This is a genomic window from Roseibium sp. FZY0029 (assembly GCF_036350355.1).
GTDB lineage: Bacteria > Pseudomonadota > Alphaproteobacteria > Rhizobiales > Stappiaceae > Roseibium.
The window spans coordinates 169121-224621 of record NZ_JAZDVZ010000004.1 but is presented as its reverse complement, the minus strand read 5'-3'; the positions used below and the strand labels follow the sequence as shown (position 1 = coordinate 224621).

General features: G+C 60.4%; 55 protein-coding genes and 1 tRNA gene (2 of these 56 cut by a window edge). 31 read left to right on the top strand and 25 right to left on the bottom strand.

All coding sequences use genetic code 11. The features are described 5' to 3' along the window. Positions 1–215, bottom strand: the 5' end (the start) of a protein-coding gene (gene ispG / locus V1T76_RS12635; RefSeq protein ID WP_330561015.1) for a flavodoxin-dependent (E)-4-hydroxy-3-methylbut-2-enyl-diphosphate synthase. It extends 1045 nt beyond the left edge of the window; 215 of the gene's 1260 nt are visible here — the first part of the coding sequence; it begins with the start codon at positions 213–215; the stop codon falls past the left edge of the window. A gap of 223 nt (positions 216–438) precedes the next feature. Between ispG and V1T76_RS12630 the strand changes: the two genes are divergently transcribed. The 7 genes from V1T76_RS12630 to V1T76_RS12600 all read left to right on the top strand — a co-directional run bounded on the left by V1T76_RS12630 (position 439) and on the right by V1T76_RS12600 (position 6478). After that, positions 439–1215: a hypothetical protein gene (locus tag V1T76_RS12630; protein ID WP_330561014.1), complete on the top strand. Its 777-nt coding sequence runs from the start codon at positions 439–441 to the stop codon at positions 1213–1215. Positions 1216–1293: 78 nt separating this feature from the next. Further along, a complete protein-coding gene (locus tag V1T76_RS12625) occupies positions 1294–1617 on the top strand; it encodes a hypothetical protein (RefSeq protein WP_330561013.1) in 324 nt (107 codons plus the stop codon). Positions 1618–1737: 120 nt separating this feature from the next. After that, complete coding sequence (locus V1T76_RS12620; protein WP_330561012.1) at positions 1738–2151, top strand: hypothetical protein; 414 nt, start codon at positions 1738–1740, stop codon at positions 2149–2151. Between the two features lie 104 nt (positions 2152–2255). Further along, entirely contained in the window at positions 2256–3143 is an 888-nt protein-coding gene (locus tag V1T76_RS12615) for a 4-hydroxy-3-methylbut-2-en-1-yl diphosphate synthase (RefSeq protein ID WP_330561011.1), read from the top strand. A 196-nt stretch (positions 3144–3339) separates the two neighbouring features. After that, on the top strand, positions 3340–4122 hold the full coding sequence (locus V1T76_RS12610; RefSeq protein WP_330561010.1) for a 3-hydroxybutyrate dehydrogenase: 783 nt from the start codon (positions 3340–3342) through the stop codon (positions 4120–4122). Between the two features lie 72 nt (positions 4123–4194). Beyond that, entirely contained in the window at positions 4195–5208 is a 1014-nt protein-coding gene (locus tag V1T76_RS12605) for a patatin-like phospholipase family protein (protein WP_330561009.1), read from the top strand. Positions 5209–5650: 442 nt separating this feature from the next. After that, positions 5651–6478 carry a pentapeptide repeat-containing protein gene (locus V1T76_RS12600; RefSeq protein ID WP_330561008.1) on the top strand — a complete coding sequence of 276 codons (828 nt, stop codon included), beginning with the start codon at positions 5651–5653 and terminating at the stop codon, positions 6476–6478. A 349-nt stretch (positions 6479–6827) separates the two neighbouring features. Here V1T76_RS12600 and V1T76_RS12595 read toward each other — a convergent pair whose 3' ends face one another. After that, positions 6828–7628 carry a MipA/OmpV family protein gene (locus tag V1T76_RS12595; RefSeq protein ID WP_330561007.1) on the bottom strand — a complete coding sequence of 267 codons (801 nt, stop codon included), beginning with the start codon at positions 7626–7628 and terminating at the stop codon, positions 6828–6830. A 227-nt stretch (positions 7629–7855) separates the two neighbouring features. On the opposite strand from V1T76_RS12595, the gene V1T76_RS12590 reads away from it, so the two are divergent. Then, entirely contained in the window at positions 7856–8152 is a 297-nt protein-coding gene (locus V1T76_RS12590) for a YggT family protein (RefSeq protein WP_330561006.1), read from the top strand. A 165-nt stretch (positions 8153–8317) separates the two neighbouring features. Here V1T76_RS12590 and V1T76_RS12585 read toward each other — a convergent pair whose 3' ends face one another. The 4 genes from V1T76_RS12585 to V1T76_RS12570 all read right to left on the bottom strand — a co-directional run bounded on the left by V1T76_RS12585 (position 8318) and on the right by V1T76_RS12570 (position 10988). Beyond that, complete coding sequence (locus V1T76_RS12585; RefSeq protein ID WP_330561005.1) at positions 8318–8509, bottom strand: Trm112 family protein; 192 nt, start codon at positions 8507–8509, stop codon at positions 8318–8320. Between the two features lie 41 nt (positions 8510–8550). After that, positions 8551–9228 (bottom strand): LON peptidase substrate-binding domain-containing protein, encoded by a 678-nt coding sequence (locus V1T76_RS12580; RefSeq protein WP_330561004.1) that lies wholly within the window; start codon positions 9226–9228, stop codon positions 8551–8553. Between the two features lie 85 nt (positions 9229–9313). Then, a complete protein-coding gene (trxA, locus tag V1T76_RS12575) occupies positions 9314–10327 on the bottom strand; it encodes a thioredoxin (RefSeq protein ID WP_442970118.1) in 1014 nt (337 codons plus the stop codon). A gap of 139 nt (positions 10328–10466) precedes the next feature. Further along, the gene (locus V1T76_RS12570) at positions 10467–10988 is read right to left on the bottom strand and encodes a prolyl-tRNA synthetase associated domain-containing protein (RefSeq protein ID WP_330561003.1); all 522 of its coding nucleotides are present in this window, start codon (positions 10986–10988) and stop codon (positions 10467–10469) included. 244 nt (positions 10989–11232) lie between these two features. Here V1T76_RS12570 and V1T76_RS12565 point away from each other — a divergent pair. The 3 genes from V1T76_RS12565 to V1T76_RS12555 all read left to right on the top strand — a co-directional run bounded on the left by V1T76_RS12565 (position 11233) and on the right by V1T76_RS12555 (position 13421). Beyond that, positions 11233–11307, top strand: a tRNA-Gly gene (locus tag V1T76_RS12565). Positions 11308–11509: 202 nt separating this feature from the next. After that, entirely contained in the window at positions 11510–11881 is a 372-nt protein-coding gene (locus V1T76_RS12560) for an excalibur calcium-binding domain-containing protein (protein WP_330561002.1), read from the top strand. A gap of 508 nt (positions 11882–12389) precedes the next feature. Beyond that, positions 12390–13421 (top strand): urea transporter, encoded by a 1032-nt coding sequence (locus V1T76_RS12555; protein WP_330561001.1) that lies wholly within the window; start codon positions 12390–12392, stop codon positions 13419–13421. A 273-nt stretch (positions 13422–13694) separates the two neighbouring features. Here the strand turns inward: V1T76_RS12555 and V1T76_RS12550 are convergent, their stop codons facing one another. The 3 genes from V1T76_RS12550 to ggt all read right to left on the bottom strand — a co-directional run bounded on the left by V1T76_RS12550 (position 13695) and on the right by ggt (position 17686). Continuing rightward, complete coding sequence (locus V1T76_RS12550) at positions 13695–14762, bottom strand: Gfo/Idh/MocA family protein (RefSeq protein WP_330561000.1); 1068 nt, start codon at positions 14760–14762, stop codon at positions 13695–13697. A gap of 70 nt (positions 14763–14832) precedes the next feature. Then, positions 14833–15618, bottom strand: a complete 786-nt coding sequence (locus V1T76_RS12545; protein WP_330560999.1) for a ThuA domain-containing protein — start codon at positions 15616–15618, stop codon at positions 14833–14835. Between the two features lie 322 nt (positions 15619–15940). Beyond that, positions 15941–17686 (bottom strand): gamma-glutamyltransferase, encoded by a 1746-nt coding sequence (gene ggt / locus V1T76_RS12540; protein ID WP_330560998.1) that lies wholly within the window; start codon positions 17684–17686, stop codon positions 15941–15943. Positions 17687–17888: 202 nt separating this feature from the next. Here ggt and V1T76_RS12535 point away from each other — a divergent pair, with 202 nt between their 5' ends. Further along, positions 17889–18254 (top strand): cytochrome c, encoded by a 366-nt coding sequence (locus V1T76_RS12535; RefSeq protein ID WP_330560997.1) that lies wholly within the window; start codon positions 17889–17891, stop codon positions 18252–18254. 155 nt (positions 18255–18409) lie between these two features. On the opposite strand, the gene V1T76_RS12530 is transcribed toward V1T76_RS12535, so the two are convergent. Further along, the gene (locus tag V1T76_RS12530; protein WP_330560996.1) at positions 18410–19381 is read right to left on the bottom strand and encodes an endonuclease/exonuclease/phosphatase family protein; all 972 of its coding nucleotides are present in this window, start codon (positions 19379–19381) and stop codon (positions 18410–18412) included. A gap of 109 nt (positions 19382–19490) precedes the next feature. On the opposite strand from V1T76_RS12530, the gene V1T76_RS12525 reads away from it, so the two are divergent. The 3 genes from V1T76_RS12525 to V1T76_RS12515 all read left to right on the top strand — a co-directional run bounded on the left by V1T76_RS12525 (position 19491) and on the right by V1T76_RS12515 (position 22847). Further along, complete coding sequence (locus V1T76_RS12525) at positions 19491–19889, top strand: YchJ family protein (RefSeq protein WP_330560995.1); 399 nt, start codon at positions 19491–19493, stop codon at positions 19887–19889. Between the two features lie 428 nt (positions 19890–20317). Further along, entirely contained in the window at positions 20318–21739 is a 1422-nt protein-coding gene (locus V1T76_RS12520) for a lipopolysaccharide biosynthesis protein (RefSeq protein ID WP_330560994.1), read from the top strand. Then, positions 21729–22847 carry a GNAT family N-acetyltransferase gene (locus tag V1T76_RS12515; protein WP_330560993.1) on the top strand — a complete coding sequence of 373 codons (1119 nt, stop codon included), beginning with the start codon at positions 21729–21731 and terminating at the stop codon, positions 22845–22847. The genes V1T76_RS12520 and V1T76_RS12515 overlap by 11 nt, the downstream gene beginning before the upstream one ends. Positions 22848–22859: 12 nt before the next feature. Here the strand turns inward: V1T76_RS12515 and V1T76_RS12510 are convergent, their stop codons facing one another. The 3 genes from V1T76_RS12510 to V1T76_RS12500 form a co-directional block, all read right to left on the bottom strand. Then, on the bottom strand, positions 22860–24488 hold the full coding sequence (locus V1T76_RS12510) for an AMP-binding protein (RefSeq protein ID WP_330560992.1): 1629 nt from the start codon (positions 24486–24488) through the stop codon (positions 22860–22862). 241 nt (positions 24489–24729) lie between these two features. Beyond that, a complete protein-coding gene (gene xerD / locus V1T76_RS12505; RefSeq protein ID WP_330560991.1) occupies positions 24730–25653 on the bottom strand; it encodes a site-specific tyrosine recombinase XerD in 924 nt (307 codons plus the stop codon). Positions 25654–25717: 64 nt separating this feature from the next. Beyond that, entirely contained in the window at positions 25718–25876 is a 159-nt protein-coding gene (locus tag V1T76_RS12500; RefSeq protein ID WP_330561458.1) for a hypothetical protein, read from the bottom strand. 142 nt (positions 25877–26018) lie between these two features. On the opposite strand from V1T76_RS12500, the gene V1T76_RS12495 reads away from it, so the two are divergent. From V1T76_RS12495 to V1T76_RS12485, 3 genes are read left to right on the top strand one after another with little or no spacing between them, the layout of a single operon-like run. Further along, complete coding sequence (locus V1T76_RS12495) at positions 26019–26666, top strand: shikimate kinase (RefSeq protein WP_330560990.1); 648 nt, start codon at positions 26019–26021, stop codon at positions 26664–26666. A gap of 18 nt (positions 26667–26684) precedes the next feature. Then, complete coding sequence (gene aroB / locus V1T76_RS12490) at positions 26685–27833, top strand: 3-dehydroquinate synthase (protein WP_330560989.1); 1149 nt, start codon at positions 26685–26687, stop codon at positions 27831–27833. Further along, a complete protein-coding gene (locus V1T76_RS12485) occupies positions 27830–29170 on the top strand; it encodes an HlyC/CorC family transporter (protein ID WP_330560988.1) in 1341 nt (446 codons plus the stop codon). The genes aroB and V1T76_RS12485 overlap by 4 nt, the downstream gene beginning before the upstream one ends. Positions 29171–29262: 92 nt before the next feature. Here the strand turns inward: V1T76_RS12485 and V1T76_RS12480 are convergent, their stop codons facing one another. After that, positions 29263–29562 carry a BolA family protein gene (locus V1T76_RS12480; RefSeq protein WP_330560987.1) on the bottom strand — a complete coding sequence of 100 codons (300 nt, stop codon included), beginning with the start codon at positions 29560–29562 and terminating at the stop codon, positions 29263–29265. A 179-nt stretch (positions 29563–29741) separates the two neighbouring features. On the opposite strand from V1T76_RS12480, the gene V1T76_RS12475 reads away from it, so the two are divergent. The 4 genes from V1T76_RS12475 to V1T76_RS12460 all read left to right on the top strand — a co-directional run bounded on the left by V1T76_RS12475 (position 29742) and on the right by V1T76_RS12460 (position 34367). Beyond that, complete coding sequence (locus tag V1T76_RS12475) at positions 29742–30332, top strand: DnaJ domain-containing protein (RefSeq protein WP_330560986.1); 591 nt, start codon at positions 29742–29744, stop codon at positions 30330–30332. Between the two features lie 67 nt (positions 30333–30399). Beyond that, positions 30400–31386 carry a cobaltochelatase subunit CobS gene (cobS, locus tag V1T76_RS12470; RefSeq protein ID WP_330560985.1) on the top strand — a complete coding sequence of 329 codons (987 nt, stop codon included), beginning with the start codon at positions 30400–30402 and terminating at the stop codon, positions 31384–31386. 7 nt (positions 31387–31393) lie between these two features. After that, the gene (gene cobT, locus V1T76_RS12465) at positions 31394–33304 is read left to right on the top strand and encodes a cobaltochelatase subunit CobT (protein ID WP_330560984.1); all 1911 of its coding nucleotides are present in this window, start codon (positions 31394–31396) and stop codon (positions 33302–33304) included. A gap of 19 nt (positions 33305–33323) precedes the next feature. Then, a complete protein-coding gene (locus V1T76_RS12460) occupies positions 33324–34367 on the top strand; it encodes an esterase-like activity of phytase family protein (protein ID WP_330560983.1) in 1044 nt (347 codons plus the stop codon). A gap of 152 nt (positions 34368–34519) precedes the next feature. Here V1T76_RS12460 and V1T76_RS12455 read toward each other — a convergent pair whose 3' ends face one another. Further along, positions 34520–35185, bottom strand: a complete 666-nt coding sequence (locus V1T76_RS12455; protein ID WP_330560982.1) for a VUT family protein — start codon at positions 35183–35185, stop codon at positions 34520–34522. Positions 35186–35297: 112 nt separating this feature from the next. After that, on the bottom strand, positions 35298–35594 hold the full coding sequence (rpmB, locus tag V1T76_RS12450; RefSeq protein WP_023002809.1) for a 50S ribosomal protein L28: 297 nt from the start codon (positions 35592–35594) through the stop codon (positions 35298–35300). Positions 35595–35934: 340 nt separating this feature from the next. Between rpmB and V1T76_RS12445 the strand changes: the two genes are divergently transcribed. The 3 genes from V1T76_RS12445 to V1T76_RS12435 all read left to right on the top strand — a co-directional run bounded on the left by V1T76_RS12445 (position 35935) and on the right by V1T76_RS12435 (position 39707). Then, positions 35935–36768, top strand: coding sequence for a DUF3108 domain-containing protein (locus V1T76_RS12445; protein WP_330560981.1), 834 nt, complete (start codon positions 35935–35937; stop codon positions 36766–36768). A gap of 340 nt (positions 36769–37108) precedes the next feature. Next, the gene (locus tag V1T76_RS12440) at positions 37109–38068 is read left to right on the top strand and encodes an acetyl-CoA carboxylase carboxyltransferase subunit alpha (protein WP_330560980.1); all 960 of its coding nucleotides are present in this window, start codon (positions 37109–37111) and stop codon (positions 38066–38068) included. Between the two features lie 364 nt (positions 38069–38432). After that, positions 38433–39707, top strand: coding sequence for a murein L,D-transpeptidase family protein (locus V1T76_RS12435; protein WP_330560979.1), 1275 nt, complete (start codon positions 38433–38435; stop codon positions 39705–39707). A gap of 225 nt (positions 39708–39932) precedes the next feature. Here V1T76_RS12435 and V1T76_RS12430 read toward each other — a convergent pair whose 3' ends face one another. The 8 genes from V1T76_RS12430 to typA all read right to left on the bottom strand — a co-directional run bounded on the left by V1T76_RS12430 (position 39933) and on the right by typA (position 48722). After that, the gene (locus V1T76_RS12430; protein ID WP_330560978.1) at positions 39933–40535 is read right to left on the bottom strand and encodes an HD domain-containing protein; all 603 of its coding nucleotides are present in this window, start codon (positions 40533–40535) and stop codon (positions 39933–39935) included. 90 nt (positions 40536–40625) lie between these two features. After that, positions 40626–42107, bottom strand: a complete 1482-nt coding sequence (iaaH, locus tag V1T76_RS12425; RefSeq protein ID WP_330560977.1) for an indoleacetamide hydrolase — start codon at positions 42105–42107, stop codon at positions 40626–40628. Positions 42108–42192: 85 nt separating this feature from the next. Continuing rightward, entirely contained in the window at positions 42193–42966 is a 774-nt protein-coding gene (locus tag V1T76_RS12420; protein ID WP_330560976.1) for a helix-turn-helix transcriptional regulator, read from the bottom strand. A gap of 76 nt (positions 42967–43042) precedes the next feature. Further along, positions 43043–44095 (bottom strand): MaoC family dehydratase, encoded by a 1053-nt coding sequence (locus V1T76_RS12415; RefSeq protein WP_330560975.1) that lies wholly within the window; start codon positions 44093–44095, stop codon positions 43043–43045. 149 nt (positions 44096–44244) lie between these two features. Further along, positions 44245–44421: a hypothetical protein gene (locus V1T76_RS12410; RefSeq protein WP_330560974.1), complete on the bottom strand. Its 177-nt coding sequence runs from the start codon at positions 44419–44421 to the stop codon at positions 44245–44247. Beyond that, positions 44418–45548: a YeeE/YedE family protein gene (locus V1T76_RS12405; RefSeq protein WP_330560973.1), complete on the bottom strand. Its 1131-nt coding sequence runs from the start codon at positions 45546–45548 to the stop codon at positions 44418–44420. The genes V1T76_RS12410 and V1T76_RS12405 overlap by 4 nt, the downstream gene beginning before the upstream one ends. 1 nt (position 45549) lies before the next feature. Next, the gene (locus V1T76_RS12400) at positions 45550–46473 is read right to left on the bottom strand and encodes a sulfurtransferase (protein ID WP_330560972.1); all 924 of its coding nucleotides are present in this window, start codon (positions 46471–46473) and stop codon (positions 45550–45552) included. A gap of 425 nt (positions 46474–46898) precedes the next feature. Beyond that, positions 46899–48722 (bottom strand): translational GTPase TypA, encoded by a 1824-nt coding sequence (typA, locus tag V1T76_RS12395; protein ID WP_330560971.1) that lies wholly within the window; start codon positions 48720–48722, stop codon positions 46899–46901. 236 nt (positions 48723–48958) lie between these two features. Here typA and V1T76_RS12390 point away from each other — a divergent pair, with 236 nt between their 5' ends. Then, on the top strand, positions 48959–49387 hold the full coding sequence (locus V1T76_RS12390) for a MarR family winged helix-turn-helix transcriptional regulator (RefSeq protein WP_330560970.1): 429 nt from the start codon (positions 48959–48961) through the stop codon (positions 49385–49387). After that, complete coding sequence (locus tag V1T76_RS12385) at positions 49384–50595, top strand: multidrug effflux MFS transporter (RefSeq protein ID WP_330560969.1); 1212 nt, start codon at positions 49384–49386, stop codon at positions 50593–50595. The genes V1T76_RS12390 and V1T76_RS12385 overlap by 4 nt, the downstream gene beginning before the upstream one ends. 156 nt (positions 50596–50751) lie before the next feature. On the opposite strand, the gene V1T76_RS12380 is transcribed toward V1T76_RS12385, so the two are convergent. After that, a complete protein-coding gene (locus V1T76_RS12380) occupies positions 50752–52326 on the bottom strand; it encodes an alkaline phosphatase D family protein (RefSeq protein WP_330560968.1) in 1575 nt (524 codons plus the stop codon). A gap of 293 nt (positions 52327–52619) precedes the next feature. Here V1T76_RS12380 and folP point away from each other — a divergent pair, with 293 nt between their 5' ends. From folP to V1T76_RS12360, 4 genes are all read left to right on the top strand, one after another. After that, entirely contained in the window at positions 52620–53456 is an 837-nt protein-coding gene (folP, locus tag V1T76_RS12375) for a dihydropteroate synthase (protein ID WP_330561439.1), read from the top strand. After that, positions 53453–53968: a 2-amino-4-hydroxy-6-hydroxymethyldihydropteridine diphosphokinase gene (gene folK / locus V1T76_RS12370; RefSeq protein ID WP_330560967.1), complete on the top strand. Its 516-nt coding sequence runs from the start codon at positions 53453–53455 to the stop codon at positions 53966–53968. The genes folP and folK overlap by 4 nt, the downstream gene beginning before the upstream one ends. Before the next feature lie 101 nt (positions 53969–54069). After that, positions 54070–55050 carry a phosphatase PAP2 family protein gene (locus V1T76_RS12365; RefSeq protein ID WP_330560966.1) on the top strand — a complete coding sequence of 327 codons (981 nt, stop codon included), beginning with the start codon at positions 54070–54072 and terminating at the stop codon, positions 55048–55050. An 80-nt stretch (positions 55051–55130) separates the two neighbouring features. Beyond that, on the top strand, positions 55131–55501 hold the beginning of the coding sequence (locus V1T76_RS12360) for a glycosyltransferase family 87 protein (RefSeq protein WP_330560965.1). 871 nt of this gene lie beyond the right edge of the window; the window shows 371 of its 1242 coding nt (coding positions 1–371); it begins with the start codon at positions 55131–55133; its stop codon lies off the right edge, out of view.

The following is a 55501-nucleotide window of genomic DNA, read 5'->3' as shown; positions in this document are numbered from 1 at the left end:
GCGGCGGCTTCCGCGCGGTCCACGGTGATGCGGACGATTTCAGATCCGGCGCGGGCAAGGGCCGCCACCTGTGCAACGGTGGCATCGGCATCCGCCGTGTCGGTATTGGTCATGGATTGCACCACGATGGGCGCATCGCCGCCGACCATCACATCGCCGACCTTCACACCGACGGAGGAGCGGCGGGGCAGGGCTTTCGCGAAATCATCGATCATCACAGGAACCAACAGGTTTTGAGCGTTTGCCCCTCATATGAGGGAACTGGGGCCGACTTTCCAGCGCATGATTAGGGCGTGCGGCAAAAAAGGGCAATGGCAGAGCCGCGGCAAAGGCAGGTCGATCTTCAGGCTCGCGGACGTTGCCACATGGTTTTCAGCCCGCTATGAGCTTGCATGGGCCGGCCCTAACCGTCGGCCGTCTTGTTGTGGAGGGTGCTGCATGTTGAAACGGTTGCTGTCGGACTCTGTTTCCATTGTCTTTGGCAATCTGGAAACCGTGTTCAAGGTTTGTGGTGGCTGGTTTCTCCTGCAGTTTGTGCTGTCCCTCTTCATTCTGGCGAATGGCGCGAACATCGACGCGGCGACCGCGCCTGAGGATATCTCCGGAACGACGGTCCTGCTGCTGCTGACGACCATGGTGATTGCGCTGCTGTCGTCCGCATCCATTTCGGTCGCTTGGCACCGGTTCGGTCTGCTGAACGAGCGGCCGGGGCCCCTGCACTTTCGCGTTGGCGCTGTCGAGTTCCGCTTCATCGGGCAAATGCTTCTGCTGTCGCTGGCCGCAGTGGTTGTCGTGCTGCCTGCGGGGTTGGTGATCGGCGTGCTGTCGAGCCTGTTCAAAAGCACCGCCTTGACGGTGGTGCTGTGGATCGTCGCGGTTTTCGTCCTCGCCCCGTTTCTGTTCCGCCTGAACCTCAGCCTGCCGGCCGTTGCCGTCGAGCGACCGCTCGGCTTCAGTCAGATGCTTCAGTTCGGAAAGGGCCTCGGCATGCCGATGTTCCTGGCTGCGCTCATCCTGATCCTGCCTTTTGTCGTCGTTGGCGAGGGGCTGCAATATGTCCTTGGTCTTTTGTCCGGAGGCCTTCCGGCAGCCCTCATCCAGATGAAGATCCTGGTGCTGAACGTGCTGGTGCAGATCATCGTCACGGTGCTAGGCATCTCGATCCTGACGGCGGGTTACCGGATCGCGATGGAACGGCCGGCTGAGGCGGCTTGAATTGCCGACGGCCGCTTATGCTTCAGGACTTCGCAGAGTCAGGTCGTTGATTAGGTTTATCCAATTCCGGGGCTCGAAATGGTCAAAGATGTTTTTCAAGGCGCAGTTGTTTTAATTGTCAGGAATAAGCTCTTCTCTCTTGTTTTTGTTCTTTTGCTTTCGCTATTTGGTTTTCAGAGAAATGAATATGAATATTTTTCCGTTGTAACGCAAAGCGTTGGTTCATCGATATTCTATAACTATTTCGATGCTTCCTTTTTTGTTGGCTGCTGCATTGTTCTTGCAGTACTTCAATACGCCTGGTTACGGAAAGTCGCTCAAAGGCCTGTTTCAAACAGTGTTGCAGGTTTTTTGGCCTGCGGTGCGGTTTCAGTAATAGCAGTGGCAATCTTGCTTCTTTGACGAAATTTTTCAGGCCTAACCATTCTGAATTTCGTGGAATGGGCGACTTTTTCTACCGGTCATCCGGACTACTTCAACTCAATTTTGCTTCCGTTCTATGATTTGGGGAGCATCCAGTTCATGGGATTTGTTTTTCCTGTGATTTTTTTGGGTTTGGTCTTGTTTTTAGTATCGCCAATCTTGCTGCGGCTCGCATTCGTCATGCCCGCATTCGTTTGGAGTGCCGAGCAGCAATCGGGTTCTTTTTGGCGTCAGGGGGCAGGATTTGGCTGGCCGATGACGCTCGCAATCTGCGTATTGGCAATGCCTTACTGGCTCGTTTTTGGACTCTTTCCAGGATTGTATTATGTGGAAGTGTTTCAATTCATTGATAAATCCGAGTATGGATTTCCGGTCTTGGTCGCTTTTCTGATTGCCAAGTCGTCGCTGTTGGCTAGTCTTGTGCTCTTTACGGTGGCTGTCGTATCCGCTGCCTATAAAATCTCAACGCTGAAAACGCCCGACGCCGCAGAAATGTCGCGCGTGTCTGGATGATGAGCTAACAGGGCTCGGAGCGGCGCCCATGGAGTGGTCGGCAGGGCTGGTGCGCCGGCCTGAATCGCGTATCCTGCGGCCGTTGCAAGCAACCGGAGCTGACCATGTTTTTCACCGTTCTGGAACGTTCGCTGTCGTTGGCGCAGCACAATTTCGGGACGCTTCTGAAAACCGGCTGGGCCTATATCCTGCTTCTGGTCGCCCTGAATTTCGCCATTGGCGGGTCACTGATGCCGGAAAGCGGCTTCAAGACCGTTTCCTACATGACCGAGCCGGTCGCCGCCGCAGATGAGGGCGCGCTCAGGGCGCTGGCAGCCATTGCCAATCTGCTTGTCGGCTTTTCCATTGCCATTGCCTATGTGCGGCGCATTCTGATCGACGCGCGGGATTTTCCGGTCACCTTCGGGGCGCGCAACATCCGGGTCATTTTCAACATGATCATACTTGCGCTGATCGGGGCTCTGTCGCTGCTGCCGCTTGTGATCGTTTCGCTGCTATTGGCCGCGGTAACGGCGGGCCTCGGCTTGCTGCTCCTTTTTCTAGCACCGTTCATTGCGTTGATGGTGGTGCAACGGTTTTCCGTGGTGCTGCCGGCATCGGCGGTGGATGATCCGCTAACGCTCAAGGAAAGTTGGCGGGCAACGTCCGGGCTTGGCTGGGCCATGGCTTTTGCGGCGCTGGTGATGAGCCTGCTTGCAGGGTTCCTGGTCGGCATCTGGGCGGTCGTGCTTGGCGTCAGCGATGGATTGATGCCTGCCAGCGTGCTGTGGCAGCAGATCCGGTCGGCGGTCTTTCCGATGGGCACCATGCTGATCCTGGTGTGGGCATTCGCCAGTCTGCACGCGACTTTCTACGGCCTGATCCGCGAACGCTTTGCCACGCAGCTTGGTCTCAGACAGGAAGACCTTTCCAGGGCTGAAGCGCAAAAGGACGCGGCGCGGGAGCGGGCGCGCAAGGCCCTCGACGGTGCACAGCGCATGGACAGACGCTGAGGACCCCGCATGGATGAAAATTCATTATTCCGATGTTGCGGTGCGGCGATAACTGGTCGAATGTGGTCCCGAAATTTCAGTACGGATGCCTCCTTCTATCGCGTGGAATGAATGAGGCCTCTACGCTTTTCAAAGATCCGTTTGCGGAAGACCGGGCCGTTCCGGCTGGTTGTCCGCCGATCAAGGGAGACCCCAAATGCTTGCCAATAAAACTGCCGTCATTACCGGATCCACCTCGGGCATCGGTCTCGGCTATGCACGCGCTTTTGCGGAAAAAGGCGCCAACGTCGTTATCAACGGGCTGGGTGATCAGGACGAGATTGAGAAGACCCGCGCCGCCATCGAGGCCGACTTTGGCGTGCGGTGCACCTATTCGCCGGCCAACATGTTGAAGGGCGACGAGATCGCCGGCATGATCGCCGATGCGGAAAAGGAATTCGGCGGGGTCGATATCCTGGTCAACAACGCGGGTATCCAGTTCGTGTCACCGGTCGATGAGTTCCCGGTTGAAAAGTGGGACGCGATCATCGCCATCAACCTGACGTCCGCCTTCCACACGATCCGGGCCGCGCTGCCCGGCATGAAGTCCAAAGGTTGGGGCCGGATCGTCAACACCGCTTCCGCCCACGCACTTGTCGCTTCTCCGTACAAGTCCGCCTATGTGGCGGCCAAGCACGGCATTGCCGGCCTCACCAAAACAGTGGCGTTGGAAGTTGCGCAGCAGGGCATTACGGTCAATGCCATCTGCCCGGGCTATGTCTGGACACCGCTGGTGGAAGCCCAGATCCCCGACACCATGAAGGCGCGCAACATGACCGAAGAGCAGGTCAAGAACGATGTCATGCTGGCCGCGCAGCCGACCAAACAGTTCGTAACCATCGAGCAGGTGGCAGCCTATGCGGTGTTCCTGTGCTCCGACGCGGCCGCGTCGATCACCGGAGCTATCCTGCCCATCGATGGCGGCTGGACTGCGCACTGATCCGCGCTTCTCGCGGCGCGGGCAGTTGCCCGCCCGCGACCTCCACCGAAGCCTTCAAACAAAGGAACCGCCATGGCCGGGCCGAAGAAGATAAATCTTGCCCTTCAAGGTGGCGGTGCGCACGGTGCCTTTACCTGGGGCGTTCTGGACTGTTTCCTGGAAGACAAGCGCCTGCAAATCGACGCCATCAGCGGCACGTCCGCCGGTGCGATGAATGCGGTTGTTCTGGCCAGCGGCATGCAGCAGGGCGGCGCAGAGGGGGCTCGCGAACATCTGGAAGCCTTCTGGTACGAAGTCAGCAAGCAGGCCAAATACAGCCCGATCCAGCGGTCGCCGCTGGACGTCTTCCTGGGGGAGTGGAGCCTGGATCATTCGCCCAGCTATCTGTTCTTCGATGTGTTGACGCGGTTCGCGTCGCCTTATGAATTCAATCCGCTCAACGCCAATCCGCTACGCGATGTCGTGGAAAAGACGGTCGATTTCGACCGGGTGAACGCATGCGAACACATGAAGATCTTTGTTTCGGCGACAAACGTCTTCACAGGCAAGATCCGCGTGTTCAGCGAAAAGGAAGTCACGCTGGACGCGGTGATGGCGTCCGCCTGTCTGCCACAGGTGTTTCAGGCGGTGGAAATCGATGGCGAGCCTTATTGGGATGGCGGCTACATGGGCAATCCGCCGCTCTATCCGCTGTTTTACGACACGGACACGCCGGATGTGATGCTCATTCAGATCAACCCCATCGAACGGCGCAAGGTGCCCAAGACCGCGCGGGAGATCGTCAACCGGCTCAACGAGATCACCTTCAATTCCACGCTGCTGCGCGAGCTGAGGGCGATCGATTTCGTGACGCGTCTCATCGAGGAAGGCAAGTTGTCGAGCGAGGAGTACATGCAGGTGAAAATGCACCGGATTTCCGCCGGCGAACTGAAGCCACTGCAAGCCTCGTCAAAACTGAATGCCGAATGGGCGTTTCTGACCGACTTGAAGGAGCTTGGGCGCAAGACCGCGCAAGGGTGGCTCGAGCGGCATTACGACGATATCGGCAAGCGCTCGACGATTGACGTCAAGGGCGAGATATCCTGACGGCCAGGCCCCCAGGTTTCTTAACCATCTGTTAGCCGTGTTTGCATGTGGCGTTGCAAAATGCAATGCAGCAGGCGTGAACAAAGTCTAAACATAGTCAGCATCTTGTGCCGTCAGCTCCTGCCAGGGCCAGATATGGTTTGCAATGCGCTGAAATCAAACTGGCAAGGGTTTTGCGTTTTGATTGGCACGCTGATTGTCAGGTAGTGCGTCGTCAGCGCTTAGATGGACGGAAGGAGCGGGCATCTGCGACCCCGCCTGCTTCTTCCCTCCCTTCCTCTCTTCTCCTGAGGTCAGGAAGTCCCGCATGCGGCAAAGGATCGCCGTGATGTGACCTGGATCTGCCGATTTTTCTCACTTTTTCAATCTTCTGATCGGATACAGTCCTTCAACCGCCACAAGTGCGACCTATGTTTAGACAAGATTGGCAAAGGGATTCGCGATGAAAAACAGGGTGACCCGGGTTCTTGCAGGCTGCGTTGGCGCAATGGCTCTGCTGGTGGTCAGTGGCGCGCAGGCCGGCAGCGACGAAGCACGCATGGCCGAGATCAAGGAAAAGGGCGGTTGCCCGCGTTGCGATCTCGGGCTGGCGGAACTCCGCGGTCTGGTTCTTGAAAACGGAGATTTTGGCGGTGCCAATCTGCGGGAGGTCGACCTGAAGGAAGCGGTGCTGCCGAACGCGAATTTCAAGAATTCCGATTTCCGGCGGACGGAAGCCGAACGGGCCAATTTTGCCGGCAGCGACTTCTCCGGGTCGAACATGCGCTCCGTCGATCTGGAAAAAGCCAATCTGAACAAGACGAATTTTCAGGATGCCGACCTTCGGGACGGGGACCTGAACACGGTCGAGGCGAATGAAGCCATCTTTGATGGCGCGGACATGCGCAATGTCCTGTTCACCCGGTCGATGGCGAACAAGGCCTCCTTCAAGGGCGCCAAGATGGACGACGCAAATCTGGAGCGCGTTGACCTGAATGGCGCGAACTTCCAGAACACCCGCATGCGCCAGGCCAAGCTCGACAGGGTCAAGGCCCACAATGCGGATTTTTCGGGAGCGGATTTTACCGGCGTGCGTCTGGTCAGTTCAGATCTGACAGGCGCCAATCTGACAGGTGTCGATTTCGACGGGGCTCTGCTGCGGCGTACCCGTCTTGCCGGTGCCGATCTGTCCGGTGCCTATAATCTCGACCCCAAGCGCATTTTGGGGGCCTGTGGTGACGAAAACACCAAGTTGCCGCGCGGTATCGAACTGGTTCCCTGCGCCTGGTAATCCCGTAGGTGCAGATGAACAGATCAAGGTCTGTTCAAAGCGTGCCCGCCCTTGCCCCGGCCAGCGTCATCGTTCAATAGAGCTTCAGTGCGTGGCGCGGCTGCTCCGGTCGCGAAGCTGCGGCAATTCCTTCGCACCCAAATTCTTCCGGTCGCGGGTAGATCTTCCGGTCAAATGAAAACTGCTGCTGCCCCGTCAGGGCCAGCAGCAGCTTGAGACATGGCAGAGCATGGCAGAGAACGCTTGTGACGCCTGGAGCGGTCGATCGCCTTCAGGTGACGGGCGTCACCGCCTTGTCGACGCCTGTCTTTGGCGAAGAGCCGCCAGCTCCACAGTTCGCGTTATGCTTCTAGAACAGGTCGAAAGCGAAGCGGTAGGTAACACCAGCACCGATGCTGAACTGGTTTTCGCTGCCGTTCTTGGCAATCGGGCTGTCCGCTGCATCGCCGACAAGCCGGTCATAACCGCCTTGCAGGTGCAGGCGAATGTCGTCGCTGAAGTCGTAGCTGGCACGTGCGGCCAGACCGACGCTCTTGAAGCCGGCACTCGGGTTGAACTTTGTCAGGCGCCCGCCGCTGTTGGCAGCTTCCGACGAAGTCACGCCGAAATAGGTGTCCATGTATTCGTCCGAGGCAAAGCTTGCGCGCGGACCAGCACTGATTTCCCACTTCTCCGCAGGATAGACGATGCCGTCGAGTCCAAGCTGACCAACCTGGCCCGTGTGCCCATTGATGCCCTGACGCAACTCTGCGAAAGCCCGGAAGTGCTCGGTGCGGAAACCGCCGCCGAGGCCGAGTTCAAGTGCCCAGTCGATGGTGTTGGTGCCGGTCAGGTCGGTGCTGTCGCTGGCCTTGCGCTCGCCGATGAAGTTGAAAGACGGGTAGAAGAACACACCGGACTTGCGGCGGCCGTCGACCACCTGGCCAAGACCCGGGAAGTAGAAACGGCCGACCGAAATGATCGGGAACGGGTAGACCAGGTAGGAATCCGCAGCTTCGTACCGCGGCTTGACAATGGCGCCAGCGCCAAGATCAACCACGAACTGACGGTTTGCGTCCTCTTCGGACAAGTCACCGCTTTGCGCCAGAGCGGCCCCGGACACAGCGCTAAGAGCCAGCGCCAGCGTAGCGCGCGTCATCAACTTGAACATTCAACCCACCAGTAAAGGAATTCCATTGCCAGGAAGATAGCACGAGAAGTGCTTATACAAACCCTAAGGAGAATGGGTTTTGCCGGACTGTTGCATTTCCGCATCGCCCCATCGCGGGGTCAAAGCTTAAGCACAATCAAACGTCAGGGGCGCTGCCGTCTTGCGGCGGGGCTGTCAGAAAGCTACATGAGGGCAAGACCAGATTTCGAACGGCAACGGACCGGACCATGACCGCACTCTTCAACGTGATACTGCTCGCCCTGGAACTGTACACCTACGTGATCATCGCCAGCGCGATCTTCTCCTGGCTTTATGCCTTCAATATCGTCAATTCGAGCAATCAGATCATCAATACCATCGGCCGGGTTCTCTACAACCTCACGGAGCCGGCCCTCAGGCCGATCCGGCGGTTTCTGCCGGATCTCGGTGGTGTCGACATTTCCCCGGTGATTCTGCTGCTGCTGATCATCTTCGTCCGCCAGTTGATCATCTTGAACATCCTGCCGATGTTCCGGGGCTACTGACGAGTCTCTCGCAGCGTGCCCGGGCGGTTCGTCCGGGCGTCCCGTCGCGTGTTCTGCTTTTTACCAAAAGGGCATGCCGGATGCGCCCGCGTCCGGATGGTGGAAAGGCGGCGCAGTATTTGAAAGCCCGGGTCGGCCGCCCGGGCTTTTTGCTGTTGAGGCGTTTCAGTCTTCCAGCTTGCGCGCTTCGTCCGGCAGCATGATCGGGATGCCGTTGCGGATCGGGTAGGCAAGCCTGGCGGTGCGCGAGATCAGTTCCCTGGCATTCGCGTCATATTCGAGAGTGGTCTTGGTCACGGGGCAGACCAGCAGTTCCAGCAGCTTGCGGTCTACCGGGCGTTCGGTGGGTTCAGTCATGTCGGGGTGTCTTTCGGGTTGGGGCGCCATGATCAATCCAATCACTGCAAAGTGGTGCCGCCATCGTTTTGCGTGCGGGCCAGATCCATCTCGGTGATGGCAATCAGGGTTTCCGCACGGGTTTTCAGATCGCGGGCTTCCAGCAAAGCCTGTTTTTCCTGCGGTCCGTAAGGGCACATCATGCACAGCGCGTTCACCAGCACTTCCGTCTCGGCTTCCGACACGCTTTGCCAGTCGGCTTCCAGATTGTTGGCGTCAAGATAGTCGCGCAAGGTTCTGAGCAGACTTGTCCGGTCGACGTCTTCCTCGCCCTGGCCGCATTTGAGGTCGTGGGCAAAGGCGGAAAAATCGCACTCGATCTGGCGGAATTTGCTGAAGTCCTCAACCTCCCGACCAAGGGCGAACCTCGTGACGCCCTGCAGCGTGATCAGGTAGCGGCCATCGCCGGTCTCCTGAAAACTGGTCAGGCGGCCGACGCAGCCGATGCTGGCGAGGGCCGGCTTGTCCGGATCGTCCGACTGGCGGTCGGGAGACGGCTGCACCATTCCGATCAGGCGGTTACCGGCCAATGCGGCATCCACCATGTCGATATAGCGCGGTTCGAAGATGTTCAGCGGCAACTGTGTCCGGGGCAGCAGCAGGGCTCCGGACAGTGGAAACACGGGCAGGATCGGCGGCAGATCCGCAATGGTTTCATAAATCGCATTTCCCGCCTGCATTCCGGTGCCTTCTTTTTTCGTCTTTATCGCAGCATGACTGCCAGCTTCGTGCTGTTTCCTAAATGTGTGTCAGTTGCGGCAGTCGTCAAGAAAACAGAACGGCGGAAAGCTTGCGGCGTCCATAGGCGCTGGCCGGATCCTTGAAGCCCCAGGCTTCGAAGAACTGCAGAAGCTGCTTGCGCGCGGCGTCCTCGTTCCATTCCCGGTCGCGGCGGACGATCTCGATCAACTGGTCTACGGCGCCTTCCTTGTTGCCCTTGGCATTGAGGCCGAGGGCAAGGTCGAACCGGGCCTGCAGATCGAGCGGATCCTTGGCAATACGGTCCTGAAGCTCTGCAAGGTCACCCAGAGATGCCGCCTGTTCGGCCAGTTCCACCGCCGTCTTGGCAGCTACATAGGCTTCGTCGGTATGTTTTTCTTCCGGAACCAGTTCCAGCGCCTGCTTGGCGCGATCCAGATCGTCGGCTCCCAGATAGCACTGCGCGAGACCGGCAATCGCGGTCACATTGTCCGGTTCCATCTGCATCACGGCGCCGAAAAGCTGGGCTGCCTGCGCGTAATCCTTGGCCAGCAACAACTCTGCGGCCTGCTCCAGAAAGGTGTCGGTCTGGCTGACCGGGGCCGGACCGGCAACGCGCTCGATAAATGCCTGGATCTGGCTTTCCGGCTGCGCGCCCATGAAACCATCCACCGGCTGGCCGTCCTTGAAGGCGACCACAGCCGGGATCGACTGGATGCCCATCTGGCCGGCGATTTCCGGATGATCGTCAATGTTCATCTTGGCCAGCTTCACGCGGCCGCCTGCGGCCTTCACTGCAGCTTCGATGATCGGTGTCAACTGCTTGCACGGGCCGCACCAGGGAGCCCAGAAATCCACCAAAACCGGCTGCTGGCGCGAGGCTTCCATGACATCGGCCATGAAGGTCTGCGTGGTCACGTCGAAGATGAGATCGCCTGCCGGGGCATCGCCGCCGTTGCCGCCGCCACCCATGCTGCCACCACCCATGCTGCCGCCAGACTGGCCGCCGTAACCGCCGCCCATACTGGCGCCAAAGCCGCCGCCGACCTGGCCGCCGATGCTGTAATTGCCGTTGCTCATGTGCCGCCTCGAAATCTACCGCCGGTGCCTGGGGCATTCCGGCTCAAAGTGAATGCCGTTAAATGGTTGAGTTGGCCCATAACATGGAGCCACTGGGCGCGAATTACAAACGCCTTTCCCTGCCGATGAGAGCGGGCGACTAAAGCCCTGCCGCCTTGGCCTCATCGCTGACCGCAAGTACCTGCGCCGTGTGGCCGCAGGCCGACGCGAACTTCAGAAGATCGGCCGAGGAGATAGTCGTCGTCGCGTTGTTCTTCAGCGGATGATAATTCAGCACCTCATGCTGCATCATCGCCGCATCGAAGACGGGGGTCACCCTTTGAGCCTCGCGATCGTTGATCAGCGAGAACGGTGTCACCGACCCGGGCTCCACACCAAGCACTTCCATCAGAAGATCCGCATTGCCGAAAGACACGCGCCCCTGTGCGCCGATGATCTGGTGCACTCTCTTCAGGTCAATTTCCGCATCATGCAGGGCGACGATCAGGAACAGCCGCCCCTTCTTGTCCTTCACGAACAGGTTCTTGGTGTGGGCGCCGGGGATGCGCTCATGCAGATCGCCGGAGTCGGCAACGGTAAAGACGGGCTCGTGATCCACGGTTGTGACAGGGATCCCGAGTTCCTCGAAAAAGGCCAGAAGGTCGTCGCGTGTCGCCGGCATGAGTTTTCCTGAGAATTTTGAGAGCTTTTGCGCTGTCTAACGCGATTTGGCTATTGGCCACAAGAGGAAGGTTGCAGAAAAAGCGGCAGAAATCTGCGATTTTCCGAGGCTGATTTCACAGGAAATCCACAATTCGTCGGCTAGAAAAATTTCTTCAATTTCGGTGTTGCAATCCGTCTCAGCATAGTTCATATACTGCGCCACCGACGCCGAGGCGGTCACCGCCACGGACCAGGGACGCTATGCGGGCGTAGCTCAGGGGTAGAGCACAACCTTGCCAAGGTTGGGGTCGTGGGTTCGAATCCCATCGCCCGCTCCAATTCGACCGAACGGTCCGAAGAACCAGCATTCGAAAGAATGCTGGTTTTTTTGTTTCTTGATCTTCAATGACATTTCCGTGCGGCCGTCAGATCATCAGACCTAAGACCCAGGTTCGCTAAAAATCGAACAAAATGCGCAATCGGAACTAAATCATACTCCCCCTAGTATGTTGGTCTTGGCGAAAACAAATTCGATGTGACATGAGCAAGATCTTGTGCAACATGCGAGTGACAGACCGCAGCACGGCAGACGAAAAAGCTTTGCGGCTTAAAAGTCGGTTCCGCGAAGTGTCGTCCAAAAGCTTTCGGGATCGTTCTTCGCAGGCTTTCAGCGCCTGGGCGCCTTTGCTGACGCTGGCATTTGTTCTGGCGTTTCTTTCGCTCACATATTGGGCGCTGCCATTCTTCAGTCCCTGGTCCCGAAGCGTTACCTTGCTGCACCTTGCGTCTGCTCCGAATTGCGATGCAGCACGTTCAGTTGGCTTGGCACCGGCAATTCGTGGCGAACCTGGTTATTGGCCGAAACACGATGCTGACAATGACGGGATCGCATGTGAACCATGGCCGCGTTAGATGTCGAGGCAGCTCAGAGTTCTTTGGCTTGATGTTCCAGGCAAAAATCCGTGTTTTGCGGCAGTATTTCGAGGTTCGTCTAAACATTGATACAAACCCGCCTTGCGGACTGAACGAAGTTGCAGGGGCTCGGGGGGTAATGTCAGCGGGCATTATGCGGAGGCGCCTTGAACCGGTGGCCTCCGCCTTTTGCTTTGCCTCAAGTATCCAACTTGGCTGCAGCGGAGCCTTTCGGTTCCGCTGCAGTTCCAGTGGCAACCGGCGCGAAAGAAACATGCTCTTACCGGGTGTTTGGCGGTTGGGGCTCGGCTTTCCGAAAAAGGGTCTCATCGCATCCAATTGTTCCGCGCCTTTTGCCGGGCCGTGCTGGAGCGTGTCGCGTTTATCCAAGAATATCCTGCATCGTTTTTCCATCGAAACCCCTGATTCTTAGCCGGCGAAAAGCGATTCCGATTAAACGCGATTTGCTCTACCGTGCCGTTATGCCGATTGCAGTTGGGGGAAAGGCATGACCGCGTTGAAGGATCATCCGGTGTTCGGGTTTGCGGACTGGTGCCTGCGCGGCATCGGGCAGGTGGTGTTTCAGAACAATCCGGTCTCGGGACTGATCATCCTGGGCGCGCTTTTCTTCAATTCGCCGATCTATGGCGCCATTGCCGTCTTCGGCGTGGTGGTTTCCACCGCAACGGCGGTGCTGCTGCAGGCGGACAAGGGGCTGATCCGCGATGGCCTGTTCGGTTTCAACGGAGCGCTTGTCGCGCTGGCGCTGATAGCGTTTACGAGTGTGGATTTTCACTACGGTGCTGTGCCGTCCGTCTATCTGACGGTCTATATCGCTTTCGGCTCCGCCATGACGGCGATGGTTTTCACCAGCCTTGCAAACCTGCTCGGCCCCCACAGGGTCGCGCCGCTGACGATGCCGTTCGTACTGGTCGGCTGGCTGTTCCTGTTTGCGGTTCTGAAGTTCCACAGCATTGATGCCGGTCCGCTCGCCAAGCCCGTGTCGCCCACCCAGTATGACGGCACGGTCCAGTACACTCTGGCAACCTGGTACAAGGGCATCGGTAATGCCATCGGCCAGATCTTCTTTCAGGACAACTGGATCAGCGGATATCTGATTGTGCTCGGTATCGCCGTGAATTCGCGCATCAGCGCGATCATGGCGCTGGTCGGAGCCAATGTAGCGGCCTTTGTCGCCGTTGTTTACGGCGCGCCGGAAGGGGCGATCAGCGATGGTCTCTTCGGCTATAACGCCGCCCTGACGGCAATCGCGCTCGGGGGCTTCTTCCTGGTGCTGACGCCAGCCTCCGCGCTCTACACACTGTTTGGCGTTGTCGTGTCGACCTGGCTCTGGGCGTCCGTCGCGATCTTTCTGGAGCCCATCGGCATGCCGGTGCTGACCTCAACCTTTGTCATTGTGACCTGGCTGATGCTGATCGGCGTCAACGGATTTGCGGCCCTTGTACCGGTTGCGCCTGCTGATGCGGTTACGCCGGAGGCCAACCGCAGGCGCTATCTTAAGGCGTTGCAGAGAGGCTGAGCCGGCAAACAGGTTAGGCTCCCTGCAGGCCGAGATGCCTTGAATAGGTCTATACCTCCGACCAGCCTGTCACCCTTCTCTAGCCTCTTTATCGTCCTCCCGGCCAAGCGTCGCGCGAGCCGGGAGGCGAGAGGCTTTCCTGTTCCTCGAGACTGCCAGATCAAGGGCTCTCCGATCCCGGATCTTCGCTTCGCTGCGTCCGGGATGACGGCGGAAGGGCTGTCAAGTGAGCGGTGCAAAACTGCTCCGCTCACCTTTCTCATGACGTCAGTCTCAGACTTTCAGAAAACAGCCGTTTTCCGCGTGTGAGCGTTCGGCGAGGTCAAGGGCGACCTGGAGCCGGGCCCCGTGTTCGAAGTCCGGGTCTGCCGGGGCTCCGGTCAGGATCGCGGCGGCAAAGCGCTGGTAGACAGTCGGCACCGGGCCAACCTCGATGTCGGTCCATTTGGCGGAGGGGAGATCTTCGCCCTTGCAGATGCGCAGGCCTTCGATGCCCTTTTCGAAACGCACTTCCAGGCCGCCCTTGTCGCCATAAAGGCGCAGACGCAGGTCGTTCAGATGGCCGGAGGCTAACCTTGTGGCGCTGATTGTGCCGAGCGCGCCGTTTTCCAGTTCCGCCTGCAAGGTGGCGCTGTCGTTGGCGTCCAGCGTGTATTCGCCGATCTTGCCGCCGTCGGCCTTGTCGAAAGTCTTCAGCCGGCAGGAAAGTTCGCTCACCGGGCTGCCGGCGGCGAAGATGACGAAGTCGAGGATATGGATGCCCACATCGCCGAGAACGCCTTTGGAGCCATGTGCACTCGACAGGCGCCAAAGCCACTGGCTTTCGGTTTTCCAGTCGCCCCAGGCCGGCTGGGTCAGCCAGCTTTGCAGGTAGGAAGCCTCGAAGTGGCGCAATCTGCCGATGGCGCCTTCTGCCACCAGTTCTGCCGCCTTCTGCAGCACGGCGACATTGCGATAGCTCAGGTTGACCATGCCGATCAGGTTCTGAGAGCGGGCCAGATCCGCCATTTCGCGGGCGTCGGCAGCGTTGGTCGCCAGCGGCTTTTCACACAGAACGTGCTTGCCCGCCTTCATCAGGGCCATCGTAGTTGGATGGTGCGCAGCGTCCGGCGTCACGTTGGCTGCGGCGTCAAAGCTGCCCCAGGCGATTGCCTCGTCCAGCGTCGCGAAGTGGTTCGGAATGGCGAAAGTGTCACAGAACTGGGTGAGAACGTCCGGGCGGCTGTCGACGCCGCCGACGATTTCAACGCCGTCGATTTTCGAAAAGGCATCCGCGTGGGTACGCGCCATGTTGCCGGTTCCGACAATCAGGATCCGGAGAGGGGATGCAGCAGAGGTCACGGGGGTCTTCCTCAGCGTTTGGGGACAGGCCGGACCGGCCAAAAGCTGCCGGTCCGGAAAGGCATGTGGATCAGCGGAAGCCTTCTTCGCCGTTGGCGTGAAGCTTGGGGCCGCGCTCCTCGATCTTTTCAGGTGCCGCTTCCACCGGCACATTGGGGGCAGCGTTCGGATCGGCGATCCGGGCCATCGGGTTGAAGGCCCATTTGACGCCGTTCTTCAGCACCGTCTGCACATGGGTATCGTGATAAGTGGGATAGGTCTCGTGGCCCGGGCGGAAATAGAAGACATTGCCTGCGCCGCGCTTGTAGGTCAGGCCCGAACGGAACACCTCGCCGCCCTGGAACCAGCTGATGAAGACCGTTTCCAGCGGTTCCGGCACGCCAAAGGGCTCGCCGTACATTTCTTCCATTTCCAGCTCGAAGCTGTCCGGCAGACCTTTGGTGATCGGGTGGTTGCGGCTGGTAACCCACAGGCGCTCGCGCTCTCCGGCCTCGCGCCAGGTGAGGTTGCACGGGCTGCCCATCAGGCGCTTGAACGGCTTTGCAAAATGGGCCGAATGCAGAAACACCATGCCCATGCCGGACCAGACAGCGTCGCAGACCCGCTCGACCACCTCGTCGGAAACGTCGCCATGGGCGGCGTGCCCCCACCACAGCAGCACGTCCGTTTCGGCAAGACGTTCCTTCGTCAGGCCGTGTTCGGGCTCCTGAAGAGTTGCCGTGGTGGCGTTGATTTCGGGATCGGTATTCAGCGTGTCGGCAATGCACTGGTGCATGCCGTCCGGATAGACACCGGCGACGATCTTGTTGTGCTGTTCATGGACGTTTTCGCCCCAGACCACGGCTCTGATCGGCATGTCAGCCTCTCCCGTTGTTCAGATGTTGGCAGAATTGTTGGCAAGTTCAGAACTGAAGCGCTTTCCTTCGAAAGTTCCTCCAAAGCGCTTTGGATAGCGCTATCACCGGGGTTTTATGCTGTCAATCGGAGGGGCTGTAATATTCGATCACAGTTGCCGCTTCTTGGCGATTGCCAACCGGCAGTTTGTATATCCTGGCGAGATGCCAAGGGGTCTGAAGGCGACACCGTTTTGCCTGCGGGGCCGGACAACTCGGCTCAGGCATGAAAAAACCCCGGACACTCGAAGAGGGCCCGGGGCACAAAACTGGAGACGCTTTGCGTCAGTAGCCGGCGGCGAGAGCGCCAGGGCGGCGCGGGTCGGAGGCCCCGGCCAGAACCCCGTCAACGAGCATGATCGACTGAGTCGACCCCATGGCGTTCTTGACTTCCACCTTGTGTCCGCGCTCTTCCAGAAGCCGGATGGTGTCCGGCGAAAGACCTTCCTCGATGCGGATCTCATCCGGCAGCCATTGATTGTGGATGCGCGGGGCGGCCGTTGCCTCGGCGATGTTCATGCCGTGGTCGACAACGTTGAGAATGATCTGCAGCGTGGTGGTGATGATGCGGCTGCCCCCGGGCGAACCCGTCGCGAGGAACAGCTTGCCATCCTTGAACACAAGCGTCGGGCTCATGGAAGACAGAGGCCGCTTGCCGCCCTCGACCGCGTTGGCCGTGCCGCCGACGAGGCCATAGGCATTGGGTACGCCCGGCTTTGCGGAAAAGTCGTCCAGCTCGTTGTTGAGCAGCACGCCGGTGCCGTCGGCGGTGAGGCCGACGCCGTAGGAGAAGTTCAGAGTGTAGGTGTTGGAGACGGCGTTGCCGTCCTTGTCGACAACGGAAAAATGCGTGGTCTGGTTGCTTTCATAGGGGAAGGGGTCGCCGGGTTTCACGTCAACCGAGGGTGTAGCCGCGTCCATCTTGATGGTCTTGACCAGTTCCGCCGCATAGGCCGGATCGGTCAGGCCCTTCACCGGAACCTCGACAAAATCCGGATCGCCCAGATATTTGGAGCGGTCGGCATAGGCGCGTCGCATGGTTTCGGCCATCACATGGATGCTGTCGGCGGAATTCGGGCCATATTCGGCCAGCGGATAATCCTGCAGCATGTTGAGGATCTGCACGATGTGGACGCCGCCGGATGAGGGCGGTGGCATCGATGCGATTTCATAGCCGCGATAGCTGCCGGTAACCGGTTCGCGCCAGACGGGTTTGTAACCGGCCAGATCGTCTTTGGTCATGCCGCCGCCGGCCGCCTGTACCTTCTGCGCAATCTTTTCGGCAATCTCACCGGTGTAGAATCCGGCCGCGCCTGTGTCGGCGATGACCTTCAGGGTGGCGGCGAGGTCAGCCTGCTTGAGGGTCTCTCCCGGTACGAACGGCAAGCCGCCGGTCTTGTAAAAGATTGCAGCCGTTGCCGGGTCCTTCAGCAGCCGCTTTGCGGATGCGGTCAGCGAGGCGGCAAGGTCCGGCGTCACTTCGATGCCGTTTTCGGCAAGATCGATCGCAGGCGTAACGAGCTCGGCCCAGGTCAGCTTGCCGCTGCCGTGTTTTTCGAAGGCTTCGGCAAAACCGGCAACGGTGCCCGGCACGCCGACAGCAAGTCCGGAGAAGCGGGACTTCTCATTGTCGGGCTCGCCGTCTTCTCCCAGAAACATGTCCTTGAAGGCAGCGTCCGGTGCCTTTTCCCGATAGTCGAGCGCCTTGGTTTCACCACCTTCCGCCAGGTGGATCATCATGAAGCCGCCGCCACCCAGATTGCCCGCCCGGGGCAGCGTGACAGCAAGCGCGAAGCCGGTGGCAATTGCGGCATCGACTGCGTTGCCACCTTTTTTCAAGATGTCGACACCGACGCGGCTTGCGACGGCCTCCTGGCTGGCAACCATGCCGTTCTGCGCCGTTTCCGGCTGAAAACGGTCTTTCAGCGAGTAGATGGGCGTTTCCTGCGCCGCAAGGGGTGCCGTGAGGCCGGCAACGAGCGTTGCTGCCATGGAAACGGCGGCAAAGCTGGATCTGAGAAAATGTTTCATGGGTTCCTCCGGTCGCCGGATTGGCGGGAGCTTGCAAGTGGTAGGCAGATCGCGCAGCAGGCGTGGCGGTCTTCCCGGCAACTTTAAGTCGTTCTTGATTCAGCGCAAGGCCAGATGATCAGATAGGCTGCAGTCTGAAAGCGGCAAGCTGCAAGAGGGCAAGGGTGCACACCCTGGACCGCGACTGGTTGAAGGAGGATCCATGAGCAACACAATTGCGGTTTCGACACCGTCTCTTCCTGCGAGAATTCGACTGTTCCTGGGTGGGGCCACGCTTATGTGTGCCGTTGTCCTGTCTGGTGCAGGGGCTGCCGTGGCAGGTGATGCCGCCACCGGCAAGGCACTGGCCCTGCAATGGTGCGCTGCCTGCCACCTTGTGTCGGACGAACAGGACCGGGCTTCCAGCGCGTCTCTGCCCAGCTTTTACGACTTGGCGAAGGATCCGGGCTGGTCTGAAGAAAAACTCACAACCTTTCTCGCCAATCCCCATCCGCAAATGCCGAACATGACCCTCGGCAACACCGAGATCGCGAATCTCTCAAGCTACATCGAGTCCCTGGCGCCTTGAGGCGGGGCGATTTGACAGACGGGGCGCCGTTTCAGGAGTGCGCTGCCCATCCTTCGAGACAGCGCGTTTGCGCTTCCTCAGGATGAGGGAGCGGGATTGGCAGGGTCTTCGTTTTGGCAGAGGGTTTTCCGGACTGAGAATTTCCAGTTAGACGGCTAAAACTCGAATTCGGCCAGCATGGCGGCGTGGAAAGAACCGGCGTAGGTGTCTTCCTCTGCGTCGAAGACTTCATCCGGCAGGCCGACGTTGAACACCTTCAGGTCAATCGTGCGGTGAGCCATGGAAGCGCTGGCTAGAATGTGGTCCAGCGCCTGACCCTTGCCCTTGTGAATGACGGTCTGGCGCCTTTCCGCGGGCAGCGAGGCGTCGAGTTGATAAAGTCGGCGTCCGGCAAGTTTCGGCGAGCCGGTGTCGTCCGGGTCGGCGCGCAGCAGCCTGAGAGTGCCGGTCTCACCGGTCGCGTTGAAGTCGCCAGCCAGCACGACGTGACTGTTCTCGTTCGCATCGAACAGGCTTTCCACGGCAAGGCGCAATTCAAGCGCCTGGGCGGTCTGCTTCAAAACCGATAACTGATAGCCTTCCGCCCATGCCGAGACGGAGGACCATGTCCGGTCCTCTCCCTTGCCGCCGCGGATCATGGCGGCAATCGGCGCCCTGAGGTGAACGCAGAAGACATGCAGGGGCCGGTCGGTGCCGATATCGATTTCCACCTGCAGGACCGGCCGATCGAACAGGATCGTCTGCGGGCCGTGGTAGGCGGGTTTAGCGGTTTTGGGTTGCCACTGGGGCGGGTGCGCGTGGGTTTGATAGAGGCTGAGGAAACTGGTTATCGGAAACCGAGAGAGAACCACCAGATTGTGACGGTCACCGGGGCCCTTTCCGGATGGGCGCTCGCTGGTTGCCCGGTGAAAGCCCTCGTAGGGCGTTCCTTCCAGGAGAAGATCCAGGGCCTGAAATTGCCGTGCAGCCATGCCTTTTATCTTCTGGGCGTTCACCTCCTGCAGGCACAGCACATCAGCCTCAAGTTCCAGGATTTTCGGCCGAAGCGCGTCCAGCCTCGGGGTCAGGGCATCCGGGTCATGCCGGTCTTCGCCGAAGGATTCCATGTTGAAGGTGGCAAGTTTCATTCAGGCGGCCCGCAGCTTGGAGAAGCGTGAGTGAAACCATAGCGGTACAGCGGATCAAGTGGTAGAGAGCGCTGGTTCGAGAATGATCTGTCCAGAGGGGGAGAGACAAATGAGCGGCGAGGCGTGCCCTTGTGGCAGCGGCAAGGGGTTCGAGCTTTGCTGCGAGCCCTATCTTTCCGGCAAGGCTGTTGCCGATACCGCGGAGGCGCTCATGCGCTCGCGCTATAGCGCCTATGTTCGCCAGTTGATCCCTTATCTGAAAGAAACGCTCTGGCCGAAGTATCAGCCGGGCTTCGATGCCCAGGGCACTGCGCGCTGGGCGGCGGAAAGCCACTGGACGGGCCTCAGCGTCCTGGCGACAGACAAGGGCGGCCCGGCCGATCGGGACGGCACCGTGCTTTTCGAGGCGAAGTACCTGTCCGCCGGCCAGCTTCACACCCACCGGGAATTGAGCCGCTTTCGCAAGAAAGGCGGACGCTGGTATTATGTGGAAGCCGTGCCGGAATAGGCGGGAGCCTGTCTCGAGTGTTGAATTCAAAAAATCGTCCGGTCCCTGCGATTGGCGGCGGGAGCAGGGACCGGACCAATTTGCGAATAGAAGGGGAGGCAGCCCTCAACATTCGCAACAAGGAGATCGGGAAGGCCCGCGGCAAGAGGCAGCCAAAGGGCGGTCGACAGGGTCGAATCGACTTATGTTCTCCATTTGTTCTTGTTAACACGATTCTGCAGCGTCACGTCAAGCAGGAAAGCACGTTTCAGGGGTTGAAGAAGTTAAGGTCGGGCTTGCCGGGAGAGGCCGTGACTCAGAAGCGTTGAGACCTCCCGGCATGTCATCACACATCTGTGAAGCATTGCCGGGTGTGTTTCAGTGATCGCCATAGAATATTAAGCCCCTCCTGTCACAAATACGCAAGATTACTCATAAGGGACCCCTAAGTGCGTTTTTCCGCCAACTCCTGGACCAAGCGTTTGCAAAGCGCCGCCTCGCCGCTGGGGTTGGGGAAGGGGGCCGACCAGATCCTGGATTTCCTGAAGGGAGACGGAAGCGACAGGCATGCGGCGGGCCGGATGGCAGTCTCGACCTTTGCCGTGCGGATCGCCGGCGCTGCCCTTGCCTATCTGTCCCAGGTCGTGCTTGCCCGTCTGTTGGGAGCCCATGACTACGGTCTTTATTCGGTCGCCTGGACCTTTGTGATCGTGCTGGGGGTGATGGCCTGTGGAGGATTTTCCACCTCCGCCAGCAGGTTTATCCCGCAGTATCTGCAAAGCGGTGACATGGCGCGCCTGCGCGGGTTCCTGCGCACCAGCCGTCAAATGGCGTTTTTCCTCGGCGGCGCGGCTGCCGTCATCGGCATCGGCTGTGTCACCCTGTTCCGTTCTTATATCGATACGTCCTATTTCCAGCCGCTGAGCGTCGTTCTGCTGGCACTGCCGTTTTTCGCGTTCGGTCTGGTGCAGGACGGGATCGCCCGCAGCTACGACTGGTCTTCGCTGGCAATGCTGCCAACCTATATCTGGCGGCCGCTGGCTATCCTGTTTCTGCTGGTCTGCGCGGTGCTGGCGGGCTTTCGGCCCGATGCGCTGACAGCGGCGGTGGTGGCTGTCGCGGCAACCGTCCTGGTCGCGCTTTACCAGTTTCTCCATCTCAGCCGGCGGCTGCGTCCAAGCGTTCCACGCGGCCCACAGAAGACCGAGTTCAGGTCGTGGCTGGCGGTGTCCATGCCGATGCTGATGGTCGACGGTTTCCTGCAACTGATCACAAGCGCCGACGTGATCATGGTCAGCTTCTTTCAGCATCCGGACGAGGTCGCGGTCTATTTCGCTGCGTCCAAAACGCTGGCCCTGGTGCATTTCGTTTATTTTGCCGTGCGGGCGGCTTCGGCCCATCGCATTTCCAGCTTCACTCACAACGAGGATCTTTCGGGGCTTGCCGGTTACATGCGGCAGGCGACCCTGTGGACGTTCTGTCCGTCTGTGGCTGCGGGAGCGGGCCTGCTTTTGATTGCGCCCCTGCTGCTGGCCCTGTTCGGCAGCGACTTTGAAAGCGGCTACGAGCTGATCGCCCTGTTGATGATTGGTGTGCTTGCGCGCGCCTCCGTCGGACCGGCCGATGCACTTTTGACGATGACGGGGCACCAGAACACCTGCGCCGGCATTTATGCCGGGACGTTTTTCCTGAACATCGTCCTCAATCTCATTCTGATCCCGCTGCTCGGCCTTGCCGGCGCGGCCATTGCCACAAGTCTGGCGATCCTTTTTGAAGCCACTGCCCTTGCGGTTGTGGCAAAACGGAAGCTCAATATGACGACATTCGTTTTGCCATTGCTTTTCTCCAGGGACCGTCCGGTTGACCAGTGATTCATCCCCTCCCGTGCCGTTTGAGGTTTTGTTCCTTGATCCGTTGAGCCCTGAGACCCCGCTGGAGGACTGGCAGGCGCTCTGTGCGGCAGCGCTCAGTCCGAACCCGTTCTTCGGCCCGGATTTCCTCTGTCCGTTTCTGGACAACATGGCCAAAGGTCGGGTGCGGCTCGTCGTGGTTCGGGAGGCGCCAGGCGGGCGTTGGCTTGTGGCCGCTCCTGTCGGCCGCCGCCGGTTCGGATTGGCTGTTGCGGTCAACACGACCTGGGCCACAGACTATGCACCGCTCGGCACACCGCTGATCCACCCGCAGGCGGGTGCCGAAGCGATAGCCGCTTTCCTTGACGCCGCCAGATCCCCCGGCAACGCGCTCGCCATTCCGTATTTGCCGCTGCATTCGCAATCGGCAATCCGGTTGCGGGCAGCAGGGTCCGGCAAAAGATCGGTTCTGAACAAATCCGTCCGGGCCAGCCATAATGGTGGCGCCACGGGCAAGGCACAGCTTGCGGAAGCCGACAGCGGCAAAAGGCGCAAGGAAATGCGCCGGCTGATGCGCCGGCTGGGCGACCATGGCAAGACGACGTTTAGAACCCTTGACGGCCCGGAGGCGGTTGCCGGGTTTGAGGCCTTTCTGGCGCTGGAAGCCTCTGGCTGGAAGGGCCGGGAGAGAACGGCTCTGGTCAGTCAGCCCCGGACGGCAGACTTTGCCCGCACCGCCATTGCCAACCTGGCCCGGCGAAACGCGGTGCGGATCGATCAGCTCTGGTCGGGCGAGACGCTGGTCGCCGCCCTGGTGCTGTTCTTGCAGTCAGGCAAGGTGTTTTCCTGGAAGATCGCCTTTGACGAGGCGTTCGCGCGATATTCGCCCGGTGCCCAGCTTGCGCTGCAGACCTTGAAGACCAATCTGACGATCCCGGGGTTCAGGGTGGCGGATTCCCTTGCCATCCCGGGTCATTCGATGATCGAGCCGCTGTGGCGGGGGCGGTTGGAAATCGGTACGGTGCTTTATGCCGACGGTGCCAAACGCGCTCTTTGCAAGGCGGACTTCAAGCTGGTACAAGCCTTGCGCAAGGCCGCCCGCGCAGTCAGGGCGCGCCTGCGCTCCTGAGGCAGAACCAGGCTAACCTTCGACGCTTTCCAGATCGCGCAATTTTCTGCGAATGATCTTGCCGGTGGTGGTCATGGGCAGGGAGGAGACGAATTCGATTTCCCGCGGATATTCATGGGCCGAGAGGCGCTCGCGGACGAAGGTGCGGATGTCGTTTTCCAGAGCGGTGCTTTTTGTCTCACCCGGCTTGAGAACGATGAAGGCCTTGACGATTTCCGTGCGCAGCGGATCCGGTTTGCCGACGGCAGCGGCAAGCGCGATGGCCGGATGTTTCAATAGACAATCCTCGATCTCTCCCGGTCCGATGCGGTAGCTTGCCGAGGTGATGATGTCGTCGTCGCGACCAACGAAATGGACATAGCCGTCCTCGTCCATTAGACCCTGATCACCAGTGATCATCCAGTCGCCGATGAACTTCTCCCGCGTTGCCTCCGGCTTGTTCCAGTATTCCAGGAACATGACCGGGTCCGGCCGGCGGATGGCGATCTGGCCTAGGGTTTCGGCCGGCAGTTCCCGGCCGTCATCGTCGATGATCGCAACCTGATGGCCGGGTGTTGCCTTGCCGATGGCGCCTGATCGGCTGACACCGAGGGCTGCGGCGGAGCCGAGCACTGCGTTGCACTCCGTCTGACCGTAGAATTCATTGACCTTGAAACCGAATTCCGCAGCGAACCAGTCGTAGGTTTCCCTGCCAAGAGATTCCCCGGCGGAGCCGACGCTGCGCCAGGTCAGGTTGAAGCGCTTCGCGGGACTGTCGACAGCCCGCAGCATTTTCAGGGCCGTCGGCGGAATGAAGGCATTGCGGATTTTCTGTCTTTCCAGAAGATGGAAGGCGAATTCCGGGTCGAACTTGCGGGATGCGTGGCAGACCACCGGCACGCCGAGCGACAGGGCTGGAAACAGAGCGTTCAGCAAGCCGCCCGCCCAGGCCCAGTCGGCGGGGGTCCAGAGCAGGTCGCCGTCGCGGCCGAGAAAATTCTGCGAAAGCTCGATGCCGGGCATGTGGCCGAGCAGCACCCGGTGCCCATGCAGCACGCCCTTGGGCTGTCCGGTCGTGCCGGACGTGTAGATCATCAGCGCCGGGTCGTCGGGGGTGGTTGCGAGGGTCTGGTAGGTGTCGGAGGCCTTCTCCAAAAGATCGTGAAAGCCGAACACACCGGTTTGCGGACCGTCGACCGAGATCACCAGATCAAGGCCGAGAAGGTCGGACCGGATGTCGGCAAGCTTCGCAAGACCAGCGCTATCCGTCACCAGGACACGCGCGCCGGAATCGGAAAGCCTGTAGCGCAGCGCCTCCAGTCCGAACAGGGCCGCCAAAGGCACGGCGATTGCGCCGGACTTATAGGCCGCCAGATGCGCGATGGCGGTTTCGGGGATTTGCGGAAGCAATAGGGCGACCCGGTCGCCGCGGTTCAGGCCAAGGCCTTCCAGAGCGTTGGCGAAGCGGTTGGCTGCCCGGTTCAGGGCAAGATGGCTCCAGTCCCGGTGCGAGCCGTCTTCAAGAACCTGACGAATGGCAAGACGGCCGGGATCCTGAGCGGCCCATTGGTCGCTGACGGCTGCGGCCATGTTGTACTTCGCGGGCCGAGGCCAGCGGAACGTTTCTTTCAGCGCGTCGTAGTTGGCTGTTGGCTGCAGCATGTCAGAGCGTCCGGTGCATCAATTTTAAGCAGCGGAGTTTAGGGCGGTCATTGCTGCAGTGCAATAGAGCCGACATCATCGACGGAAATCGAAGTTTGCACGCCATGACCTGACACGCCAACGGCACTGCCGGTATCGCATTTTCCAAAAGGTGTCCTCGTCAGCACCTCCTGTAAAATCAGCAGTTTGACGGGATCTGTCACGAGAAGCAGGCAGGCGGGAACGAAATGCCTCCGATCAGTCATTTCTTTGCGAGCGGGTGGGCGCTTTCGACCAGCTCTCGCAGGCGCTCGTCCAGAACGTGGGTGTAGATCTGGGTCGTTGAAATGTCGGCGTGGCCCAGCAACTGCTGCACCACTCTGAGATCGGCACCGTTCTGCAGCAGATGGGAGGCGAAGGCATGACGCAGCACATGCGGGGAAATCTTGCCGGCATCGAGCCCGGCGGCAACGGCGAGGTCTTTCAGTTCGCGCGCAAAATGCTGGCGGGTCAGATGTCCGCTGTCGCCGTGGGAGGGAAACAGCCAGGGGCTTTTGTCATAGGCGCCTTCGGCAGCGCGCAAGCCGACATAATCCTTCATGGCAGCCTGGGCAGCGCGGGAGAGCGGCACCAGCCGCTCCTTGCCACCCTTGCCCTTTATCTCGATCAGGCGCGCGTCCCTAAGAGCCGCGGTGATCGGCAGCGCGACCAGTTCCGAAACGCGCAGACCGGTGGCATAGAGCACCTCTATCAGCGTGTACATGCGCTGCGCGCGCAAGCGTGCTGCCACGCTTTTCTGGGGCTTTTCGGTTTCAACACGCGCCGTCTCGATCAGCCTGTCGACATCTTCCATCGACAGCACTTTGGGCAGGCTCGCGCGTTTCTTCGGGGCGGACAATGTCCGGGTCGGGTCGTCTTCCCGCATGCCTTCGGCATAGAGGAACTTGTAGAACTGCTTCAGCGCGGACAGGCGCCTTGCCTGTGAGGTTTCGGCAAATCCGCGCCGGTTGAGATCGCCCAGATAGGCCGAAATGTCCTCGGATTGTGCGGAGCCGAGGGTCTTGCGCCCGAGAAAGCCCGAGAAGTCCTCAAGGTCGCGGCGGTATCCGGCCAGCGTGTTTTCCGCCGCACCGCGTTCGGCGGCCAGCATTTCCAGGAAGTTCTCAAGATCGAAACCGGTTGCCATCGCGTCTGCCTGCCGAAAGGACCTCAAGAACGTGCCGTGGATGACCTGTCTGTTGAACGACGGGTCAGCGGCCGAAACCGTCTTTCTTGACCCTTATTTCGATTTCCCGTTCGCGTGGTTCGACAAGATTGGCCAGGGAATAGATCGCGCCGTAGCCAAGCGCGCCGAGCAGCAGCAGCACGAGCAACAGGCGGGTCAGGGTCGGCACGTCGGCTGTCTCCATGTCAGGGCGTCGGTTCCCTTGCGGGCAAGCGAATCGGATAGGCGATTGTTTCAACAAGGCGGGGGTGCATGCAAGGCAAAGCAGCAGTCTGTCGGGCGGAGTTCCCCCGTGTCTTTTTTGACGAATATGCTAAAACGCCGCCATGACAGAATACGACAAGGCGCGGTCTTCCGAAGGAGGATCCGCGGAGACAGACGTAAAAACCGTTGATCTGGCCCGCCTGGTAGCTGCCCTGGGGCATCGGTCCATCGTTCTCGTGGGGATCATGGGGTGTGGCAAGTCGACAGTCGGCAAACGATTGGCGCATCGGCTTGGGCTTGAATTTATCGATGCCGATACCGAAATCGAGCGCGCGGCCAACATGAGCGTTGCGGAGATTTTCGCCGAGCACGGTGAACCTTATTTCCGCAGCGGTGAGGAACGGGTGATCGCCCGGCTTCTGCGTGAAGGGCCGCAGGTGTTGGCAACGGGCGGCGGCGCGTTCATGAGCGAGGCGACGCGTTCCGAAATCGCCGAGCATGGCTTGTCCATCTGGCTGAAAGTCGATTTCGACACGGTCATGGCGCGGGTCCGGCGCAGATCCACGCGGCCTCTGCTGCAGAACCCCGATCCCGAGGGCACCATGCGCAAGCTGATGGCTGACCGCGAACCAGTTTATGCCAAGGCGGCATTGACGGTCACTTCTAGGGACGTTCCGCATGAAGCGGTGGTCGACCAGATCATCGCCACCCTGGCGGAACATCTCTTCAATCGCGAGGCCACCAGCGCCGCGCAAACATCAATGTCTTGAATTTTAAAGCGTGACGGCATGGTAGACACGGTAGTGGCAAAAGCATTGTTAGGCCGGGACGAGAAGATCGTCCGGGTCGATCTTGGCGCGCGCAGTTACGACATCAAGATCGGCCGGGGACTGCTTGAGGGTGCGGGCGCGGAAATCGCGGCCGTGATGCCTGGCGCACGCCTTGCGGTCGTTGCTGATGAAACCGTTGCCGGCCTGCATCTGAAGGCCTTTTCGCAAAGCCTGAAGGCTGCCGGGCTCGAACATACGGTCATCACGGTGCCGGCGGGTGAAGGCACCAAATGCTTCCGGGAATTCGAACGCTTGTGCGACGAGGTTCTGGCCGCCCGGCTGGAACGCGGCGACGCGGTGGTGGCCCTTGGCGGCGGTGTCGTCGGCGACCTGACCGGCTTTGTCGCCTCCGCCGTGCGGCGTGGCATGGCCTTCATTCAGGTGCCGACCACGCTTCTTGCCCAGGTCGACAGTTCCGTCGGCGGCAAGACCGGCATCAACTCGCGTCATGGCAAGAACCTGATCGGCGCTTTCCACCAGCCAGCGCTGGTGCTGGCCGACACCGCGATTCTGGACACGCTGCCGCTGCGCGATTTCCGCGCCGGTTATGCGGAAGTTGCGAAATACGGGCTTCTGGGCGATGCCGACTTCTTCGGCTGGCTGGAAACCAACTGGCAGGCGGTCTTTGCCGGTGGCGCGGAGCGGGATGAGGCTGTCGCAAGGTCGTGTCAGGCAAAAGCGGATGTGGTGGCCGCGGACGAGCTGGAATCAGGCCGCAGGGCACTGCTCAACCTGGGCCACACGTTTGGCCACGCGCTGGAATCAGCCGTCGCCTACGAGACAGAGCGTCTGGTGCATGGCGAAGGTGTGTCCATCGGGATGATGCTGGCGCATGAATTTTCTCAGCGCCTCGGCCTCATTGGTGAGGACACCGTCGAGCGTGTCCACAAGCATCTGAGCGATGTCGGTCTGCCGGTTCGTTTGCAGGACATTCCCGGCCAGTTGCCGCCGGCGGGAACGCTCATGGATATCATCGCCCAGGACAAGAAGGTCAGCCGGGGCGCGCTCACCTTCATTCTGACGCGCGGCATCGGCGAAGCCTTTGTCGAAAAAGGCGTCGATCCCACATTGGTGTCTGACTTTCTGAAGGAGAAACTTGAGGCATGACGGAAACGGCTCTCTGGCTGGCGATTGTCGCCGTCTTCGTTCTCCTGTTCCTGTCCGGCTTCTTTTCCGGCTCGGAAACGGCGCTCACCGCCGCATCGCGCGCGCGCATGCACCAGATGGAAAAAACCGGCGACTGGCGCGCCCGGGTGGTCAGCCTGCTGATCGCCAACCGCGAGCGGCTGATCGGCGCGCTGCTCCTGGGCAACAACCTGGTCAATATCCTGGCGTCTGCGCTGGCAACCAGTGTGTTCCTGTCGCTTTTCGGCGACGCGGGCGTTGCGCTTGCAACCCTGGTGATGACCGCCCTCGTTCTGGTTTTCGCCGAGGTGCTGCCGAAGACCTGGGCGATTTCGAATCCGGAGCGTTTTGCGCTGGCGGTGGCGCCAATCGTGCGCTTCGTGGTGGCGGTGTTCGGTCCGATCGTTGTCGGGGTGGAGTGGATCGTCCGCAACATTCTCAAGCTGGTTGGCGTCAATATCGGCGACGACACCTCGATCCTGTCGCCGCATGAGGAACTGCGCGGCGCCGTCGACCTGCAGCATATCGAAGGCGGCCTGGAAAAGGGCGAGCGTGACCGCCTCGGCGGGTTGCTCGACCTGGCGGAACTGGAAGTCTCGGACGTTATGGTTCACCGTACCAACATGGTGGCGCTGAATGCGGACGAAGCACCGGACAAGCTGGTGAACGCGGCTCTGGCATCGCCTTACACCCGCCTGCCGATCTGGCGCGGGGAAAGCGACAACTTTGTCGGCGTGCTCCATGCCAAGGATCTGCTGCGCGCGCTGCAGGCTGCCGGTGGCGATGCTGCGAAGATCAACGTTCTGGATATCGCTGCCCCGGCCTGGTTCGTTCCCGACACGACCTCGCTGCAGGATCAGCTCAACGCCTTCCTGCGGCACAAGTCGCATTTTGCCCTGGTTGTCGATGAGTATGGCGAGGTGATGGGCCTGGTCACGCTGGAAGACATTCTGGAAGAGATCGTGGGGGAGATCGCCGACGAACACGACGTGGAACTGGAAGGCCTGCGGCCGCAGGCGGACGGCTCGGTGATTGTCGACGGCTCCGTGCCGATTCGCGATCTCAACCGCGCTGCCGACTGGAGCCTGCCGGACGACGAGGCGACGACGATTGCCGGTCTGGTCATTCATGAAGCCCGGATGATCCCGGACGAGCGCCAGATCTTCACCTTCCACGGCTTCCGCTTCACGGTGCTGCGCCGGGAGAAGAACCGTATCACGCGGCTGCGCATCATGCCGCTTGGGCAGACGCCTGGCGCCAAGATGCCGGGTGGCGCCGCCCAGGCCGTCGCCGGTGCGGCTGCGAAAGCGGGCGGTTGATCTCAAAAAGAATCAAGCGGCCGTCGGAGGCACGGCGGTACGGCTCAGCGCTTTTGGTGTTGAAAGAGCTGGACTTTTGAGGATGCGGCCGCTCAGGCGCTCGCCACCCGGGCAGCGCGCGGGTCCGGTTCGCTGTCAGAGCGGATTTCCAGTGCCAGGGCATGCACGCCGCCGGCGAGCTCGTCAGCAAGCAGATCATTGATCGCCCGGTGCCTTGCAACCCGGTTCATGCCGTCGAATGCGGCCGCGGCGATTTGCACACGGAAGTGGGTTTCGCCGCCTTCGCGCCAGCCGCCATGGCCCTTGTGCTTGTCCGACTCGTCAATGACGTTCAGAAAAGAGGGTGAAAAAGCTGCAGACAGTTTGTCGGTAATCGTTTGCTTCGTGCTCATCGGACTCATTTGGCGTAGCTGTTTTCGAAGTTCAAGTCTTTCGTGGCCCGACCCCGCCTGATACAGTGCCGGGCTCTTCGACTTTCGACATCCGGTCTGAGGAAATTAACTTTGGATACCGGGACAATGCAACGGCCTGCGGCTTGCCCGCACGCCCCCACACTTCAATATTTCGGCGCATGAAACTGGACTCAAAACTCTTCGACAGCATCCGCGTGAAGCCGGACAAGGAACGGGCCGAGCAGGGCCGTCACCCGGTGTGCGATCATCCGGGTTGCCAGCGGCCGGGCACGCACCGGGCCCCGAAAGGGCGCGACCGGGAAGGGCAGTATTTCAATTTCTGCGTCGACCATGTGCGCGAGTACAACAAGTCTTACAACTATTTTACGGGCATGGGCGATGACGACGTCCGCAGCTATCAGAAGGATAGTCTGACGGGGCACCGGCCGACCTGGAAAATGGGTGTAAACCGGCAGGCAGCCGAGGGGCCGGACGGCTTCGACGCCCGCTCCAGCATGCGCTCCAACGCGCAACGGCGGAGCGAGCAAGTGCGCCGTCCGCGCGAAAGAAAGCTACTAACGCTTGAAAAACGTTCCCTGGATGTGCTCAATCTGCCTTACACAGCCCGTGGCGCCGAAATCAAAGCGCGCTATAAGGAGCTTGTTAAATTGAACCATCCGGATGCCAACGGCGGTGACAGGTCTTCCGAAGACCGCCTGCGGGAAATCATTCAGGCGTACAACGTTCTGAAAAAAGCCGGTTTCCTTTAGAGCCTGCAGGATCCTGCCGGCTTTTTCCAAACGACCCTTCCCGAACCGACGGGACTGCGGAGGACTGATGACTGAGACGACGACTGCGGCCATGGCCATGCCGGACACTGAAATTTCCGTAGAAGAGGTTTTCGGTTTCAAGTCCGACCTCAAGGTACCTGCGTTTTCCGCGCCGTCAGAACATGTGCCAGAGCGTGACGAAGATTACCTTTTCGACCGCGCCACTACATTGGCGATCCTGGCGGGTTTTGCGCACAACCGGCGCGTGATGGTGACCGGCTATCACGGCACCGGCAAATCGACCCACATCGAACAGGTGGCTTCGCGTCTCAACTGGCCGTGTATCCGCGTCAACCTGGACAGCCACATCTCCCGTATCGATCTCGTCGGCAAAGACGCAATCGTGATCAAGGACGGCAAGCAGGTCACCGAGTTCCGTGACGGTATCCTGCCCTGGGCCTATCAGCACAATGTCGCGCTGGTCTTCGACGAATATGACGCCGGCCGCCCGGACGTGATGTTCGTGATCCAGCGTATCCTGGAATCTTCCGGCCGCCTGACGCTTCTGGACCAGAGCCGCGTCATTCGTCCGCATGCGGCATTCCGGCTGTTCGCCACCGCAAACACGGTCGGTCTCGGCGATACCTCCGGCCTGTATCACGGCACGCAGCAGATCAACCAGGCGCAGATGGACCGCTGGTCGATCGTCACGACGCTGAACTATCTGCCGCACGACAATGAAGTTGATATCGTTCTGTCGAAGGCAAAGCACTTCCAGTCGGAAGAAGGCCGCAACACCGTTTCCAAGATGGTGCGCCTGGCCGACATGACCCGGAATGCCTTCATCAACGGCGACCTGTCTACCGTCATGAGTCCGCGTACGGTCATCACCTGGGCGGAAAACGCGCAGATCTTCGGCGATGTCGGCTTTTCCTTCCGTCTGACCTTCCTCAACAAGTGCGACGACATGGAACAGTCCCTGGTGGCCGAGTTCTATCAGCGCTGCTTCGGCGAAGATCTGCCGGAATCCTCTGTCAACGTAGTCATGAGCTGAGGTCCCGATGGCACCACGGCCGGGTCATAATTCCCTTCCGGGCAACAAGCCCGCGCCGAGCACCGAGCCGTTCAAGCAGTCGGTGAGCGGTACCATGCGGGCGATTTCCGGCGAGCCGGAGCTGGAAGTCATCTTTTCCGGCGACCGGCCGGGTCTCAGCGGCATGTCCGCGCGCCTGCCCGAGCCGTCGCGCAAGATCAACGCCCGGGAAATCGCCATCACCCGCGGTCTGTCGGACAGTATTGCGTTGCGCATTGCCTGCCACGACAAGGCCGTGCATTCCAAGAACATGCCGCAGGGCCCGGACGCCCGGGCAATTTTTGAAGCGGTCGAGCAGGCTCGCTGCGAAGCTGTCGGCGCGCGCCGGATGCAGGGCGTGGCCGACAACCTGTCGGTGATGCTCGACGACCGGTTCCGCAAGTCCGGTGCGCCGGACATCACCAGCCGCGAGGAAGCCCCGCTGCAGGATGCCCTTTCCCTCCTGGTGCGTGAACGCCTGACCGGGGCAAAGCCGCCGGAAAGCGCGACCAAGCTTGTCGACATGTGGCGCGGCTGGATCGAGGACAAGGCAGGTGCCGACCTCGACCGGCTGGAAGCGGAGGTCGAGAACCAGAATTCCTTCGCGGCCCGTCTGCGTGATGTCCTGAAATCGCTCGACATGGGCGATGAGCTTGGCGACCAGGACCAGGACATGGACCCGGACGAAAACGAGGATCAGGGCAACAACGACGAGGCCGAGTCCGGCGACGACAGCGAAGAAGATACCGGCGAACAGGAAGCTTCTCCGCAGGAAATGGAACTTTCCGGCGAAGAGCAGGAAAGCGGCGATACGGAAGCTGCCGAAGCCGACATGGAAGACTTCGCCGACCAGGACATGTCGGAGGACACCGAGGAGCCGGGCGAGAGCGATCGGCCCGACTTGCCGACCTCCAACCGGCCGGAAACCGATTACAAGGTGTTCACCACCCAGTTCGACGAGACCATCACCGCCGAAGAACTGTGCGACATGGCGGAGCTCGACCGGCTGCGCGGTTTCCTGGACAAGCAGTTGACCCATCTGCAAGGGGCCGTGGCGCGCCTGGCCAACCGGCTGCAGCGCAAGTTGATGGCGCAGCAGAACCGGGCCTGGGACTTCGATCTGGAAGAGGGCCTGCTGGACACGGCCCGGCTGACCAGGGCCGTGACCGATCCAATGGCGCCGCTTGCGTTCAAGCAGGAGCGCGACACCAATTTCCGCGACACGGTCGTGACGCTGCTTCTGGACAATTCCGGATCGATGCGCGGCCGCCCGATCACCGTTGCCGCCACCTGCGCCGACATTCTGGCGCGCACGCTGGAGCGGTGCGGGGTGAAGGTCGAAATCCTTGGCTTCACCACCAAGGCCTGGAAAGGCGGCCAGTCTCGCGAGAGCTGGATCGGGGCCGGCAAGCCGCCGACACCGGGCCGTCTCAACGACCTGCGCCATATCATCTACAAGTCTGCAGATGCTCCCTGGCGTCGTGCCCGTCGCAACCTCGGCCTGATGATGCGCGAAGGCCTTTTGAAGGAAAACATCGACGGCGAAGCGCTGTTGTGGGCTCATGACCGGCTTATGGCGCGGCCCGAACAGCGCCGCATCCTGATGATGATTTCCGACGGCGCACCGGTCGATGACACCACACTGTCCGTCAACCCGGGCAATTATCTGGAGCGGCACCTGCGCTATGTCATCGAGGAAATCGAGACCCGTTCGCCCGTCGAACTGATTGCCATCGGCATCGGCCACGATGTGACGCGCTACTATCGCCGCGCCGTGACCATCGTCGATGCTGAAGAACTCGCGGGCGCCATGACGGACCAGCTCGCCAATCTATTCGATGATGAGGTGGATACATCCTTCAACACGCGTGGCCGCCGTCGCCGCGCGGGTCAACGCTAGTCGGCAGGAATCGTAATACATGGCAGCAGAGGGAGGACGTCGCCCGGCAGGTAGTATCGCACTGGCGGCCGCCTTTCTCTCCGCTCTTTGGTATGTCGAGCCTGTCCGCGCTTCGGCTGAGGAACTGCTGTCCGCCGGACAGCCGGTCAAGGCACGCACCCGGTCCATCGACACCTTCCGCATCGGGACGTCTGAAACGACCTTCGGCAAGCTCACCTATCTGGGCGGTCTGGAGCTGATTGCAGCCGATCGCAAGGTTGGCGGTCTGTCCGGACTGATCAGTCTGGACGGTGGAAACGGGTTCCTGGCAGTGACGGACAATGGCCATTGGGTCAGCGGCCGGATCGAGCAGACGGCGGAAGGCAAGCCGACGGGGATCGCTGATCTTCGTTTCGCCCCTATGCTCGGGGCCGACGGCAAAACGCTCGATGCACGCTGGGGGCACGATACCGAAGCGCTGACGCTGTCTGGCTCCGGACTTTACGTGACCGCTGAAACCCGCAATGCCATCTACCGTTTTCCCTGGCCGATCTCGACCGGCAAGGAGAAAATGATCGGCGAATTGGCGCTGCCGCAGGATATTCGCGATCTGCCGCGCAACACCGGACTGGAAGCCCTGGCGGCGGGGCCGGAGGGCGGCCCGCTTGCGGGCAAGCTCGTGGCTGTCGCGGAATCAGCGCCAAGCGACCTGCACGATCTGTCGGGCTTCATCATCAGTCCGGACGGCACGGAACGCTTCACCATCCGACGGCACGACCGCTTCGATGCGACCGACGCCGCGTTTCTGCCCGGTGGTGACCTGGTTCTGGTGGAGCGGCGCTTCAGCCTGCGCGATCTGATCGGCCTCCGGCTGCGCCGGTTCAATGGGGCCGATATCGTTCCCGGCGCCGTTCTGGAAGGCGAGCAGCTGCTGGATGCTGACTTCAACTCCCAGATCGACAATATGGAAGCGCTTAGCGTCCACACCAATGAAAATGGTGAGACGATCCTGACGCTCGTCTCCGACAACAACCGCTCGATCCTGCAGCGAACCCTGTTTCTGAGGTTTCGGCTGGAGGACTAGGGTCCGGCCCTCTGTTTGTTCAGGCCAGATCCTTCCACCTTTTTAGGGGCGCGGTCTCCAAAAGTGGGAAATCGGAAGCCTCAAAAACAGAAAAAGGCGCTGCAAGGCGCCTTTCCGTCATCCATGTCGCAGGCTTGTGCCGTCGGGAGCCTTTATGCTGCCCGTTCATCCGGCAGGGCCCGGAAGAGGCCAAGCACGAGCCGGTAAGGGGCGAGCAGGACGACAGCGACGAGCAGCTTGACCAGGAAATCGCCAATGGCCAGCGAGACCCACAACAGCGTCTGGGTGTCGTCGCTGATGCCCAGGAATGGCACGGGGAAGGCGAGCGAGCTGTCTTCCATGCCGAACAGGCTGTCGATGAAGGCGAAGCTGGCAGAAAAGGCGATGCCGAAGAACAGCAGCGTGTCGATGACGGATCCAATGAAGGATGAGGCGACCGGCGCTTTCCACCATGTGAGCTTGCGCATGCGGTCGAAAATCGTCACGTCCAGCATTTGCGCGATGAGAAAGGCCGTGCCGGAGGCGATGGCGATACGGGGTGTTGCCAGCCAGACCGACACGACTACGGCAATCAGGAAGCCGGCCATCACGACCTGGCGGGCGGCAGCCGGGCCGAAGCGGCGGTTGGTGAGGTCGGTCACGAGAAAGGCAACCGGATAGGTGAACGCACCCCAGGTGAGCGTGTCGGCCAGGTTGATGCCGCCGATGAAATGTCTGACCGGGAACTGGACCAGAAAGTTGGAGGCGACGACGACAGCCGCCATCGCCAGAATGGCGACAACGTGGTGGCTCGCGGAAAATGTCCGGGTGTCGGTCATGTGTTCACCTTACAACGACAGACGCCCAACCGATGTCGATTGGGCGTTCTGAAAAGGCTTATGCAACTTTTGAGCTGCCTGCTGCCGGTAGGCCCGGCAGGCGCTTCAGGCCTTAAGCGGCAGCGGCTTCAGCCTGCTTGCGCTTGATGTCGACCTTGATCTTGCGGGCAGCGTCGGACAGGTCCGCGTCGCTTGCCTTCATCAGGTATGCGTCCAGGCCACCGCGGTGCTCGACGGAGCGCAGAGCGTGGGCGCAGACTTTCAGCTTGAAGGTTTCGCCAAGCGTGTCACTGATCAGAGACACGTTGCACAGGTTCGGCAGGAACCGGCGGCGGGACTTGTTGTTTGCGTGGGAGACGTTGTTGCCCGTCATCACATCTTTGCCGGAGAGTTCGCAACGGCGTGCCATGATATCACCTTTTGTTTTCGTGGCTGGGCCGTTACTTTGAACCCAGCAAGTCCAACCGGAACCGGCGCGGACCTGAGGCCCGGCGACATCGTCTCCGGCATTTCTCGGAAAAAGTTGCCCCGCTATAATGGGAGTGGAGGCCAACGTCAAGACATCTCCGCCGCTTTGCGGAGATTCACTGCTTTTATTTGCATGACGCGCTGTCGTTAACCAGTGAGTTACCATAATTTAGAATGATTGGGGTCGTTCAGCGAGTGGGATTTATGGTATCTTTCCGTCGCGGAACTCTCGTGGCGCGGGGGCGCAATTCGCTGCCAGGCGGCAGTCCGGAGGTTTTGAAGTGTTCGGTTTGATGTCTTTCGGGCGGCTGGTCGCCCTGCCAATGCTTGCTGCGGCGCTGCTGACGACACCGGCGGAAGCCAAGAAAAACAGCGTCGGCGGCCTCTACAATATCTCGATTGCCGGCTTCAAGGTTGGGCGCGGAACGCTGTCGCTCGTCATGCAGGGCAATGCCTATTCAGCCAAGGTCAGCCTCGAGCCCGCAGGCATCGGCACGCTGTTCACCACCGGCAAGGGTGGGGCCGAAGCATCGGGCTGGATGGTCGGTTCGCGCGTCGTGCCGTCGAAATACCGCATGGCCTCGCATGCCTCCAATCTCGATTTCTACGTCAATCTGAGCCAGGGTTCCGGCAGCATCCGGTCCATGGAAGTCGCCCCCCAGTTCAAGCCGAATCCGGAACGGATCAAGGTGACGGACCGGCACACGCGAAACGCGATCGATCCGCTGAGCGCGGCGCTGATGCCGGTTGGCCGGGCCAAGGACAGCCTTGGGCCGAAGGCCTGCTCCCGCCGTCTGCCGGTGTTCGACGGCTGGACCCGGTTCGATATCAAGCTGAGCTATTCCGGCACCAAGGAAGTCTCCGGTCACGGCTATGACGGCCAGGTGGTTGTCTGCAAGGCCCGCTGGGTGCCTGTCGCCGGTCACCGTCCGTCCAAGGATTCGGTCAAATACATGGCCAAGGCCAACATGGAAGTCTGGGTCGCTCCCATGGGCCGCGACAACGTACTGGTGCCCTACCGGATTTCCATCGACACCAAGAACGGCCGGCTTATCGTGGAAGCCGACAAACTCAAGATCGATGGTGCCGGCAGCGATCAGGCGTCTGCCGACTGATCCCTGGCCTTTGATGAAGCGCTCTTTGGGCCTTGTTCCGGCAGGAAACCGGACAGGGCCTGACGGGCGTAAGGCATCTGTGTTTTCCGGCAACCGGCACGCCGAGGCTTGCGCCTCCTTGCGTCTCTTGATACAGCCCCCACGTATGCGTTCAGGCGCGGGTAAACGGCCTGGAGCATCTTGCGTTGTTCAAAGGCGGCAAAGATGCTTGAACGTCTTTGAAACGATCGACATCGGGTGACTGGGCGCTTCCGGCCGGGTATCCTTCGATCTTGTAACAGAATTTCCGGACCGACCGCCGACGAGTGGTGGCGCCGGCATGATTCAGGTAACCGAGTAAATGCACAGCTATTTGGAATTCGAAAAGCCCGTTGCAGACATTGAAGGCAAGATCCAGGAGCTCCGGGCTCTGGCCGGGGAAGATGGCGAAGCCGTCAATGTCGACAGTGAAATCGACCGGCTGAAAACGAAATCCTCGCAAACGCTGCAGGAGCTCTACACCAAGCTGACGCCCTGGCAGAAAACGCTGGTTGCCCGCCATCCGGACCGTCCGCACGCGGTTGCCTATATCGCCGGTCTGATCGAAGATTTCACGCCGCTCGCCGGCGACAGGAAATTTGCCGAAGATGCGGCGCTGATCGCAGGCATCGGCCGTTTCCGTGGCCAGTCCGTCGCCATCCTGGCGCAGGAAAAGGGCCACGACACCGAAACGCGTCTCAAGCACAATTTCGGCATGGTCCGCCCCGAAGGCTACCGCAAGGCCGTTCGCATCATGGAAATGGCCGAACGTTTCGGCCTGCCGCTGATCAGCTTTGTCGACACCTCCGGCGCCTATCCGGGCCGCGGGGCTGAAGAGCGCGGTCAATCCGAAGCAATTGCCCGCTCGACCGATGTCGGTCTGGGTCTCGGCACGCCGTCCGTTGCCGTCGTCATCGGCGAAGGCGGTTCCGGGGGGGCGATCGCCATCGCAACCGCCAACAAGGTTCTGATGATGGAGCATGCAATCTATTCGGTGATTTCACCGGAAGGGGCGGCCTCCATTCTGTGGCGCGACAGCGCCAAGGCGCAGGATGCCGCGACCGCGCTGAAGATTACCGCGCAGGATCTCAAGCAGCTCGGCGTCATCGACGACATAATCAAGGAACCGGTCGGTGGTGCACACCGGGCGCGCGAAATCGTCATCGACAACGCGGGCAAGGCGATCGAGACCGCGTTGAAGGATTTGGCGGGCCTGTCTCCGGAAGAAGTGCGCAAGCAGCGCCGCGAGAAGTTCATCTCCATCGGCAGAACACTGAGTTAAGTGTTCACGGTCTCGTGAAGAGGTGCCCCTTGCGGAGTTTTGCGAAACGGCTTCGCTGCTCACCGCAAATGGCTTCAATACGCCGCAGATGAGCGAAAAACGATGCAGGGCCGCCCGAAAAGCGGCCCTTTTGCCATCCTGTGGCCAGAATTTGCCGTCATTCAGGCGAACTTGAGACGCGCAGGATGACGCTTGGGCAAGTTTTTGTTCCTATCACCATAATTTTGGTCGCGGGTACAATCCGGTTTCAGTAACTTATCGTCAACCATCATTCCCTAGCCTCTGCGCGGGGGCGAGGACGCAGGAAGTGCGGCAAGGCAATTCGTTCGCCTTTGTCGGTTTCCGCTTAGTTTGGGACAGTATCATGGTCTTTCGGCGCCTTATGAACACGCCAGCCGGCCTTCTTCTTGGCAAAAGCGGCCTGAACGGCCGCCGTACAGCGCGCATCGGTGCGGCGCTGTTGCTTGCCGGAGTGCTGGCGGCTTGCCAGGGAGACGAATTCAGCGCAGGTCCGAACAAGGCACAGCTTCCCGTCAGTGCGTCGATCAAGCGCAAGATGAACGACCTCAACATGAGTTCGACGTCGCCGATCATGATCCGCATCTTCAAGGAAGAAAGCGCGCTGGAGGTCTGGAAACAGACACGTACCGGCAAATATCAGCTTCTGGACGAATTCGAGATCTGCAAATGGTCCGGCGAGCTCGGCCCGAAGTTCAAGGAAGGCGACCGTCAGGCCCCGGAAGGTTTCTACGAAATCACGCCGGCCCTCATGAACCCGAACTCGAATTATCATCTGGCCTTCAATCTCGGCTATCCGAATTCCTATGACCGTGCCCACGGACGCACCGGCTCGCACCTGATGGTGCATGGCGCCTGTTCGTCCCGTGGCTGCTACGCCATGACGGACAAGCAGGTGCAGGACATCTACGCGCTTGCCCGCGACAGCTTCAAGGGCGGTCAGCGCTCGTTCCAGGTGCAGGCGTTTCCGTTCCGCATGACACCGGAAAACATGGCGCGCCATCGCGACAGCGAGCACATGGAATTCTGGCAGATGCTGAAGACCGGTTACGACCACTTCGAAGTGACGCAGACCCCGCCGCAGATTTCCGTCTGCGAGAAGAAATACGTGTTCGATGCCACCACGCTGGTGGAAGGCGTGCCTTTCCGGGCCAGTGCCAAATGCCCCGAGTATCAGGTGAGCCCGGGCATCGCGTCGGCGGTTGCTTCCAAGCAGCGCCGTGACAACGAAAAATACCAGCAGCTCGCCGCCCGTTTTGACGCCCGCGAAGAGCGCCAGAAACGCTGGGAACAGCGCTCCAACCGGCTTGCAGAAGCTCTCGGTGGCGGTGAAGACGATACCAGTCCGAAAGTTGCCACGGCGGAAGCCGCTGCTCCCGAGGCGCAGCCGGCTGAAACGGCAACGGCGACAGCAGCCGCCTCCGAAGGTGCTGTTCCGGCCGCTCAGCCACGGCCGGGATCGGCGGTCGAGACCGCCTTTGCCCCGCAGGACCAGTCCGGCGGCAGCTCCGTCGGCAGCTTCTTCAAGCGCTGGGTGCCCTTCGGGCCGAAGGCGTCGGAAGATGGCGCTGATGTCGGTCCGATCGAAACCGAGGTGGTTCCGGAAACCAAACCGAACTGATCGGTTCCGGAACCAGACGCGGGTTCAGCTTCATCGAGATGCTGTATCCCGGTTGATTGCCGTATCCTGAGGAGGACTGAAAAGTCCGCCTCAAGGGGGCTGCATAACCTGAGAAAAGTTGCGCCCTCCCAGACAGGCTCCCGGCTTTTCTTCAAAGGGCAAGGCCCTATGGACTTAGCCGGGGGCTTAGCCGGCCTGCTTTTTTCGCCCCTTTCACGTCCCTCGTTACGTCAGCGGTGGCAAGCCCAGGGAGACGCCTTCCCGCAGTACGGCCGGATCGTAAGCCTTGCGGGAGAAGACCTCGCGCACCAGCGGTTCGAAGCTTTCCAGGGTATCCATCTCGTAGTCGGGATCGAAAGAGGACTGGTCCCAGCGCTCGCAGAAGTCGGCGCAGGCCTGGAAGTGCATGTGATCCTTGAACTGGTCGCGGGCGTTCTCGTCCCAGCCGTAGTGGCGAGCATAATAGAGCATCTGGAAGATGCCGTGATGTTCCACCACCCAGGCAACCTCATCGCGCACGAAGGGCCGGATGATCTCGGCTGAGAACCGGTCGTGGTTCTGCGGGGCCAGTCCGTCGCCGACGTCGTGCAAAAGCGCACCGACGATCCAGTCGATATCCGCACCTTCCCGCCGCGCCCTCGTGGCCGCCTGCAGGCCATGTTGCAGGCGGGTGATCTTGTAGCCGGACAGGCTGTCCTCGTCCTGACGTCTCAGTTCAGCCAGAACACGGTCGGGCGTCATGGCATGATGGGGGCGCTCCGCTTCGGCCAGGAAGTCATATTCTTCCTTGGTTCCGTCTTTCATCTGGGTGAAGGACACGGTTTTCATAATTTGCACTCCTGAGTTTGCGGGAGTGTGCTTCAGGGCACCTGGAAAAGTCCAGACGGGAAATTTCCTTTTCCTGTCTGGACCTTCTGCTCAATTGGATGGCGGAGCCGGCATATCCGGCAGCACCTTTTCAACCGCAAGACCGAGCGAAAGGAGGTGCCGGTCGGAAAAGGCCGGCCCATCGAGTTCCAGACCGACAGGCAGGCCATCCGATGTCAATCCAGCGGGCAGCGACAGGCCTGGAATACCGGCGACCGATCCCGGATCGGTGTTGCGGATGAAGGTGGGGAAGGTGGGCACGTCTTCTCCGTTTAGCGACACTGTCTCGTCGGATCCAGAGATGGGTTGGGCCGGCAGAGGCGTTGTCGGGAAGACCAGCGCGTCCAGCTTGTTGGCCGTAAAGACCTCCGCATATCCGGACTGGATCAGGGGTCGCATGTCGTCCATGGCCGCCCGGTAGACATCATCGGGGATCGCCTGGTTGCCCAGAACCAGATTGTCGAACACGAATTTGACATCGGGGCTGGCTGCGGCGCTGGCAATGTCCTGCAACTTCAGTCCGGTTCCGTGCGTCTCCAGAAAGGCGGCAAGATCCCGCTTCACTTCCCACAGGGCGATGGGGAAACCAGCTTTTCCGGCAAGCTCAAGTTCCCTGCTGATATCGACGGGAACAAGCGTCACACCGGCAGCCTGCAACTTGTCCAGTGCTTCCTTGAAAAGGCGATCCGTTTCCGGCGAGAGATTGTCCGTCAGGCCGGCTGGAACCCCCAGGCGGACAGTGCCGAGATCAACCGGCTCAATCTTTGTGGTACTGCCGGTGATGACCGCATCAAACAGAGCCAGATCGGCAACCGTTCTTGCAATCGGGCCGGGGGTGTCACGCGTGGCGGAAATCGGCACGATACCTTCTGTCGGATATCGGCCGGTGGTCGGACGCAGACCGGCGACGCCGTTGAGCGCCGAGGGAATGCGCACCGATCCGCCTGTATCGGTTCCAAGCCCGGCCGGCGCCAGACGCGCGCCAACCGCTGCTCCCGTGCCGCCGCTCGACCCGCCGGCAAAGCGGGATGGATCATAAGCGTTTGCCACGGCACCGAAGGCGGCATTGTTCGACGTGATGCCGAAGGCAAGTTCATGAAGATTGGTCTTGCCGAGCAGGATGGCCCCGGCCTCCCGCAGCTTCTTCAGAACAGGGGCGTCCTCCTGTGGCACCCAGCCCTTCAGCGCCGGCGTGCCACCGGTTGTCGGCTGGCCTTCGGCGGCAATGTTGTCCTTGACGACAATCGGTACACCGTGCAGCGGGCCGAGGGCTTCACCCGCCTTCACGCTTTCATCCGCCGCGGCTGCCGCCGCCAGGGCGCCTTCGGTGTCGAAGGTTATATAGACGTTTCCCGGGTCATCCCCGGTCTTGGCAATCAGAGCGTTGACGAGGTCCGTGGCGCTTAGCGTTTGTTCAGCTATTGCGCTCGCCATTCCCGCCGCGCTCAGGGTGGTGATGTCTTCCGCAGCCTGGGCCGACCAGGCCAGGGCGGCCGCGAGTGCGGCCAGTCCGGCTGTGAGATGCACTTTCATTTCGTTCCCCTTCTTGTGCATGAGGGAAACAGCAAACGCCCGCGTCTTACGCTGCGCATCCTCCAAAATGAGGAGGCAAGGCTGATTACTGCAGGGAAAGCCGTGCGTTGATGCTGGCGAGCAGTTCGGCCCTGCTGGTAAGCCCGGATTTTTGAAAGACGGCCTTCAGGTGCGAACGCACAGTGGTCACGGAGATGTCGAGGTCTGACGCGATCTCGCGGTCGCGTTTGCCTTCGCTTACCAGGCACAGAACGTCCTGTTCGCGGCTCGTGAGCTGATGGCGCGCGGCCCAGGCTGTCAGGCGCAAACGGGGGTCGGCTTCCCGCAGTTTCTGTTCGTTGTCTCGCATGTTGGCCAGAGCCTGCCCGAAGGCCGTGCCGATTGCGTTCAGCATCTCCAGATCGCGCTGCTGAAAGGTTTCCTTGCCGGCACCGCGCCAGATGCGCAGGTCGCCCAGATGGCCGTTCGCCGCATAGGCGTGGAAGTTCATGCCCTGATGCAGGCCGTCGCGCGCCAGAAAGTCGTTGTAGAATTCGGTGCGCAGGAAGTCATCGCGGGAAATGATCTGGTCCAGATGGGTGGCGCGCCGGCACATGCGGAACCGGGGGGTGATCGGGTCGCAGTGCTGGAAATGATGCTGATAGGCGGCGAGATTGCTTTCGTCCATGTTCAGGAACACACCGTCGGTGTCGCCCTCCGTCCGTGTCCAGACGTAGGACGCGAAATAATCGGCCTCCAGAAGGTCAAGCAAACGTGTGCCAAGCTGCAACCTGAGTTGCCGCGCGTCCTGAATGGCGGTCATGTCCTGCATGATCGCGAATATCAGCTTCGTTTCCCGGCCCGAAAGCGTCGTCAGCATGCCAGACCTCCTTCTGCGGCATGGTAGCCGGGAAGAGGAGATCCGTCATCCAGAACAATCAGCCCGCTCCGGCGGCTTATTTGGGCATCAAGGCCCAGTAGTCGAAATCGAGCACCACTTCCGGCAGATAGTTGCCCTCGTGGTCCCGGCCCGGAAAATCATGGCAGGTCCGGTTCTTGGTCGCGACAAGGCGAAGGCGCAGCGCGCCAACGTCCGAACGTCCGTCGATGTCTGCCTTGTCCAGCACTTCCGACCAGGCATAGACCGTGTCGCCCGCCCCCAGCGGGCCGACGTGGCGGCCGCCGTTGATGCCGGCGATGTGGAACGCGTTGGCCAGCCCGTTGAACGACAGGGCGCGGGCAATGGAGATCACATGGCCGCCATAGACCAGCCGGTGGCCGAAGCGGTTATGAGCTTCCGTGTGCTGGTTGAAATGCACCTTGGCGGTGTTCTGGTAAAGCCGGGTCGCAAGCTGATGCTCGGCTTCTTCCACTGTCATGCCGTCGACGTGGTCGATCTTCTCGCCAACCTCGTAATCGGCAAAACGGTATTCGGAACCGGCCAGGTCGTTGTCCCAATTGGCGGTGTCGAGCAGCGGCACGGCGGTGCCGAGAGACTGCGGGTCGAGGGCCGCGGGAAGTTCCGGCACGACGGGTTCCGGTGCGGGATTTGCCGCAACACGCTTGTTGACCATCACCCAGCGAACATAGTCCAGCACCTCGGTGCCGTTGGCGGTGTAGCCGGTCGAGCGCACATAGACGACGCCGGTCTTGCCGTTGGAGTTCTCCTTCTTGCCGATCACCTCGGACACGGTGGAGATCGTGTCTCCGGGGAACACCGGTGCCAGAAACCGACCGCCCGCATAGCCGAGATTGGCGACGGCATTCAGCGAGATGTCCGGCACGGTCTTGCCGAAAACGATGTGAAAGGTCAGCAGGTCGTCGACCGGGGCATGAGCGTAGCCGAGGGAAGTGGCGAAAGCGTCGGACGACTGAACCGCAAAGCGGGAGCCGTAAAGCGCTGTGTAGAGCGCCTGGTCACCGCTGGTGATAGTGCGCGGCGTTGCGTGGCGGATCACCTGGCCCACCTTGAAGTCTTCGAAGAAATTGCCGCGATTGGTCTTGCTCACCTGTGCCTCCCGGTTCTGATTTGCCGGAAGGGATTAAGCCCGCTGCGGTGCACACAAGCAAGTCAGACGTTTTGCCGATGACGCTTTGTAACAGTTCGCGGTGGTTTAAGCTGTCTTCCCGGCCCGACGAAGGACAGGGAAAACAGCCGTCATTTGCCTGCCGGATCCGGCAGCGCGCCGCAAAAGCCGCCGCTGGGCGCGGTGCCGGACCCCAGCGCCAGAAGCTTCGGGGCCTTGTAGGGATTGGGCGGTGTCGCGGATGCGTCTAGAGCGATCATGGCGGCGAGCCCCGCAAGGGCGATGGAGGCGGTCACCAACCGGGTCATGATCTTGCCTCCAGCTTCAGGAGAGGGCGCAGTTTGACACCGTAGATCGATCCGGCGAAGGCGGCCGCGAACCAGACCCAGCCGTGAAGGCTGCCGGTCGAGATACCGGAGAAGAACGCACCGACATTGCAGCCGAAGGCGAGGCGGGAGGAATAGCCCAGCAGAAAACCCGCGACTATTGCAGTCATCCAGGCCTGCGCGGGGAGGGAAGAGATGTTCTGGGACAAACCGCCCGACCGCCAGCTGGCAACGAGAAACGCGCCCAGGATAATGCCGATATTGGTCAGCGAGGTGTAGTCCGTCAGCAGGCTATGGGTCAGGCGCTCGACGGAACCCGGCGCGCTCCAGAAAGCGGAGCCGGACAGATCCGCACCCGCAGCAGAAGCTGCTTTTGCCGCCCACAGGCCAAGGCCGTAAACGACGCCCCACGGCTGACCGGCGACAATCAGGTTCAGGATCGCAAGGGCGGCCAGCAGGACGGCCGCAACAATCAGTCGGCGGGGCAGGCGGCGGTGTTCGGGCGCGGCCAGTTTCCAAAGCACTGCGGCAATTGCCGAAAGCCCCAGCAGCGTGATCGCCGCGCCCTGCCAACCGGACAGGGTCAGGACCGGCAGGGCGCCAAGGTCCGTCCACCAGATGAGGTGATAGGCCCCGGCGAAGCTGCCGATGGCGAAGAAGGGCAGGGCCACGAGAGAGACGGCATTGCCGGACCCGGCATTGACCAGAGTGCCGGACCCGCAGCCGAGCACCACCTGCATGGCGGCACCAAAGACGAAGGCCCCGGCGATCATCGCAAAGCCGATTGGACCCTGAGCACCGCTCAATTCGCCCTGGTTGGCGGCAAGCAGCGGGAAGGCTACCAGCGAGACGAGGGCAATCGACAGAAGCTGCGCCCACAGGCCACCGGGGTCGCGGCGCAGGATCATCGCACGCCAGGGGCCGGCAAAGCCGAAGCGCAGGCCTTCCAGCACGATGCCGAAGCCAAGACCGACGGCAAGCAGCAAGCCAAAGCGGCCACCGACGAGGAGGGCGGTGGCCAGGACGGCGGCAAGGGCGGCCAAAACCAGACCGCTGCGGCGCCAGATCGGCGCCGCAGCGGCGGTGTGAATATCAGCGGTGGTGGTCACGTCAGTTCAATATCTGGTTGAGCAGGTTCTGCACGAGACCCGGGGTATTCGCCATCTTGTTTCCGGACTGGGAATATTCGACCATGGAGCCCGCGTAAAGCTTCGCGTTTTCCACTCCGGCCACTTCAGACACGGCAAACCAGTGGGCAGCAGCCCAGTGGCCGGTGTTGCAGAAGGAGACCGTATCCTTGCCGTCTTCAACACCAAGCGAGGCCTTCAGTGCGGCCGGATCGATGGTGGTCGACATCGCCGGCGAACCTTCCTTGAAGAAAGCCGTGTAGGTGTGGTTGATGGCGGTCGGCAGGGTTCCTGGGCGGGCTGCCGCGTCATGCGCCTTCTTGCCGTTGAAGAAGTCCGCCGGGCGGGCATCGACCAGAAGCGCGTCCGACTCGCCCGCTGCCACGGCGGCAACGTTTGCCGTGGTGGCAAGCCAGGTGTCGTCAAACGTCAGGTCCAGCTCGCTCGGAAAGGCGGATTCTGCGGTGGAGTTGACCGGCAGGCCTGCTGCTTTCCAGGATTCCAGGCCGCCGTTCAGGATCGACAGGTCGGTGAAGCCGGTGGATTTCAGGGTCCAGTAGACACGCGCAGCCGAGCCGAAGTCGGTGTCGGTCTTGCCTTCGGACAGGATCACGATCGGCGTATCCTGTTCGAGGCCGAGTTCTTCCAGTTCGGCTTCCAGCTTTTCAACATCTACGAGGCCGCCCGGATTTTCAGCCGGTCCGCGGAACATGCGGTAAGGCGCAAACAGGGCGCCGTCGGCATGGCCTTTGTCATATCCGGCATTGCGTACGTCGAGAAGCACCGGCTCCACGGTGTCCAGAGATGCGGACAGCTCGGATGCTTCCACCAGCGGGCCGAAGCTTGCGGCGGCGGCGGATGTGGTGAGGCTTGCAGTCATCGCCAGTGCGAGAGCAAACTGTTTCATTGGTTCAGCCTTCCTAGTGCGCGGCGGCCCTGAGGCCAGGCGCTTCAATTCATTTGCCGAATTGTAGGAAGTTCTCGTTTCCGGGGCGTGGGATGGCGTTTCAAATTCAGTCACGCGACTGACATTTTAAACCAAAGCGGACATTCGGCGTGGCAATTGGTTGCGGCAAGGCTTGCGGGCTGTCTCAAGTCTTCTGGTTCGCCGGCGAAAGATCCGGACGAATGAAAGAGGGCGCGCAAAGGCAAACCTCATCCTGAGGGAGCGCGAAGCGCTGTCGCGAAGGATGGGCGGCAGACTTCGGAGCAAGCAGCCCATCCTTCGAGACGCCGCTAACGCGGCTCCTCAGGATGAGGTGCAATGGATACTGGCCCTCAGCAAAAAGCCCGGGACAGTGCCCGGGCTTTTTCTGGTTCTTCAAATCAGGCTTATGCCGATTCCTTGTTCGCCGCGCGTTCGGCGCGCTTGCGCTCATGCGGGTCGAGGATGGCCTTGCGCAGACGGATGGACTCCGGCGTGACTTCCACCAGTTCGTCGTCGGCAATGTAGGAAAGGGCTGCTTCCAGGGTCAGCTTCTTCGGCGTGGTCAGCTTGACCGCGTCGTCCTTGCCGGCAGAGCGGATGTTGGTGAGCTGCTTGCCCTTCAGGACGTTGACTTCCAGGTCGTTGCCACGGGTGTGCTCGCCGATGATCATGCCCGGATACACCTTTGTGCCCGGATCGATCATCATCGGGCCGCGGTCTTCCAGGTTGAACAAGGCATAGGCAACAGCTTCGCCCGTGCCGTTGGACAGGAGAACGCCGGTGTGACGACCCTGGATCGGACCCTTGTGAGGCTCGTAGCCATGGAACAGGCGGTTGAAGATCGCGGTGCCACGGGTGTCCGAGAGAAGCTCGGACTGATAGCCGATGAGGCCGCGTGTCGGAGCGTGGAACACCAGACGGGTGCGGCCACCGCCGGACGGCTTCATTTCCAGAAGGTCGGCCTTGCGTTCCTGGAGCTTCTGAACCACGACGCCGGAGTGTTCTTCATCAACGTCGATGATGACTTCCTCGATCGGCTCCAGGCGGTTGCCGGCATCGTCATACTGATAGACGACGCGCGGGCGGCCAACGCCAAGCTCGAAGCCTTCGCGGCGCATGTTCTCGATCAGGATCGCCAGCAGAAGTTCGCCGCGGCCGGAGACGACGAATGCGTCCGGCTCGTCGGTGTCTTCCACTTTCAGAGCAACGTTGCCCTCGGCTTCCTTCTTCAGGCGGTCGCGGATAACGCGGGACTGAACCTTGGACCCTTCGGTGCCGGCCAGCGGGCTGTCGTTGACGCGGAATGTCATGGAGAGCGTCGGCGGATCGATCGGCTGGGCCTGGAGGGATTCGCTGACCGACGGGGCGCAGAGCGTGTCTGCAACGGTTGCCTTCGTCAGACCCGCAATGGCGACGATGTCGCCCGCTTCGCCCTTTTCGATCGGCTGACGTTCCAGGCCGCGGAATGCAAGGATCTTGGAGATGCGGCCGGTTTCCACCAGGTTGCCGTCACGATCAAGCGCCTTGATCGGCATGTTCGGCAGAGCCGTGCCGGATACGATGCGGCCGGTCAGGATACGGCCCAGGAACGGGTCGGATTCGATGGTGGTCGCCAGGATGCGGAAATCGCCCGGCTCGGCTTCCGGCGGTGACACCTTGTCCAGAACCATGTCGAAGAGCGGGTCCATGCTGTCCTGCGGGCCGTTCGGCTCGAGCGCCATCCATTCCTGTTTGGCGGAACCGTAAAGCACCGGGAAGTCGAGCTGGTCTTCATTGGCGTCGAGTGCCGCGAACAGGTCGAATACTTCGTCCAGCACTTCATCGGCGCGCTGTTCCGGCTTGTCGATCTTGTTGATGGCGACAATCGGCTTCAGGCCGAGCTTCAGGGCCTTGCCGAGCACGAACTTGGTCTGCGGCATCGGGCCTTCGGCAGCATCCACCAGAAGGATCACACCGTCGACCATGTGCAGGATACGCTCGACCTCGCCACCGAAGTCGGCGTGGCCCGGGGTGTCGACGATATTGATGCGGGTGTCTTTCCAGACCAGCGAGGTGACTTTGGCCAGAATGGTAATGCCGCGTTCACGCTCGATGTCGTTGGAGTCCATCATCCGTTCTTCGGTGCGCTGGTTGTCGCGGAACGCGCCGGACTGCTTCAGAAGAACGTCGATAAGGGTTGTTTTGCCATGGTCAACGTGCGCTATGATGGCAATATTGCGAAGTTTCATGAGTGGCTCCAAAAGACAGAACGGGCCCTTGGGGACCCGCAGCTTGTCTGGAAGTTGATTTGCTATGGATCGGCATCTGCGCCGAATTTGGCGCCTTTATACGTGGCGCGAGGGGATTGTGCAATGCAATGTCACTTCTGCTCATTGACAGCGCTTCCGGAACCACCGTATTCGTAAGGTAACCTTACTAAAATGAGGTGCTGATGGCAGTTCCTACTCCGAGTGTCGGTGTCACCATGCTGGTCGTCGATCTGGCACGGTTGCTCCGGCGAAATTTCGAAGCGGAGTTATCCAAGGTCGATACTGGTCTGACTGCCGGAGAGGCGCGTACGTTGTTTTATGTCTGGCGCCTTCCGGGGCAAAGGCAGGCTGTTTTAGCGGATGCGATGTATGTCGAGCCGATGACCTTGGTCGGTTATCTCGACACACTCGAAAAAGCCGGGTTGATAAAACGCCGCCAGGATCCGAATGACCGCCGGGCCAAGATAATTGAGCTGACACCGTTGGCCGATCCGTTGCTCGAAAGAATCGGGACTGCCCTGCAAGAGGTGCGCTCAAAGGCGCTTGAGGACATCCCCGCCGAGCAACGGCAGATACTGGAAGCGCTGCTGCAGACGATGAAGGACAGCCTGCTGCAGGAGGTTTCCAAAGGGAAACAGAAATGACTGCCGACAGCTCGATCATGAGCGCACGACGCACTTCACTGCTTGGGGCCGGGCTCGTTGCCATCGGCCCCATTTCGATGGCGCTTTACACACCGGCCATGCCGGCCCTCGTCGAAGCCTTCGGCACCACCGACTCGGCGGTGAAACTCACGCTGACGGCCTATTTCGCCGGTTTTGCCGTCACGCAGCTCGTCTGCGGGCCGCTGACCGACGCTTTCGGACGCAAGCCGGTCACCATCGGATTCCTGATCCTCTATCTTGTCTCCAGCGTGCTGGCGACCTTCTCTCCAACCGTTGAATTCATGGTGTTTGCCCGCGCGCTTCAGGGCGTTGGCGCTGCGGTGGGTATCGCGGTTTCGCGCGCAATCGTTCGCGACCAGTTTACCGGTCAGGCGTCCGCCAAGATCATGAACACGATTGCGATGATGCTCGCCCTCGGCCCGGCGATCTCGCCCACCATCGGCGGTATCGTGCTGGAACTGTTCGGCTGGCAGGAAGTGTTCTGGTGCATGGTGATCTACGGCGCCCTGCTCATGGTCGCCGTGCTCGTCTTTCAGGTCGAAACCAATCCCAGGCCGGGCAAGCATCACCTTAATCCGCGTCAATTGACGATCAATTACCTCACCTTGCTGAAGGACCCGAGGTTCCTGGCGCCAAGTCTTCTCATCGGTTTCGGGCTCGGCAACCTTTATGCACTCGCGACCGTTCTGCCCTTCATCCTGATCTATGAAGTGGGCCTGACACCGTCGGCCTTCGGTCTGACCATGATCATCCAGTCGGGTTCATTCATCTCAGGCACCATTCTGACCGGCCGTCTGCTGCGCTTCATCGAAGCCCGCAAGCTGGTGCCCTATGGGCTTGGCATGTGGGTCGTGGCTTCGTCACTGATGTGCTACGTCACGCTGACCCATGAGCCGACAATCCTGACCGTGATGGGTCCGGTGGCGCTGTTCACATTCGCGCTGGCGCTGGTTCTGCCGGCAAGCTTTACCGAATCCATGGCTCCCTTTCCGCACATTGCCGGCTCGGCGTCTTCCATGCTCGGCTTCCTTCAGTTTGGCGGTGGTATTGTCGCCAGCCTGGCAATCGCCGCTCTTGGCGAACCGATCCTCGGCCTGGCCTACATTCTGCCGGGGATGCCCATCGTCGGCATCATTGTCTACCTGATCCTGCGCAGCCAGACCCGGCAGCCGGCGGCGGCGGAGTAGGCGCTCGGGACGTCCCTGTCGTTCTTTCTTCCGCTCCCTTCCACGTCGTTGCTGGACCTGAACCATGTCGTGACGTCGCCTCCGTCGAGGTCTTTCGGGAAAGTGGAAAAAAAACGGGCCGGTTTCCCGGCCCGTTCTTTGTCTGAAAAACTCTGATCAGGCCTTGCGGACCGGATCCAGCGTGACGGTGTGCAGTTCGACGTCGTCACGGTCCATCAGGCGGACGGTGAGCTGTTCGGTCTGGCCGTCGATGTCGACCAGGCCGAAGAACTGCAATCCCATGGACGGGGGCAGGTTGGCACCCTGTTCGGCGGTCGGAGCCTTGATGTATTTCAGTTCCGGACCGAAGGTCATGTCGAGGTCGTTCGGGCCGAAGGTGCCTGCATGGATCGGGCCGGAGACAAATTCCCAGAAGGGCTTGAAGTCCTGGAACTGGGCCTTGTCCGGATTGTAGTAGTGCGCGGCCGTGTAATGCACGTCAGCCGTCAACCAGACGATGTTGTCGATATCGGCTGTCTTGATGAAGCGCAGCAGATCGGCAAATTCCAGTTCGCGGCCTTTCGGAGCACCATGATCGCCATTGGCGACGGCTTCGGCACCCGCCTGGTCTTTCCAGTTGTCCCAGACGATCAGGCCGATGGGCATGTCGCAGGCAATGACCTTCCAGGTGGCGTTGGAATTCAGAAGTTCACGCTTCAACCAGGCAAGCTGCTCGGCACCAAGGATGCGCGACGCCGGCGTCATGCTGTCTTCCATCGAAGCGCCGTTCGGGCCGCGATAGGAGCGCAGGTCCAGGAAGAAGACGTCCAGCAGCGGACCGTAAGCGATCTTGCGGTAGACGCGGCCGGGTTCAGCCGGTGTATAGCGGATCGGGGTCAGTTCGTGGAAAGACCGGCCGGCACGGGCGGCCAACAGGTGGATGTTCTTTTCGCTGTAACGGTCGTCGGACAGGAGATCCTTGGACGAAGACCAGTTGTTGACGACCTCATGGTCGTCCCACTGGAAGAAGGTCGGGACTTCCGCGTTGAATGCCTTGAGGTTCTCGTCCAGAAGATTGTATTTCCACTGGCCGCGATATTCTTCGAGCGTTTCGGCAACCTTGGATTTTTCTTCCGTGACGATGTTCTTCCAGACGGTGCCGTCCTTTAGCTCGACGGTCTCCTTCACCGGGCCATCTGCATAAATCGTGTCGCCGGAATGGATGAAGAAGTCCGGCTGATGCTTTGCCATGGTGGCATAGGTTTTCATGCCGCCACGGTCGGTATCGATCCCCCAGCCCTGGCCGGCAGTGTCGCCCGACCAGGCGAAGCGGATGTTGCGGCGGGAAGCGGGAGCCGTGCGGAAGCGGCCGGTCATCGGCTCGGACACCGCATTGACGTCGTTCAGGTCGGCAAAGGCGACGCGGTAGAAGATGTCCTGATCGGACGGAAGGTTTTCAAGCAGCCGTTTGACGGCGAAATCCGAATCGGGAAGCGCGTTGATCGGGGCGAGCCGGCGCGGCGTTTCGAAACTGTCGGTGGTGTCGATCTCCACCAGCATTTGCGCCGGACGGTCCGAGCGGGCCCAGATCATGCCGGAATTGGCATCAACGTCGCCGGATTGCAGGCCGTGGGTGATCTGCGGGCGCGAGGCGGCGCGCGATAGCCCCGGCATGGCCAGCGGCGAAGCCATCACGAGACCGGTGGCGACCGATGATTTCAGGAAATTGCGTCGAGAAACAGTTGAAGACATTTTCAAGCTCCGTGGCTGGGGACCGCTGTGGCGCGTCCCTTGGCGAAACATCAGGTGCTGAAGCTCCGTGACAGACGAATGTCCGTTCCAAGACCGTTTCCCGAATTTTTGATGACAGCGTGCATGGAGCGCAGGGAATCCGCCACAGAACGATTGAACCTCCAAATTGCTTCCAAATCCTGATCGTCCACAGCATAGGGACGGGGTCAAGCACGGGGACGTCGCATTGGTGCCGCTTGACCGTCGGTGTCAGACGGGCCAAACACGTGCCTGACCGTCAAAAGGACGCCATGATGCCGACCCCGACAGCCTACGAGCCGCCGCGTTTCGACGCCGGACACCAACGCCCCCATGTGATGGGGATCCTGAACGTGACCCCGGATTCCTTTTCCGATGGTGGACGCCACGCCAATGCGGATGCCGCCTTGAAGCGCGCGCAGGAAATGATTCTGGAAGGGGCCGATATTCTGGATGTCGGCGGCGAAAGCACGCGGCCGGGTTCGGAGCCGGTGCCGCTGGATCTGGAATGGTCGCGGCTCGATCCGATCCTGGATCAGGTAATCGCCATGGGGACGCCGGTTTCCATCGACACCTACAAGGCGGAGATCGCGCGCCGCGCCTGTGCGGCAGGGGCACTCATCGTCAATGATGTGTGGGGCCTGCAGAAGGACCCGGCCATGGCGGACGTCGTTGCCGAGGCCGGCGTCCATGTAGTTATGATGCATAACCGTCTTGCCGCCGACGCCGGACTGGACATTCTGTCGGACATTGACCGGTTCTTCGAAACCTCGATGGACCTTGCGGAAAAGGCCGGGATCGCGCGGGACAAGCAGATCCTTGATCCGGGCTTTGGTTTCGGCAAGACAATCAATCAGAATTTCACTGTGCTGAACCGCTTCGAAACACTGCAGAAACATGGCCTGCCGCTGTTGGCCGGTGCGTCGCGCAAGCGCATGATCGGCGCTGTTCTGGAAGCGGAGACGGAAGACCGGCTGTTCGGCTCCGTCGCCGTTCACATGACGGCGATGCTGAAAGGCGCTGCCATCGTGCGGACGCATGACGTAAGTCCACATGCCGATTGCGCGCGTATGATCGAGGCAACCCGCCTGGAACGGAACCCTGTCGAATGAATGCTGAAAGTGCGATGGCCGATGCCCCGACCCGCTGTGCGCTCGGGCTTGGATCCAACCTTGGAGATCCGAAGGCCAATCTGGACGAAGCCATCCGCCGCCTGGAGGCGACACCCGGCATCATGCTGGTGTCCCGCTCCTCCGACTACAGGACGCCGCCCTGGGGACCTGTGCCGCAGGATGATTTCCGCAATTGCTGCGTCGTAATCGATACCAGCCTGAGCCCGCAGGCCTTGTTGCAGCGGTGCCTGGACATCGAGGCCGAACTGGGTCGGGTGCGCGATGTGCGCTGGGGACCGCGGACGCTGGATATCGATGTTCTGATCTATGGCCTGCAAAGGGTTGCCGAAAACAACCTCGAAATCCCGCACCCGCGCATGGGCGACCGCGCCTTCGTTCTGATCCCGCTCGCCGAAATCTGGCCCGACGCCCCCCTCGGCGATGGCCGCACCGCGATGGAGGCACTGGAAAGCTGTCCGGATCAGGAGGGGGTGGTGAGGCTGGACGGGTGAAGGGTTTTCAGGAGAGAACGCTGCTAGAAAATCCCGTAACTTAATAATTTTTTTAGTCCTGCTGCGCAAAGTCACCGGATCCTTTTTACTTGGGGTTTGGCGTGCCTGATTTTCCCGGTCGACTGAACTTGTGTCTTCTTTTTTCTGCTGCAATTTTGGATGTCTTGCTGATATTCTATCTCCAGGCTGAGATAGTCTGGTGGTCATTAGCGCCAATGCTTTTTACCGCGCTAGCTGCCATCGGTGTTTTGCGCTATCTGCGGGCGAGGCAGGCTGTTCTGCAGTTTTCTGACGAGTTGATGTGTCGGTTCGACGTGGGCCTCAAAGGCATTGCTTTTATCCTCATCTGCTTGCTCACACTTCGGATCTACAATCACTTGACCATGGGAATCGTTCTTCCGCTGGCCGATAATTTGCTCGACGGGTGGGACAACGCAATTGGCCTGAGTTGGCTTTCCTATTTTCACTTCGTTCAAGACAAAACTGTTTTGAAAAACGTACTTCAGTTTGCATACATTTCCTTCGATGCGGTGTGTTTCCTGAGTTTTCTCGTGATGGCCGGTATGGGACTATTACTGCGGGTAAGGTTCTTCTGCGAAGTCTTCTTGATTACCTCCTTGATCGCGATTTCAATCGGGTTTCTGTTTCCGGCAGAGGGGGCTGTCGTTCAGCACTTTGGACACTTGGATGCTTTGCCGGGTTTCAGCGAGGTGCCGGGCGTCTTCTTTGTAGAGCATCTGAATGCTCTGCGTTCAGGTGGTCCGCCTAATGTTAATTTGCTCTCGGTTCCGGGACTGGTGACATTTCCATCTTTCCACACAGCGGGTGGTGTGCTGCTCGCGATCGGTTTCCTGAAGACGCGTCTTTTCTGGCCGGTCTCACTATATTCAGCTGCAATGATTGCTGCGACACCGGTTTTCGGTGGTCATTATTTTGTCGACCAGATTGCCGGCGTCGTTCTGGCTCTTGTCGTCTGTACAGTTGTCGCCAGTCTACCGCGCTACAAAGTGATGTTTCGTAAGCCAGTTACGGCAAATATCGGGTTTTCTGACAAGGACTCTATTTCTCTCGCCCGGCGGTAGTCTACTCCGTAGAGCTGGGTGGAATTGCAGTTCCTTTGAGGTTCTGCATCAGGATGGGAACATTACCGACCGGTGCGTTTATGAAAAAGTTCAGGCAATTCTATTTAAGGGCATTGCATTCCGATGAATTGGCGCGCGCCTTTGGCGGGCCCTTTTTCGTCGCGATCCTGATTTCGACCTCTCTCCTCATAGCGGGTACATGGATTAGAGCCGAGGGAGGTATGCTAGATTTCTCAGCTAACTTGGCCCATGCCCCGCATGAGGATTTCGCAGCCTTTTATCGGGGAGGAGAGATGGCGGCCCAAGGAGAGGCAGCCGAGGTCTATGATTATAGACTGTTTGCGAAAGGTCTTTCCCAGGAAAATCAATCGTTACTGTTTCTAAATCCGCCTCAAGCCCTAGTTTTCTTTGAGCCTCTGGCCAGCCTAAGTTATCCGACTGCTCGCGGTCT

Bases quoted from the DNA above. Each gene is read 5' to 3' on its own strand.
- V1T76_RS12555 (WP_330561001.1), top strand. From the start codon at position 12,390: ATGACCGCGTTGAAGGATCATCCGGTGTTCGGGTTTGCGGACTGGTGC.
- V1T76_RS12630 (WP_330561014.1), top strand. From the start codon at position 439: ATGTTGAAACGGTTGCTGTCGGACTCTGTTTCCATTGTCTTTGGCAAT.
- V1T76_RS12390 (WP_330560970.1), top strand. From the start codon at position 48,959: ATGCTGGTCGTCGATCTGGCACGGTTGCTCCGGCGAAATTTCGAAGCG.
- cobT (WP_330560984.1), top strand. From the start codon at position 31,394: ATGGCACCACGGCCGGGTCATAATTCCCTTCCGGGCAACAAGCCCGCG.
- V1T76_RS12535 (WP_330560997.1), top strand. From the start codon at position 17,889: ATGAGCAACACAATTGCGGTTTCGACACCGTCTCTTCCTGCGAGAATT.
- V1T76_RS12480 (WP_330560987.1), bottom strand. From the start codon at position 29,562: ATGAGCACGAAGCAAACGATTACCGACAAACTGTCTGCAGCTTTTTCA.
- V1T76_RS12400 (WP_330560972.1), bottom strand. From the start codon at position 46,473: ATGAAACAGTTTGCTCTCGCACTGGCGATGACTGCAAGCCTCACCACA.
- V1T76_RS12460 (WP_330560983.1), top strand. From the start codon at position 33,324: ATGGCAGCAGAGGGAGGACGTCGCCCGGCAGGTAGTATCGCACTGGCG.
- cobS (WP_330560985.1), top strand. From the start codon at position 30,400: ATGACTGAGACGACGACTGCGGCCATGGCCATGCCGGACACTGAAATT.
- folP (WP_330561439.1), top strand. From the start codon at position 52,620: ATGCCGACCCCGACAGCCTACGAGCCGCCGCGTTTCGACGCCGGACAC.
- aroB (WP_330560989.1), top strand. From the start codon at position 26,685: ATGGTAGACACGGTAGTGGCAAAAGCATTGTTAGGCCGGGACGAGAAG.
- V1T76_RS12615 (WP_330561011.1), top strand. From the start codon at position 2,256: ATGTTTTTCACCGTTCTGGAACGTTCGCTGTCGTTGGCGCAGCACAAT.
- V1T76_RS12600 (WP_330561008.1), top strand. From the start codon at position 5,651: ATGAAAAACAGGGTGACCCGGGTTCTTGCAGGCTGCGTTGGCGCAATG.
- V1T76_RS12625 (WP_330561013.1), top strand. From the start codon at position 1,294: ATGGTCAAAGATGTTTTTCAAGGCGCAGTTGTTTTAATTGTCAGGAAT.
- V1T76_RS12610 (WP_330561010.1), top strand. From the start codon at position 3,340: ATGCTTGCCAATAAAACTGCCGTCATTACCGGATCCACCTCGGGCATC.
- V1T76_RS12525 (WP_330560995.1), top strand. From the start codon at position 19,491: ATGAGCGGCGAGGCGTGCCCTTGTGGCAGCGGCAAGGGGTTCGAGCTT.
- V1T76_RS12585 (WP_330561005.1), bottom strand. From the start codon at position 8,509: ATGACTGAACCCACCGAACGCCCGGTAGACCGCAAGCTGCTGGAACTG.
- V1T76_RS12620 (WP_330561012.1), top strand. From the start codon at position 1,738: ATGGGATTTGTTTTTCCTGTGATTTTTTTGGGTTTGGTCTTGTTTTTA.
- rpmB (WP_023002809.1), bottom strand. From the start codon at position 35,594: ATGGCACGCCGTTGCGAACTCTCCGGCAAAGATGTGATGACGGGCAAC.
- V1T76_RS12580 (WP_330561004.1), bottom strand. From the start codon at position 9,228: ATGCAGGCGGGAAATGCGATTTATGAAACCATTGCGGATCTGCCGCCG.
- trxA (WP_442970118.1), bottom strand. From the start codon at position 10,327: ATGAGCAACGGCAATTACAGCATCGGCGGCCAGGTCGGCGGCGGCTTT.
- V1T76_RS12605 (WP_330561009.1), top strand. From the start codon at position 4,195: ATGGCCGGGCCGAAGAAGATAAATCTTGCCCTTCAAGGTGGCGGTGCG.
- V1T76_RS12485 (WP_330560988.1), top strand. From the start codon at position 27,830: ATGACGGAAACGGCTCTCTGGCTGGCGATTGTCGCCGTCTTCGTTCTC.
- V1T76_RS12380 (WP_330560968.1), bottom strand. From the start codon at position 52,326: ATGTCTTCAACTGTTTCTCGACGCAATTTCCTGAAATCATCGGTCGCC.
- V1T76_RS12410 (WP_330560974.1), bottom strand. From the start codon at position 44,421: ATGACCCGGTTGGTGACCGCCTCCATCGCCCTTGCGGGGCTCGCCGCC.
- V1T76_RS12595 (WP_330561007.1), bottom strand. From the start codon at position 7,628: ATGTTCAAGTTGATGACGCGCGCTACGCTGGCGCTGGCTCTTAGCGCT.
- V1T76_RS12545 (WP_330560999.1), bottom strand. From the start codon at position 15,618: ATGCCGATCAGAGCCGTGGTCTGGGGCGAAAACGTCCATGAACAGCAC.
- xerD (WP_330560991.1), bottom strand. From the start codon at position 25,653: ATGGCAACCGGTTTCGATCTTGAGAACTTCCTGGAAATGCTGGCCGCC.
- iaaH (WP_330560977.1), bottom strand. From the start codon at position 42,107: ATGAAAGTGCATCTCACAGCCGGACTGGCCGCACTCGCGGCCGCCCTG.
- V1T76_RS12475 (WP_330560986.1), top strand. From the start codon at position 29,742: ATGAAACTGGACTCAAAACTCTTCGACAGCATCCGCGTGAAGCCGGAC.
- typA (WP_330560971.1), bottom strand. From the start codon at position 48,722: ATGAAACTTCGCAATATTGCCATCATAGCGCACGTTGACCATGGCAAA.
- V1T76_RS12435 (WP_330560979.1), top strand. From the start codon at position 38,433: ATGGTCTTTCGGCGCCTTATGAACACGCCAGCCGGCCTTCTTCTTGGC.
- V1T76_RS12495 (WP_330560990.1), top strand. From the start codon at position 26,019: ATGACAGAATACGACAAGGCGCGGTCTTCCGAAGGAGGATCCGCGGAG.
- V1T76_RS12420 (WP_330560976.1), bottom strand. From the start codon at position 42,966: ATGCTGACGACGCTTTCGGGCCGGGAAACGAAGCTGATATTCGCGATC.
- V1T76_RS12455 (WP_330560982.1), bottom strand. From the start codon at position 35,185: ATGACCGACACCCGGACATTTTCCGCGAGCCACCACGTTGTCGCCATT.
- V1T76_RS12560 (WP_330561002.1), top strand. From the start codon at position 11,510: ATGAGCAAGATCTTGTGCAACATGCGAGTGACAGACCGCAGCACGGCA.
- V1T76_RS12510 (WP_330560992.1), bottom strand. From the start codon at position 24,488: ATGCTGCAGCCAACAGCCAACTACGACGCGCTGAAAGAAACGTTCCGC.
- V1T76_RS12430 (WP_330560978.1), bottom strand. From the start codon at position 40,535: ATGAAAACCGTGTCCTTCACCCAGATGAAAGACGGAACCAAGGAAGAA.
- V1T76_RS12440 (WP_330560980.1), top strand. From the start codon at position 37,109: ATGCACAGCTATTTGGAATTCGAAAAGCCCGTTGCAGACATTGAAGGC.
- folK (WP_330560967.1), top strand. From the start codon at position 53,453: ATGAATGCTGAAAGTGCGATGGCCGATGCCCCGACCCGCTGTGCGCTC.
- V1T76_RS12385 (WP_330560969.1), top strand. From the start codon at position 49,384: ATGACTGCCGACAGCTCGATCATGAGCGCACGACGCACTTCACTGCTT.
- ggt (WP_330560998.1), bottom strand. From the start codon at position 17,686: ATGAAACATTTTCTCAGATCCAGCTTTGCCGCCGTTTCCATGGCAGCA.
- V1T76_RS12570 (WP_330561003.1), bottom strand. From the start codon at position 10,988: ATGCCGGCGACACGCGACGACCTTCTGGCCTTTTTCGAGGAACTCGGG.
- V1T76_RS12590 (WP_330561006.1), top strand. From the start codon at position 7,856: ATGACCGCACTCTTCAACGTGATACTGCTCGCCCTGGAACTGTACACC.
- V1T76_RS12500 (WP_330561458.1), bottom strand. From the start codon at position 25,876: ATGGAGACAGCCGACGTGCCGACCCTGACCCGCCTGTTGCTCGTGCTG.
- V1T76_RS12530 (WP_330560996.1), bottom strand. From the start codon at position 19,381: ATGAAACTTGCCACCTTCAACATGGAATCCTTCGGCGAAGACCGGCAT.